The sequence below is a fragment of the Kitasatospora sp. NPDC048662 genome (assembly GCF_055587065.1).
Genome location: NZ_JBVJHA010000005.1, coordinates 27,611 through 81,088, shown reverse-complemented (window position 1 = coordinate 81,088; position 53,478 = coordinate 27,611). Strand labels below are relative to the sequence as shown.

Genomic DNA, 53,478 nt, shown 5'->3' with positions numbered 1-53,478 from the left:
GCCTGCCCCCCGTCTCGCCGGAGGTGCCCCCGTCCGGCCCCGCCAGGGCTAGTCGTGGCTGAGGTAGGTCAGGACGGCGCGGACCCGGCGGTGGCCGCTGTCGGTGGGCGACAGGGCGAGCTTGGTGAAGATGTTGCCGATGTGTTTGTGGACGGCGTTGTCGGTGATGACCAGGCGGGCGGCGATGGTGGCGTTGTCCTTGCCCTCGGCCATCAGCGCCAGCACCTCGCGTTCGCGGGGGGTCAGGGCGGCGATGGGGTCGTGGGCGGGGCGGGTGAGGAGCTGGCCGATCACCTCGGGGTCCATGACCGTTCCGCCGGCGGCCACTCGGCGCAGGGCGTCGACGAATTCGCTGACCCGGCCGACCCGGTCCTTCAGCAGGTAGCCGACGCCGCCGCGCCCGTCCGAGACCAACTCGCCCGCGTACTGGCGCTCGACGTACTGCGAGAGCACCAGCACCGGCAGGCCCGGGTGCCGGCGGCGGGCCTGAATCGCCGCGCGGATGCCCTCGTCGCGGAAGCCCGGCGGCAGGCGGACGTCGACGATGGTGACGTCCGGCCGGTGTTCGTCGACCGCGGCGAGGAAACCGGGCGCGTCCTCGGCGATCGCCGCGACCTCGAAACCCTTGGCGGTCAGCAGGAGTTCCAGCCCGCTGGACAGCAGCACGTTGTCCTCGGCGATCACGACCCGCACGGCAACTCCACCTCGATCGTGGTCGGCCCGCCGACCGGACTGTGTACGTGCACCGCGCCGTCCAGCGCCAGCGCCCGGTGCCGGATCCCGGCGAGGCCGGTACCGCGCGACGCGTCCGCGCCGCCCACCCCGTCGTCCGTGACCAGCACCGTCAACCGGTCGCCGTCCCGGCGTACTTGAACGCCCGCCCGGCCCGCCCCGCTGTGCTTGGCGGCGTTGGTGAGCGCCTCGGCGACCGTGAAGTAGGCCACCGCCTCCACCGCCGCCGGGACGGAACCGAGCGGCCCGGTGTCGAGGTCGGTGTGGATCGCCGCCCCGGCGGCCAGCGCGGCCAGCGCCCCCGTCAGGCCCCGGTCGGCGAGGATCGGCGGGTAGATCGTCCGGATCACCGCGCGCAGCTCCGCCATCGCGTCCTCCGTGCCCTGCTGCGCCTGCGCGAGGAGCCCGGCCACGGCCGCCGGTTCCTCGCCGAGCAGGTCGCGCGCCACCCCGAGCCGCATCGCGATCGACACCAGCCGGGCCTGCGTGCCGTCGTGCAAGTCCCGTTCGATGCGGCGCAGTTCCGCGCCGTGCGCGTTCATCGCGCCGACCCGGGTCTCGGTCAGCGCCGCCACCTGAAGGGCCAGCCGCTCGGCCGCCGACGGTGACAGCAGTGCCACGCAGAGCCGGGCGTGCAGCCGCGCCAGCGGCGGGACCACGAAGTACGTCAGCGCGGCGAACCCGGCCACCTGCGCCGTGCCCAGCGTCAACGCGGTGCCCCAGCCGGTCAGCGGGACGCCGGCCGCGAAGCCGCCCGCGCGGGTGCCGGGCGGCAGCGCCCACCACAGCGGGACGGTGACGGCGGTGGTCAGCGTGTTGCCCGCGCACAGGACGGCGAGCAGCCCGAACACCAGGCCGCAGGCGAGGTTCGCCGCGACCCACAGCAGCACCCGCCCCGTGCCGACCCGGACCGGACCGGACGGCGCGGCGCGCAGCAGCCGGTCCGCGCGCCGCCGGTGCCAGGACGCCCAGCCGCGCGCCACCCGCGGCACCAGCAGCACCGGCAGCGCGGCCGGCGTGGCCGCGCCCGTGCCGAGGCTGCCCAGCAGATACCCCAGGCCGCGCCACAACGCCCTCAGCCGGCCGCCCCGTTGATCATTCATTCGGAACAGTCTGAGCCATCGTCACCGGGCCCGGCACTACAGCCAGCTGCACCAATTTCCCACCAGTACGGGGTACCGACCGCGCACCCCCGCCCCACCTAGCGTCAACCACCATGACGAGCACATCGATTGACACTCCCCTCGACACTCCCCGCCGCTCCCGCCGCCGCACCCTGCTGCTGGCCGTCCTCGGGGCGGGCGCGCTGACCGCCGGCCTGCTGGGCGCGAACGCCGCCGTCAAGCGGCACGACGGCGGACACCGGACGAACCCCGTACTCCAGCGCAACGTCGACGCCCTCACCGCCCTCGGCGCCACTGGGGTGCAGGCCCGCCTGAGCGGCCCCGACGGCCTGGACGTGACCGCCGTCGGCGGCGTCGCCGACACGACCTCCCGGCAGGCCGTCCCCGCCAATGGGTACTTCCGGATCGCCAGCGTGACCAAGGCTTTTGTGGCCACCGTGGTCCTGCAACTCGTCGCCGACGGCAAGCTCTCGCTGGACGACACGGTGGAGAGCCGGCTGCCCGGCGTGGTGTCCGGCAACGGCAACGACGGGCGGGCGATCACCGTCCGCGACCTGCTCCAGCACCGCAGCGGCCTGCACGACGACTACCCGGACTACACCTCCGAGGAGGACTTCCGCAAGCACCGCAACGACACCGTCACGCCCCAGCAGACCGTCGCGCGGGCCATGGCCCACCAGCCCGACTTCAAGCCCGGCACCAACTGGAACTACGACAACACCGGTTACGTGCTGCTCGGCATGATGATCGAGCGGGTCACCGGACACCCCTGGCACCAGGAGGTGCGCGAGCGGATCGTCCGCCCGCTCGGCCTCGACCACACCTCCCGGCCGGGCACCGACCCGACCCTGCCGCAGCCGCACGCCGCCACCTACCAGCGCTTCCAGGAGGGCGGGCCGCTGGTGGACGTCACCGAGCAGGTCGGCGCGGGCACCAACGGCGAGGCCGGCCTGATCTCCACCACCGCCGACCTCGACCGCTTCCTCCAGGGCCTGCTCGGCGGCCGCCTGCTGCCGCCCGCCCAACTCGCGCTGATGCAGCAGACCGTGCCGGTCGGCCAGGACTTCGAACAGCTGATGCCCGGCGCCCGCGACGGACTCGGCCTGTTCTCCCGCCCGCTGTCCTGCGGCGGCGTGTACTGGGGCCACGAGGGCGGCGACTCCGGCTGGATCACCGCCACCGGCGTCACCGCCGACGGCCGCCGGGCCGTCACGGTCTCGCTGTCGGGCGTCCGGATCGCGGGCCCGGAGGACGTGGTGCGGATCGCCGCGGCCGAGAACAAGCTGGTGGACGACGCGCTCTGCGAACCGAAGGACGGCGGCAAGTGAGGGGACGGCCCGAACCGGGCGCGGCGCGGCGGCAGAAGCAGGTGACGGTCGTCAATACCGGGCGACGGGCCGTCAATCAAGGCGCCCGTAGAGGTCGGTGAGCAGCCGGTCGAGCAGCTCGGCGAGCCGGGCGCGTTCGGCGGGGGAGAGGCCGGTGACCAGCTCGGCCTCGCGCCCGAGAACGGCGTCCACCGAGCGTTCGACCAGCGCGTGGCCCGCGGGGGTGAGGGTGACCAGCACGGCCCTGGCGCCGGTCGGCGCGGGGGAGCGGCGCACCATCCCCTCGCGTTCGGCCCGGGCCACCCGCTGCGAGATCGCGCCGGCGGTGACCAGCGTCCGGCGGGCGAGCTCACGGGTGGTCAGCTCGTACGGCGCGCCTGAACGCCGCAGCACGGACAGCAGATCGAGGGTGGCCGCGTCGATCCCGGCCGCCCGCAGGACGCGGTTGCGGTCGTCGGCGAACAGCTTCCCGAGCCGCCAGACCGGGGTGACGATCCCGATCGAGTCGGTGGGGGTGCCGGGGCGTTCGCGCCGCCAGGCGGCCGCGATCGCGGCGGTCGAGCGGCCGTCGTCCGACGGGTCGAAGTCCTCTGCTGGCTCGGGCATTTGGGGAGTTGCCTCCGGCTTCCCGGCTATGTTTAGGTCTAAACGTAGCAGTCATCGAGCAAGGACACCGTGTAGCGGCATCGGCCGGGCCGTCGCGGCCCGGTTCGCCGCCGACGGCGCCGAGGTGCTCCTGACCGGCCGCCGGCCCGAGACGGTAGCCCCGAAGCCGCCCCCGCGCGCTTCCGGACTGAAGACGGCCGACAGCCAGACCTTCTACGTGACTCCGTCCTCATTCGTCCTGCCCACCTGACGGCCCGTCGGCAGGCGTTCTCCTCCCTCTGGCGTACCCGGGCCGGACGGCTCATCCTCCGAGCTGATGATCACCGCGGTGCCGTCGGCCAGCATGGGGGCCGACAAGCGGAAAGGGGGCGGCTTCCGGGGCGCCCACGAGCGAGGGGGACGGGCAGTGCGGCGAGGAACGATGTTGGTAAGCGCTTTCCTCGTTCTCGGCGCCACCCTCGGCGCCTTGGCGGCCTGCGACCCCGAGAGCACTGTGTTCGACAAGCAGGCCGAGTACGCAGCCCAGACCACCGGGCTGCGCACCGAGCTGGAGCCGATGGTGCGGCGGTTCCACCGCTTCGGTGAGCTGGAGAGCGCGCAGTGGGTGACACACGCGCCCGGCGTTCATCCCCGGTCACTGCCGAACCAGGACCAGCCGTATGTGCTGTACGCGGTGCTGCACCTGAAGCCCGGCCAGGTCAAGCGCCTGCTCGACGGCCGGCGCAGCGACCCCGTGGCCGCCCCCACCTTCGCCGCCGACGACCTGCCGGCCTACGGCCTGCCGCTGCCCGACGACCTGCCGGGCGGCCTGCCCGCCTCGCTCGCGCCGTACGTGCCGACCAACGCCGCCTGGGTGACCGCCCCGGAGCTCAACGAGGTGCTGGTGAAGGCCTGGCCCGAGGTGACGGTGTGGTTCGATCCGGCGAGCGACACCGCCGTGGTCTTCTCCATCAACCCCGGCGACCCGGACGAGGCGAAGGAGAAGGTGGACACCCACGGCCAGACCTTCCTCGTCACCCCGTCGCCGTTCGTCCTCCCGTCCTGATGGCCCGCCGCCCGCCGCCCGCCCACCGTCAGCCCGCCGAGGGCCCGCCGCCTCCCGTCCTGACGGCCCGCCGACGGGCGGCGCGGGCGGCCGCGCATAGCATCGGGGCGTCACAGCCCCGCACCGCCCGCAGGAGCGTCCGCCCATGCAGATCGATCTCGCCGTACCGCCGTTGCCCGCCACCGCGCCCGACCTGGCCCGGGCCGCCGAGGAGCGCGGGGCGGGCCGGTTCGTGCTGTCGGAGACCTCGCACAACCCGTTCCTGCAACTGGCCCGGGCCGCCGACCGGACCGAGCGGATCGGCCTGGCCACCGGCGTGGCGATCGCCTTCGCCCGCACCCCGATGACGCTCGCCTACGAGGCGTGGGGCCTGCACGAGAGCTCCGGCGGACGGGCGGCGATCGGGCTCGGGACGCAGATCAAGCCGCACGTCGTGCGCCGCTTCGGCATGCCCTGGGACCGCCCGGCGGCCCGGATGCACGAGTACCTGGCGGCCGTGCGGGCGATCTGGCACAGCTGGCAGACCGGCGAACGCCTCGCCTTCCGCGGCGAGTTCTACCGGCACACCCTGATGACCCCGGTGTTCGCACCCGCGCCACTCCCGTACCAGCCGCCGCCCCTGCTGCTGGCGGGCGTCGGGCCACTGATGACGGCCACCGCCGGGGCGGTCGCGGACGGGTTCCTCGCCCACCCGTTCGGCTCGCCGCAGCACCTGGCCGCCGCCGTCCTGCCGGCCGTCCGCGCCGCCCGCGCCAAGTCCGAGGCGGAGAACGCCCCTTGGACCTCCCGCCCGTTCGAGGTGGTCGCCAACGTGCTGGTCGCCACCGGCCGCGACGAGGACGAGTACCGCACCAACCTCCGCCTGGTCCGCGAACGCCTCGCCTTCTACGCCTCCACCCCCGCCTACCGTCCCGTCCTGGAGACCCACGGCTGGGCCGCTCTGCAGGACGAGCTCCACCCCCTGTCGGTGCGCGGCCGCTGGGAGGAGATGGGCCGGCTGATCGACGACACCGTCCTCGACACCTTCGCCCTCACCGGCGAGCCCACCGCCGTCGCCCGCGAACTCCACCACCGCTACGGCCAGTTGGCCGACCGCCTCTGCCTCAGCGGCCCGGACGGGACGGACGCCGCCCCGCTGCTGGACGTCCTGTCGGCCGCGGTCGGAAGCTAGCCTGTCCGGCCCTAGGGGCTCGGCAGTTCCTCGGCGGGCAGCCGACCGGCCCGGACGGCATCGACCAGCGCCTGGTGGTCGCGTTCGTTCCGGTCGGCGTACGCCTCGGCGAACGACACCAGCGCGCGGTCGAACACGTCCTTGGTGCCCAGGTACGCGGCGATGGCGATCCGGTCGCCGGAGCGGGCGTGGGCGCGGGCCAGGGTGAAACCGCAGACCTCGCCGAAGGCCTTCATGCCGGACGGCAGCAGCTCCTCGGCGACCACGATGCCCTTCCAGTCGCGCAGTTGGCGGACGTAGAAGTCGCGGCGCTTGCCGTCGATGCCCAGCACCCGCTCCCAGCCGAGGAAGATGTCGCTGGAGGCCTGCATCAGCCGCTGGCCGGCCACCACCCGCTCGCCCTGGTTGCGGTACTCGCTGGCGCCGACGTGCTCGGCCAGGACGGACGGGCCGGCCTCCTTCGCCTGGAGGAACAGCGGGTCCCGGTCGTCCCGGCCGAGCAGCAGGAAGATCCAGCAGCGGGTGCCGACGCTGCCGACGCCGACCACCTTGCGGGCCACGTCCACCAGCCGGAAGTCCTGCAACAGGGTGCGCCGGTCGGAGGCGAGGGTGGTGCCGTAGCGTTCGATCAGGCCGCGGAACTCCTGCTCCAGCACCGCGCGTTCCAGGTCCGGCAGCAGTTCGGCGATGGGCACGAGCAGCGGCGGGTCGGGGGCGATCCGCACCTCGCCGTCGACCACCTGGCTGAGCTTGTCGAAGACCTGAAGGCTGTCGCGGGTTCGGGCCTTCGCCATGGTGCGGGAGAGCGTCTTTTGGCCGTGCTTGTGAAGGCGTTCGGTGGCCATCGCCTGGAGTTGCTCGGCATCCATCCGGGTGTACCAGAGGTCGAGGTTGCGCATTCCGGCGAACCGGGTCATCGACTCGCGATACGAGCGGACGCAGGCCCGCACGATGCCGGCCCGCACCCGGTCGTCGAAGCCGTTGGCCCGCCCGGCGATCACCAGGCTGGCCGCCAGCCGCTTGACGTCCCACTCCCACGGGCCGGGCAGCGTCTCGTCGAAGTCGTTGATGTCGAACAGCAGTTGACGCTCCGGCGAGGCCAGCAGCCGGAAGTTCAGCATGTGGGCGTCACCGCACAGCTGGGCCCGGATGCCGGAGTCGGGCGAGCCGGCCAGGTCCGAGGCCATGATCGCGGCGGCGCCCCGGTAGAACCGGAACGGCGACTCCGTCATCCGGCCGTAGCGGATCGGCACCAGCTCCGGCACCCGGACCGCCGACTGCGCCTCCAGGATCTTCAACGGGTCCGGCCGGTTCTTCCCCGGCCGGAACTCCGCGTGGCTCGAACGCGGAGCGCGCCGCCGGGCCTCCTTGCCGCGCGCCACCCGCTCCTCGGGCGTCGCATTCGGCACGGCCCGGAGCGCCGTGGTCGACTCCTGTGCCATCAGAGGCCTCCTCACGCTCACCGCCCCCGTCCCGGCGCCCGGCGGGCACCCACCTCCGATCATCTCGGCACCGGATGGATCCGGCCTCTCGTACCGCGCACGCCTACGGGCCGGTGCGGGTGCACCGGCCCGCAGGGGTGGTTCGGGTACGCCAGCGGCGCCTGGCATGCCGAGGGCGGCTCGCCAGGACGAAGGCCGTGCCCGTGCCGACCACCAGCGTGCCGAGGGTGGCGCCCCGGGCGAGACCGGAACTGCCGGTGCAGACGAGCGCACCCTGCGGCGCACCGCTCGGGGGCGGCCCGGCGGGCTGGGACTCGGCGAGCCGGCCTGCGGGTCGTACGCGCCGGCGTCGATGGTGAGGTCAATCCCGCTTGGGTCGGCCGGTGCGGTGACCTGCGCGACCCGCCGGCCCAGCGGCCCTTCGGCCGGCGGGGTCGCATGAGAGTCGTGCCCCGGTGGTCGCGCGCTGCCGGCAGGCTGGTGTCGGCGGTGGATCGGCATGGTGTTCCGCTGCGCCGTTCCGCGTTGCTGCTGAGCAGACAACCAGCCGGAATCTCCCACAAGTTGACCGAAACTCAAACAAGGGGAAGGCCAACTTCCGCAGACCGTACTGGAGTTCTGTCAGCATCCCGCCGCGTGGTGAGCATCAAGAACAAGCGGGTCCGCCGGGGCGGTGCGGTGAAGTCACGGACACGCTGGGCGGCAGCCGCCCTCGTCGGCGTCCTGGCGGCCGCGGCAGCCACCTTCGTCCTGGTCGGAAACGGCGAGCGTGCCCGTCCAGGCCCTGCCGGAGCTCACCCCGGCGAGGTAGGCAGCAACGGCGCTCACCGCACCGGGACCGTGCAGCGCCACATCGTCCGTCCGCCCGTCCGCCTGTCCGCCCGTCCGCCCGCACCACCCGCCCCTCCGCCCCTCCGCCCGTCCGCCGGCCCGGCCCGCACCACCCGACCGTGCGGCAGTGCCACCCCCCGACCGGCGCCCGCGGCCGAATCCACCGCCCACCCGCGTCCTTCCCGAGGGCGGGCCCCGGCCGTGGCTAGCCTGGCGAGATGAGCGAGCAGCACAGCGGGCGGCGCCGGCCGCGGTATCGGGCGTTGTCGCCGTTGCGGGAGCTCCTGCGGGAGTCGTTCTGGTTCGCGCCGCTGGTGGCCTGTGTGGGGGCGGTGCTGCTGGCGGGGCTGACCGACCTGATCGACCAGGAGCTGTTCTTCGAGGCGGCGGCCACCCAGGGCACCGAGAACCTGCAGTCCTTCGCCACCGCGGCCAAGAGCGTGGTGTCCACCGTCAGCGCGGCGATGCTCACCTTCATCGGCGTGGTGTTCTCGATCTCCCTGGTGGCGCTCCAGATGGGCGCCAGCCAGATGAGCCCCCGGGTGCTGCGCCTGTACGTGCGCAGCCGGCTGACCAAGGCGACGTTCTCGACCTGCCTGGCGACGTTCGTCTTCACCCTGCTGGTGCAGCTGGGCTACGACGACACCACCGACCCGGCGCGCGCCGTCTCCGTCCCGGTGGTGTCGACCATCGTCGCGGTCGCCCTGGTGATGCTCAGCCTTGCGCTGTTCGTGCTGTACGTGCAGGCGACGATGCGGCTGCTGCGGGTGCCGCACATGATCGACCGGATCACCCGGGAGTCGCTCCAGGTCCTGCTGGCCTACCGCTGGCTGGCCCCGAATGCTGCCGCAGCGGGCGCTGCGCCGCAGGGCCCGACGCTGCTGCACGAGGGCCGGGCCGGCGTGCTGCGGGATGTCAACATCCGCCGCCTGGTGCGGGTGGCCCGGCGGCACGGGGCGGTGCTGCACCTGGTGCCGCGGATCGGCGACTTCATCGCGCCCGGCACCCCGACCGTCCTGGTGTCCGGTGGCACCCCGCCCCGGCCGGGGTGGATCACCACCGCGCTGAACGTCGGTGTGGACCGCACCATGCACCAGGACCTCAGCTTCGGCTTCCGCCAGCTCGTCGACATCGCCATCCGCGCCCTGTCGCCGGCCGTCAACGACCCCACCACCGCCGTGCAGGCCCTCGACCGGATCCATCAGCTGCTCGCCGTCCTCGCCCCGTACCAGGTGGGCGAGCTGCGCCACCGGGACCGCGACGGCGCGGTGCGGCTGGTGCAGCCGGTGCCGGGCTGGGAGGCGACGGTGGACCTGGCGTTCACCGAGATCCGGATCTGCGGGGCCGGCCAGCCCCAGGTCACCCGCCGGCTCGCCGCCGCCCTGGACGACCTGCTGCGGATCACCCCGGAGCCGCGGCGCGACCCGTTGCAGACGCAGCGCCGCCTGCTGGAGCGGGCCGTCGCCGTGGCCGTCCCGGACGAGCAGAACCGGGTCTTCGCGCTCAGCCCCGACCGCCAGGGCATCGGCTGAGAAGCTGAGCCGAGACACCCCGGCCCCAGAACAAAAAGCAGGATCCGCCCGGGAGAAGCTCCAGGGCGGATCCACGGAAACGGAAACGGAAAGCGGTTACCCGGCCGACCCGGCGCTGCGGTTCAGCGAGGCCAGGTACCGGTTGTACGCCGCCAGCTCGGCGTCGCCGTCGCGGTCGGCGGCCCGGTCGCGGCGGCGGGCCTGCCGTTCCTCGGACTTGGCCCACTGGAGAGTGAGGGCGATCAGCACGATCGCGGTGGGGATCTCACCGAACGCCCAGGTGATGCCGCCGGCGAGCTGCTGGTCGGCGTGCAGGTCGGTGCCGAGCGGGGCCATCTCGGCGGTGAAGGTGCTGACCAACTGCCCGGAGGCCATCATCACGGCCACGCCGAAGAACGCGTGGAAGGGCATGCCCATGAACAGCTCGAGGATCCGCATCACGAAGCCGGGGCGGTGCGGGCCGGGGTCGACGCCCATGATCGGCCAGAAGAACAGCATGCCGACGGCGAGGAAGTGCAGCATCATCGCCACGTGCCCGATCTGGTACTGCATGAGGTAGTCGAACAGCGGCGTGAAGTACAGCCCGTACAGGCTCGCGATGAAGATCGGGATGGTGTACGCGGGGTGCGAGACGATCCGGACCAGCCGGCTGTGCAGCAGCGCGACCAGCAGCTCGCGCGGGCCGCGTCCGCTGCCCTTGCGGGCGGGCCGCAGCGAGCGCAGCGTGAGCGTGATCGGCGCGCCGAGCAGCAGCAGGATCGGGGACAGCATGGACAGCACCATGTGCTGCATCATGTGGGCGCTGAACAGCACCATGCCGTAGTCGTTGAGCTTGGTGTTGGTGACCATGAACACGGTGCCGACACCGGCCGTCCAGAACAGCGCCCGGCTCACCGGCCACTTGTCGCCGCGCCGCCACAGCCGGATCGCCCCGGCCAGGTACAGGCCGAGGGCGAGCGCGCAGAAGATCAGGTACGGCCAGTCCGGCGACAACTCCATCGCCCGGGAGAGACTGAACGGCGGCAGGGGGCCCCCGCCGTGGTGATGCATCCCCGTCATGCCGTCGCCCATCGGGCGGCCCCGCTTTCGTCCATTGCCGTCCGGCACCGCGCGACGACGCGGGTCCGGTTTGGTCGGTTTCGTTCGGACCCAGCCTAGGCGTCGCTTACGGCGCGCCCGCCAGCGGCCCCCGCCACGAAGCCGTCCGGCCGCCGCTCGCCAGGCAACGGCGGCTCACCCGGGCGCGGGGCCGGGCAGCGGCAGCCCCGCCGCCACCAGCGACCCGAACGCTACGACCCGAACGCCACGACCCGAACGCCACCACCAGCACCAGCGCGGCCATCACCAGGCCCAAGCCCTCGGACCAGTGCCCGCCCGGCGGCGGGTCAGCTCCTTGGCACGAGGGTGTTCTCGTTGGTGCGCCCCGCGGTGAAGTCGTCGATGTTGCGGGCGGTGGCGTCGATGATCTGGCCGACGGCGGTGCGGGTGAAGTACGCCTGGTGGGAGGTGACCAGGACCTGCGGGAAGCTGATCAGGCGGGCCAGGACGTCGTCGGCGATGCCCTGGCCGGAGCGGTCGGTGAAGAAAACGTTGGCCTCCTCCTCGTACACGTCCAGGCCGACGCCGGCCAGGCGTCCGGCGCGCAGGGTCTCGACCAGGGCGACGGCGTCGACCAGGCCGCCGCGGGAGGAGTTGACCAGGATCGCGTCGTCCTTCATGCGGGCGAGTGCGGCGTGGTCGATCAGGTGGTGGGTGGCGTCCAGCAGTGGGACGTGCAGGGAGACGATGTCGCTGTGGGCGAGCAGTTCGTCCTTCTCGACGTAGCGCATGCCGAGCGCCTCGCACTCGGGATTGGGGGTGAGGTCCCAGCCGAGCAGGCTGGTGCCGAAGCCGGCGGCGATCCGGGCGAAGCATTCGCCGATCTTGCCGGTGCCGAGCACGCCGACCGTCATGCCGTGGATGTCGCGGCCCATCAGGCCGTCGAGCCGGAAGTCGAACTCGCGGGCCCGGTTGACGGATCGGATCAGCCGGCGGTTGACGGCCAGGGCCAGGGTCCAGGCGTGTTCGGCGACCGAGTAGGGGGAGTAGTAGGAGACCCGGGCGACGGTGAGGCCGAGTTCGGCGGCGGCGTCGAGGTCGATGTTGTTGAAGCCGGTGGAGCGCTGGGCGATCAGCCGGGTGCCGCCGGCGGCGAGCAACCGCAGGGTCTCGGCGGTCAGTTCGTCGTTGACGCTGCTGGAGACCACGGGGTAGCCGGTGGCCAGTGGGGCGGTGTCGGCGGTGAGGAAGACGTCCAGCAGGCGCGGGCGGTGCGCGGCCAGGGCGGCTTCGAGCAGCGGCCGTTCGTCGGACTGGACGCCGTACGCGAGGATCTCCATGCGGCGAAGGCTATCGCCGGGGGCGCGCGCGGTGAACCACGACGCGCCCCCGGCTTGAGAGTTGATGGTCCGTCAGATGACGGTCTCCGCCTCCAGGTAGCGGTCGGACGGCACCGTCTTCAGCTCGGCGACGGCCTCGCCGAGCGGCACCAGTCGGATGTCAGTGCCCTGCAGTGCGGTGATCTGGCCGAACGCGCCCTTGTGCGCGGCCTCCACGGCGTGCCAGCCGAAGCGGGTGGCGAGCACCCGGTCGTAGGCGGTCGGGGTGCCGCCGCGCTGGGTGTGGCCGAGGATCACCGGGCGGGCCTCCTTGCCGAGGCGGTACTCCAGTTCGCGGGAGAGCTGGGTGGCGATGCCGGTGAACCGCTCGTGGCCGTACATGTCCTTGGTGCCCTCCTCCCACGGCATGGTGCCGGGTTCGGGCTTGGCGCCCTCGGCGCACACCACGATCGCGAACTTCTTCTGCCGGTCGAAGCGTTCGCGTACCACCTCGGTCAACTTGTCGATGTGGAACGGGCGTTCGGGGACGACGATGGCGTGCGCACCGGCCGCCATGCCCGCGTTCAGGGCGATCCAGCCGGTGTGGCGGCCCATCACCTCGACCACCATGACCCGCTGGTGCGACTCGGCGGTGGTCTTCAGCCGGTCGAGCGCCTCGGTGGCCACCGACACCGCGGTGTCGAAGCCGAAGGTGACGTCGGTGCAGGCGATGTCGTTGTCGATGGTCTTCGGCACGCCGACCACCGGCAGGCCCGCGTCGCTCATCAGCTTCGCGGCCTTCAGGGTGCCCTCGCCGCCGATCGGGATCACCGCGTCGATGCCCAGGTCCGCGCAGTACCGCTTGGCACGCTCAACACCGTCGCGCAGGTGGCTCGGCTGGACCCGGGAGGAGCCGAGGATCGTGCCGCCCTGGGCGAGGATGCCGCTCACCGAGTCCAGGGTCAGCGGGCGGTGCACGCCCTCCAGAAGACCGCGCCAGCCGTCCTCGAACCCGATGATCTCGTCGCCGTGGTCGACCACCCCCCGGTGGACCACGGAACGAATGACGGCGTTCAGGCCGGGGCAGTCACCGCCACTGGTCAGGACACCAATACGCATTGCTTTGCCAACTCCCGAGCAGGATTCGGACGGCCGGACTGGTGGTTGAGAATCGGACATAGCGCCCGAAACGGACCTGCTGCACAGCATACGGTTCCTGCGTCCGGCCGGGCCGAAACCGACGCGGGGGCGGCTTCCTCGACGCACCACACGTAACTGCGACCCGACCGCCGAGGAGGGTGTTGCGCCCGGGCTTCCTCATTCTCCTATGAAGTTGTTCCACCGGGGACGGCTGACCACATGGCGGTCAGCCGTCCACCGGGCCAACGGCCGGCGGCTACGCCGGGCGGGCCGCCGCGGCGATCCGCTCGGTGCGCAGCGCGTCGTACCAGGTGGTGTCGGCCGGCGGCAGCGCGTTGACGTCCAGCGCCAGCTTGATCAGCATGTCGGCGACGCCGGGGTTGCGGGCCATCACCGGGCCGTGCAGGTAGGTGCCGAACACGGTGTCGCGCCAGGCGCCCTCGGTGCCGTCACCGGTGCCGTTGCCCCGGCCGACCTGCACCGTGGCGAACGGCTTGACGCCCTCGCCGAGGTGCGTGACGCCCTGGTGGTTCTCGAAACCGGTCAGCTGCGGCAGGTTCAGCTGCGGGTTCACCTCCGCCAGCACGTCGCCGACACAGCGCGCGCCCTCACCGCGGGTGGTCCACACGTCCAGCAGACCCAGACCCGCCTCGCGCTCGCCGAGGTCGTTGATGAACTCGTGGCCGAGGATCTGGAAACCCGCACAGACCGAGAAGATGATCGCACCGTTCTCGGCCGCCCGGACCAGCCCGCCGTCATTGCGCAGCCGCTCCGCCGCCAGCCGCTGCGGACGGTCCTCACCGCCACCGATCAGGTAGATGTCACCACTGGTCGGCACCGACTGGTCGGAGCGCACGTCGATCCGCTGCACCCCGAGGCCGCGCTGCTGCGCCCGCCGCTCCACCACCAGGGCGTTGCCGCGGTCGCCGTACGTGGACAGCAGGTCCGGGTACACCCAGACCACCCGCAGGCTGCTCTCGCTCATCCTCGAAGACCTCCCGTACTGCGGCGCCGCCTCCGGCGCACCGCCCCCGTACTGCTGCTGCGGCTCCTCGAACCCCCGCTGCCGCCCGGCGAACTGCTGCTCACCGTACGGCTGCTGGTCGTACTGCTGCTGCTGGCCGTGCTGCTGGTCGTACTGCGGCTCGCCGTACGACTGACCGCCGTACGGCTGCTGCCCGTACTGCTGGTGCTGGTCGTACTGCTGCTGCTCGCCGTACTGCTGGTGCTCGTCGAACTGCTGCCCGCCGTACGGCTGCTGGCCGTACTGCTGATAGGACTGGTCGCTCATCAGGCCACCACGGCCTTGCGCAGCTGCTGGAACGCCGTGTAGTTGGCGATCGCCTCGATCCGGCCCTCGGGGGCCGCGTCCACCGCCTGGGCGAGCGAGTCGACGACCTGGAACTGCAGGCCGGCGACCTCCAGGCGGACCGCCAGGTCGAGCTTGCGCTGGCCCATCACGAAGATCGGATGACCGGCCAGGCGCTCGTAGTCGACGTCCCACAGCCAGGAGGTGTCGGTGCCGTCGGCGTCCATCGCGTTCACCGACAGGATCACCGGCGCGGGCGGCCCGTCGATCAGCGAGAAGGTCTCCAGCCAGCCGGCCGGGTTCTTCGCCAGCAGCAGCCGGATGTCCCGGCCGCGGTACTGCACCACGTCGTAGCGGCCGGCCACCGCGGCCACCGACTGCATGCGCTGCAGCGCGACCTGCGGGGCCACGCCGAACACCGCGGCGACCGCCGCCGAGCTGGTCGCGTTGGCCAGGTTGGCGCGGCCCGGCAGCTGGAGCTGGATCGGCCAGGCACCGCGGTGCGGGTCGATCACGTGGGTGCCCTGCAGCGCCCAGTGCGGGTTCGGGCGGCGGAAACCGCACTCACCGCAGAACCAGTCGTCGCCCGGACGCTGCATCACACCGCCGCACGAGGGGCACGACCAGGCGTCCTCCTTCCACGCCTGCCCGGCGGCCACCCAGACCACCTTCTTGCAGGACGAGGCGGCCCAGGTCACCAGCGGGTCGTCCGCGTTGGCGATGATCACGGCCTCGGTGTCCTTCAGACCCTCGCGCCACTTCTCGGCCATCATGCGGGTCTCGGCCGCGCGGTCGAGCTGGTCACGGGAGAGGTTCAGCAGCGCTATGGCCTTCGGACGGGTGTCCCGGGCGACCATCGGCAGGTACTTCTCGTCCACCTCGATGACGCCGAACCTGGCGTCGGTGCCGCCCGCGAGCGCCGCCGTGATACCGGCCGGCATGTTCGCGCCCAGCGCGTTGGAGACCACCGGGCCGGCCGCCCGCAGGGCCTCGGCGATCAGCCGGGTCGTGGTGGTCTTGCCGTTCGTGGCGCTGACCAGCACCACGTCCAGGTGCTCGGCGAGGGTCTTCAACAGATCGGGGTCGAGCTTGAGCGCCACCTTGCCGCCGATCACCGACCCGCTGCCGCGTCCGGCCTTCTGGGACAGCGCGGCCGCCATCTTGCCGGCCGTCACGGCGATCTTTGCGCGGGCGGGCAGCGAGGCGTCGCGCGCGGCTTCCGAATCGGTGCCTGGCATGCTCAGGGGTTCCTCCTTGCTGCGGCACCGCCCGGGCCGTTCGGCGACCCACGGGCGGCAGGGACGGACTCAGCCTACCGACTCCCGCCCGCACACTTGAGCAGGGGCGACTTACCGGCCCGCGCCGGACCCGGACAGACCGCGCCGCGACGGGCCCGGCAACGGAACGGGACGCCCCGCTGCCGGGCCCGATGGGCCGTCAGCGGGCCGCCCACGGCGCGGGCAGTTTCTCCGCCGCCTCCAACAGGTGCGCGGTGATCACCACCGTGCCGTCCTCCACTTGGAAGTCCAGCGGCGCCGACAGCCGGCGCATGGTCGCGATCAACCCGGTGTTCGCCGCCGTGGTCACCGCGTACACCGTGCCCACGCCCGCCTCCAGCGCCAGCGCCGCCATCCGCCGCACCAGGTCCACGCCCAGGCCGCGACGCTGCCAGGCGTCCTCCACCAGCAGCGCGATCTCCGCGCCCTCGTCGTCCCACATCAGGTGCGCCAGCGCCACCAGCCGGCCCTGCGCGGTCTCCACCGCGAGAGTCTGCCCGTGCCGCGGGTCCAACAGATGGTCCAGGTAGCGGTCGGCGTCCTTCACCGGCCCGTGGTAGCGCCGCCGCAGCGACTCCGGCGAGCACCGGGCGTGCATCGCCACCGCCGCGCCCCGATCGGCCGGCGTGGCCCGGCGCACCGTCAGGTCGTCCCCCGCCGGACGGCTGATCCGCGCCTCGACCTGCGGCACCCGCGAGCCCAGCACGGCGTCCAGTTCCACCAGCGCCCGGGCCCGGGCGAACTCGGTCGGCGTGAACGGCAGATTCGGCCGGGACAGCTCCAACAGGTCCCCGTTCGGCAGCGGCAGCCGCATCAGGTGCCCGTCCGCGCCGGGCTGCGCCGAAGCGCCCCGCCCCGGGTACTGGCGGATCGCCGCCCGCCCGAACAACTGCCGCAGTGCGAGCGGCAGCTCCGCCGCGTCCAGCGCGGTCCGGGTGGCCAGCGCCAGCACCTGCCGGGGCACGTCCACCAGCTCGTGGGCGTCCGCCCGGTCGGTCCAGATCTCCCGGCCGCCGCCCGCCGCGACCGCCGCCACCAGCTCCGCCCGGCTCAGCGCGGCGGGCGCCCGGACGATGAACTCGTCCACCGTGCAGTCCGGCAGCGGGTGCGCCTGCATCGAGACGATGTTCACCCGCCGCTCCGCCAGCGCGGCGCACACCCGGGCCAGACTGCCCGGCGCGTCCGCGACGCTGGTCCGCAGCCGCCACAATGTTGTCGGCTCCTCCGGGGACGTCACCTCGGGCCCGCCCGGTGGTGCGAGGGCGTCCGGACCCGGCGGGTGCCGGTGCGCGAGCCAGCCGCGAAACAGTGCGGTGGCGAGCAGCGCCCCGGCGGAGGCGAGCAGCAGCACCGGCCCGTCGTGCCCGTGCACCACCACATTGGCGACCAGGTCGGCGGCCGCGACTGCGGCGAACACCGCCGCGAGCTCGACCGTCTCCCGGCGCCAACGGTGGCTGCGACGCTGCTGATTCGCGGTTCTGTGGGTGTACGCCAAGTCATCCATGCCTGAATGGTGGCGCTCCGCTGTTTCACGATCACGAACCCCCCGTGACCCGACGGTTAATGTCTGCGCGGGCCCCCGTCGGATCGGCGCTGATCCGCTCCCGCGATCACTTGGACGTGCGGCCCCGGTCCAGGAGTTCCGCACCGGCCGATTTCACCTCGTCCAGCAGCAGACGCAGATCCGCATCCGTGGTCGAGGAGTTCAGCAGGCACGCCCGCAGCATCTCCCGCCCCCGGTACACCGCGCCGGTCACGAACACCCGGCCGCGTTGCTGGATCGCCACCGGCAGAAGGGAGTTGAGCCGCTGGGTCTCCTCCTCGCCGAGGCCGGACGGGCGGTAGCGGAACGCCACGATCGACGTCTCGACCGGCGCCAGCAGCTCCAACTCCGGATCCTGCCCGACCCACTCGCCGAGCCGGCGGGCCTGCCCCGTGCAGTGCGCGATGTCCCGGGCCACCCCCGAGCGGCCGCGATGCGCGATCGACGCCCACACCTTCAGCGAACGGAACGGCCGGGTCTGCTCCGTGCCGTACTCCGAGAACCAGCCGAGTGCGCCCGCGCCCTCGTCCCGCAAGTACGACGGCACCAGGCTGAACGTGCCACGCAACTCCTGCGCGTCCCGCACCAGCGCGCAGCCGCAGTCCACCGGCACACCCAGCCACTTGTGCGGATCCAGCGCGAGGGAGTCGGCCCGATCGAGCCCCGCGTAACGGTGCGCGATCTGCGGATCCAGCACCCCGAACGCCCCGTACGCGCCGTCGATGTGGAACCACAGCCCCTCGCGGGCGGCCAGCTCCGCGATCGGCTCGAACGGGTCGACGGCGCCCGTACCGACCGTCCCCGCCGACGCCACCACCAGGAACGGCACCCGGCCCGCCGCGCGGTCCTCCGCGATCGCCGCCTCCAGGCCGTCCAGGCGCAGGTGGCCCCCGGCGTCCGACTCCACCACCCGCAGGTGCTTCGACCCGAGACCGAGCAGCTCAGCGGCCTTTCGCACACAGCTGTGCGCCTCGCCGGTGACGTATCCCACCAGCGGCGGCAGCCCCACGAGCCCGTCCTCCCGGACGTCCCGGCCGGCCCGCCGCGCCGCACGATTGCGGGCCGCCGCCAGACAGACGATGGTCGCCATCGAGGCACCCGAGGTCAGCAGACCGCCACCCGCCGGATGCGGGAACCCCACCAGCTCGGCCATCCACCGCACCACGGCCCGCTCCAGGTGCACATCGGCGTGATCACCACCCGCCGAGCTCGGATTCATCGCGGACGCGGCGAGAGCGGCGAGAATCCCTGCGGGCTGCGGCGAGGAATTCACCCACCCGAAGAACCGGGGGTTCCCGTTGCCCATCGGGTACGGCATGATCTTCCGCTCGACGGTCTCCAGCAGCTCCGCGAACCCCGCCCCGTCCTCCGGCAGCTCCAGCTCCAGCAACGCGGACCGCTCCGCCGGGTCCATCGGCTGCCACACCGGCCGCGACGGCAACTCGTCGAGAAAGTCGGCCACCAGCCGCGCGGCCGCCTGAGCGGCAGTTCTGAAGTTCTCGTTCATGGGAGGGGAGGGTAGAGCAGGCGGGTACGAGAACAGGGAGAGCACCATCAGGGGCGCGGGGAACTGCGCGAGCAAGGAGCGCACGTCCGCAAGGTCGCGATCAAGTGCGGGTCATTGTCCTGCGTCGCGATCTTGCGGACGGGGTGCCTTCCGCTTCGCGCAGTTCCCCGCGCCCCTGGTGGTGCTCTCCATACCCGGAGCGTTTTCAGTCCAGGGTGCTGGAAAGCCCGCCCGCCGAGCGGCAGTAGCCCTGGATCTCCTTGTCGGTGATCTTGCTGCACAGGCGCCCGGCGGCGCCGTTGTCCGTGTAGTTGACGGTGTAGTAGCTGACCAGCCCCTGCGCGCAGGCCTTGCGCTGCCAGGCGTCCTTCGCGGTGGCGCACTGCTGCGCCGCCCAGTCCTCGCGGTCCAGGTTGTACTTCATGGTGCGCGAGCCCACGCCTCGGGAGCAGTCGTTCTCGCCGCCGCTGGCCTTCGCGTTCAGGCACCACTGGAGGGCCTGGGCGAACACCTCGGGATGGTTGGCGTAGTCGTGCGAGGAGAGGAAGTAGGTGGGGGCGTAGAAGAAGCACGCGGACTGGTAGAGGGCGGGCTGCTCGGGGCAGGGGTACAGGGGGTCGGCGGCGAGCTTGTCCGCGGGGAGGTTGGCCTTGGCCTTCTCGTCCTCCTCGTCGGGGGCGAAGAGCTGCATGAAGACGCCCTCGGAGCAGGTGATGCGGCGGTTCTGGGAGGGGAACTTGTCGCACAGGGCGCGGGCGCCGGGGATGTCCTGCTTGGTGACGAACATGATGCCGTGGCCGACGCCGTGGATGCAGGGGCCGGTGTTGGACGGGGCGCACAGGGTGAGGATGTCGTGCTGCGGGTCCTGGGAGTTGGCGAGCATCTCCTCGACCGCGCCATGCAGGTAGCCGGCCGCGCAGGTCTCGTGGGGGAAGGAGATGACCTTCTGGAAGTCCTGGTGGTAGCGCTTCACGGCGGCGTGTCCGAGTTCGTGCGCGATGGGGTGGCAGAACCGTACGGTGTACGGCTTGTCCTTGGTGATCTTGTCCAGGTCGGCGAGGGCGACGCCGGGGTCGTTGGCGTCCATCTCGGCCATCAGCTTGTTGCGCAGCGTGGAGCGGGTCCACACCGCCGGGTCGCCGGTGGGGGAGGGCGAGGCGGCGCCAGGCGCGGTGGCGGTGCGGCCGGCCGGGTCGGCGGGGGAGGCGGCGGCGGAGGCGGGCTTGGGCGTCCAGTCGGTGACCAGGACCGACCCGAGGCCGAGCGCGGCCAGCAGGACGGCGGTGACGACGGCGAACACACGCGGTTGCATGACGGACGGTCCCCCTGTGATCGACACGGACAGTACGCGGCCCATCCTGCGGGGTGACCGCCGGAAACCCCCGCCCGGACACCGCCGATGGATGCAGGCGCCCGGCCGTGATCGACCGGGCACCGCCCGCACACCGTCCTTCAGCGACGGCCCCCCACCCGAGTGGGTCCCCGCCCACCCGTTCGGCCGTCTGGAATGACTACGCGTCAGGGAGGCGATCGGTTGCGTCCGGGTGCTGCCGGCGGTTCACCGACGGGTGGCGGCCGGTGCCGAGCACGACGAAGGCCCAGAGCCCGACGAGAACCGTCAGCGCGATCGGGAGGACCTCCGGCCCGAAGAGATCGTTCCCCTCGTTGAACTGCGGGCGCACCCAGCCGGCCGGGTCCACCAGGTACGGGAAGGGCTGCGGCTCCGACGGCGGCACGCAGCCGGCGTACTCGTACACGTCGTGCGGCAGCGTTCCGCCGTCCGCCCGGCGGAGCGCGCAGGGAAGGTCGGCGCCGGGCGGCGCCGCCACCACGACGAGGTCGGTTTTTTCGCCGCGCAGTTGCAGGATCTCGGTCTCGTACATCGCGGGTGGGAGGACGAGCAGGGGGAACCCGACCAGCATGCCCGCGACGACCCGTGGCCAGCCGACCCGGAGCGCCGCCAGGGCGAGGATCGCGCCCGCCAGCACCGCCAGCCGGGCGGGATCGCCGATGCACGCGTAGTCCGGATTCGCGGACAGCACCCCGAGGCCGATCAGGGCCAGCGGGGCGAGTGCCGCGACCGCCCACCGGGGGGCCGGCGGAAGGCTCAATGTGCGCATGGGGCAGGTCCTCTGACGCGTAGTCGGACGGCCGGACTGGTGTGGGCGCGCACTGTACGGCAACGGCGGCGGTGTCGTCCGACCGGGAGACTCTTCGCGGGTTCGGCCGCCTGCTCCGCGACTCGATCGAGCCGCACACGACGGGGCGCCTCCCGGTCGGCGGCGGGCCGTTCTTCGGCGAGTTCCGGCAGGTCAGCCGGCTCGCAGGAAGCGGGACAGCTCGGCGGAGGCGGTCGCGATGCCCTCGGCGAGGGCGGGGGTGGGGGAGGGGTCGAAGAGGGTGACGTCGGCCCGGCCGCGGCGCCAGGACCAGGTGCCGCGGGCGAGCCCGTCGGCGAGGACGGCGGCGTGGATCTGGCCGCCGCCGGGGCGGATCCGCTTCTCGTGGGCGGCCGGGACGGACAGCGCCGTGGAGCGGTAGCCGACCAGGTAGTTGTCGTACGCGGGCAGCAGCCGCACGTCGGGGGCGGGCGGCGGGGCGAGGTCGAGTTCGGCGGCCCGGTCGGCGGGGAGCGCGCAGTCCTGGTCGCGGACCCGGACGTGCAGCAGTTCGCCGGACGTGTCGAGGGCCCGCCAGGCGCGCCGGGCGGCCGTGACGGGCAGGCCGGACCAGCCCGCGAAGTCCTCGGGCGCGGCCGGCCCGTGGGCGCGCAGGTAGCGGCGGGCCAGCTCGGCGACGGCTCCGTCGCCGGTGGGCCCCCCGGGGGCGTCCGGCAGCCAGTCGGCGAGCAGGACGTAGGTGGCGTCGCCGTCGCGGTCGGGGCCGAAGCAGATCCGGCCGCGCAGCGCGGCCCGGCGGATCAGGTGGAACGGCGCCTGGCCCTGCGCCGGGAGGCCGGCCGTGGCGAGGTGCCCGGTCAACTCGGCGCGGGTGGACGGGCCGTGGGCGGCCAGGGTGTCCATGATCACCGTCTCGGCCCGGTCGCACAGGGCCTCGTCGAGGCCCAGTTCGCGGTGGCGGCGGGCGCTCAGGCGCAGGAAGTGCGGTCCGAGCAGGGCGAGCAACCAGCGCAGGTCGGCGGTGGTGACGGTGTGCAGGGTGCCGCGCAGGAACCAGCTCCGAACCAGGGTGCGGTCCTCCTCCAGGGCCGGCCGGACGTCGGCGGCGGCGAGATCGCGGGTCCTGACCCCGATGCCGACCAGGCCGGCCCGGGCGTCCTGGGCCTGGACGCCGACCACCCGTTCGACGGCCCCGACGGCGGTCGGGAAGGTGACACCGCCGCCGATGCCCTGCCCCCTGGAGCGCAAGGCCCGTACCTGATCGTCGTCCAGTGCAAGCATGCCGTCACCCTACTCGTGGGGTGCATCGGTTCGCGGTCCTGCCCGAAATCGGGCAAGATCTTTGGCAAATGAACACTTCACGCCTAGGCTCCCCGATCGTGCCTGCCTCACCGCACCCTCATGAGGACCTGCTCGCCCACCTCGCCCGGACCACTTCGCTGGCCCCCGGGGAGGCGTCGCGGGTCGTCGCGGAGGTGCTGGCGTACTTCTCCGAAACCACGGAGGAGTACGTGCGCCGCCGTCACGGTGAGTTGCAGGCCAGGGGCCTGACCAACGATCGGATCTTCGCCCGCCTCGCGGCGGAGCTGGCCGCCCGCCGGGTGGCCGCGCCTCAGCTGTCGGTGCGTCAGCTGAGGCGGATGGTCTACGGCTGATCGGGCCCGGTCCACGACAACCCTCGAAAACACCAGGAGTTCACGTCATGTGCGGAATCGTGGCCTACATCGGCCCCAAGGACGCGTCCCCGTTCCTGCTGGAGGGCCTGCAGCGGCTGGAATACCGCGGATACGACTCGGCGGGCGTGGCGGTCGTCGCCCCCGCCACCAAGTCCGTCCCCGCGAAGTTGAAGGTGTGCAAGGTCAAGGGCCGGGTCGCCGACCTGGCGGCCGCGCTGCCGGCCCGGTTCAAGGGCAGCGTCGGCATCGGCCACACCCGCTGGGCGACCCACGGCGTGCCCTCGGACGCGAACGCGCACCCCCACACCGACAACGAGGGCCGGATCGCGGTGGTGCACAACGGCATCATCGAGAACGCCGACGAGCTGCGCGCCAAGCTGGCGGCGGACGGCGCGGTGTTCCGCTCGGAGACCGACACCGAAGTGCTGGCCCACCTGATCGCCGCGCACCGCGCCGACGGCGGCGAGCTGGAGGACGCGGTACGGGCCGCGCTGAAGCTGGTGATCGGCACCTACGGCATCGCCGTGCTCGACGCCGAGCAGGCCGACCGGATCGTGGTGGCCCGCAACGGCAGCCCGATCGTGCTCGGCATCGGCGAGAAGGAGATGTTCGCCGCGTCCGACGTCTCCGCGCTGGTCCGCTACACCCGCCAGGTGGTGCACCTGGAGGACGGCGAGCTGGCGACGGTGCGCGCCGACGGCTTCCGGACCTTCACCGAGGACGCCCGGACCGTCACCCGGCAGCCGTCCACCGTGGACTGGGAGATCGGCTCCTACGACACCGGCGGGTACGCGCACTACCTGCTGAAGGAGATCCACGAGCAGCCCGGCGCCGTCGAGCGCACGCTGTCCGGCCGGCTCGACGAGCGGTTCTCCACCGCGCACCTGGGCGGGCTGAACCTGGACGCCCGGGAGCTGCGGGAGATCCGCCGGGTGAAGATCCTCGGCTGCGGTTCGGCGTACTACGCGGGCGAGATGGGCGCGCAGTTGCTCGAAGAACTGGCCCGGATCCCCGCGCACTCCGAACCGGCCTCCGAGTTCCGCTACCGCAACCCGGTGATCGAGGCGGACACCCTGTACGTGGCGGTCAGCCAGTCCGGCGAGACCTACGACACGCTGGCGGCGGTGCAGGAGATCAAGCGCAAGGGCGGCCGGGTGCTGGGTGTGGTGAACACCGTCGGCTCGGCGATCGCCCGCGAGTGCGACGGCGGCATCTACCTGCACGCCGGGCCCGAAATCTCGGTCGCCTCCACCAAGGCGTTCACCTCCACCGTGGTGGCGTTCGCGCTGCTGGCGCTGCACTTCGGCCGGATCCACGACCTGTCGCCCGCCGACGGCCGGCGGATCGTGGGCGCGCTGAAGGCGCTGCCCGAGCAGATCCGCGAGATCCTCGGGCAGGAGAAGGAGATCGAGAAGCTCGCCGCCGAGTACGCCGAGAGCCAGGGCATGATGTTCATCGGTCGGGTGCGCGGCTACCCCGTGGCCCGGGAGGGCGCGCAGAAGCTCAAGGAGATCTCCTACGTGCACGCCGAGGCGTACCCCGCCTCCGAGTTGAAGCACGGCCCGCTGGCGCTGATCAGCCCCGAACTGCCGGCCGTCGCGCTGGTGCCGGACGACGAACTGCTCGACAAGAACCTCACCACGCTCGGCGAGATCAAGGCCCGCTCCGGGCGGGTGCTGGCCATCGCACACCGGCCGATCGAGGCGAAGCTGGCCGACCACTGCGTGGTGGTCCCGAAGAGCGAGCCGGAACTCGACCCGCTGCTGCTCAACATCCCGCTCCAACTGCTGGCCTACCACGCCGCGGTGGCCCTCGACCGGGATGTGGACAAGCCGCGCAACCTGGCCAAGAGCGTCACTGTGGAGTGACGGAGGTCCTCCTGGGTTCCTCGCTGTCGGCTCACGGGTTGTGGGCTTGCGGGACGTCAGTTCTGTCGGCTCGCGGGCTGACGGTTCACGGGTTGTCAGTTCAGGGGCTGATGGCTCGCGGGCTGTCGGCTCGCGGGTTGTCAGTTCAGGGGCTGATGGCTCGCGGGCTGTCGGCTCGCGGGTTGTCAGTTCACGGGCCGGCGGCTCACGGGCTGACGGCGAGGACCAGGTAGGCGCCGAGGATCGTCAGGTGCACGCCGCCCTGGAGCAGGGTCGCGCGCTTCGGGATGACGGTGAGGGTGCCGACGGCCACCGTCAGCGCCAGCAGGATCATGTGATTGGCGCCGAGGCCGAGTTCGAGCGGCCCGCTCAGCCAGGTGGAGGCGATCGCGACGGCCGGAATGGTCAGGCCGATCGAGGCGAGTGCCGAGCCGAGCGCCAGGTTGAGGCTGATCTGCACCCGGTTGCGGACCGCCGCCCGGACGGCGGCGATCGACTCCGGCAGCAGCACCATCAGCGCGATCACCACACCCACCACCGCGTTCGGCAGGCCCGCCGACTCCACCCCGCGCTCGATGGTCGGCGAAACGCCCTTCGCCAGCCCGACCACCGAGACCAGAGCGACGGACAGCAGCGCCACGCTGACCAGCGTCGCCTTCAGGGTCGGCGGCTCGGAGTGCTCGTCCATCGGGTCGAGCACCTCGCCCGCCGGGGTGACGGGCAGGAAGTAGTCGCGGTGCCGGACCGTCAGGGTGGAGACGAACAGCCCGTAGATCACCACCGAGGCGGTCGCCGCGAACACCAGTTGGGTCGGCGAGAACACCGGGCCCGGCGTGGAGGTGGTGAACGTCGGCAGCACCAGACTCAGCGTCGCCAGGGTGGCGATCGCGCCGAACGCCGCGCCGGTGCCCTCCGCGTTGAACACCGCCACCCGGTACTTCAACGCGCCGACCAGGATGGACAGGCCGAGGATCCCGTTGCAGGTGATCATCACGGCGGCGAACACGGTGTCCCGGGCCAGGCCCGCGGTCTTGTCGCCGCCGCCCGCCATCAGCGTCACGATCAGCGCCACCTCGATGATGGTGACCGCGACCGCCAGCACCAGTGAGCCGTACGGCTCGCCGACCCGATGCGCGATCAGCTCCGCATGGTGCACAGCCGCCACCACCGACACCGCCAGGAAGCACGCCACCAGCGCCACCACCGGCCACGGCAGGTCACGGTGCCAGGTCGCCAGGAGCAGCATGAACGCCATCACCGGGGCGACGGTCGTCCACTGGAGATACTGCGGTCGCTGGGAGGGAGCCATACGGCCGAGCTTCGCAGATGGCACCTGCCGGGCCCGGAAGTGACACTCGTGGCGGCGGCCACGGCGGACGGTGACGAACAGTGAGGAGCAGCGGAATGGTTGGACGGCGGACGGTACTGACAGCGGCGCTCGGACTCGCGACGGGGTGCGCGCGATCGGTGTCGGCGCGGCCGGGTGGTTCGGGGGGTTCGGGGGGTCCGGTGGGTCCGGTGGGTTCGGCGGGTCCGGTGGTTCCTGAGGCGGCCGTCTTGTCCTCGCCCGTTTCTGCTGCCGCTTCCGCGTCTGCTTCCGCAACGTTTGCGCCGCCGAGCCGGGAGGAGGTGCTCGCCCGGTACGCGGGGGAGCGGCCCACCCGGTGGGGGACCGACCTGCCCGGGGTGGTGGCGGAGGTGCCGGACGGGGCGCTGGCGCTGACCTTCGACGCCTGCGGCGGGCCCGGCGGGAACGGCTACGACACGGCGCTGATCGACACGCTGCGCCGGCACCGGGTGCCCGCCACGCTGTTTCTGAACGCCCGGTGGATCGACGCCAACCCCGGGCCGTTCGGTGAACTGGCCGCCGACCCGCTGTTCGAACTCGGCAACCACGGCACCGCGCACCGCCCACTGTCCGTCACCGGCCGCTCGGCGTACGGCATCACCGGCACCGCCGACGCCGAAGCCGCCTACCGGGAGGTCGCGGACAACGAGGCGAAACTGGCCGGGTTGCTCGGGAAACCGCCGCGCTGGTTCCGGTCCGGGACAGCGCACTACGACGACGTCGCGGTGCGGATCGTGGGCGAACTCGGCGAGCGGGTGGCCGGGTTCGCGGTCAACGGCGACGGCGGGGCGACGTTCAGCGCCGCGCAGGTGGCGCAGACGGTGGCAGCGGCCCCGCCCGGGGCCGTGGTGATCAGCCACTTCAACCACCCCGACGCGGGCACCGGCCCCGGCTACGCGCAGGCGCTGCCCCGGCTGCTGGACGCGGGCCGCCGATTCGTCCGACTGTCGGACTGAGCGGAAGGTCGGGGCGCGCGCCGGTCGGGATCGCGGCCCCAGGCGACGAAGCGGACCGTCGCCACCACCCGGGGCAGCAACGCGGTGGGGACGGTGGACCGGCGGTGCATCGGGTTCGGGATGCTCAGCACCTCAACGCCCGCCGCGAACCCTGCGCTGCCGAGCATGAACGGCAGCAGCCCCGCCCCGCTCCCGGCGCCACCGTCCACGGCGTCTCCACCCAACGCCCCGACCAGCAGGCCGCGTTCACTGCCCATCAAAGCATCACTCCCCCCTCCCCAGCGCCGCGCTGCGCCTCGCGGCTCACGCGTAACACCCTGCTGATCGACGCCGGTCGCACGGTGCGCGGCGTGCTCCACCCCGCCCCCTGCCCGGGGACTCGGTGCCGGACGCTCTGGCGCTCAGCGACGCGGCTGCTGGCGGGAGTTGACGCCGGGGTTGATGCGGGCGTGGCGGGCCCAGTCGTACAGCAGGACGGAAGCGATGGCCGCCAGCGCGCACCAGGTGGAGATGAAAGCCAGCCGCCACAGCACGCCGCAGACGAGCGCCCCCACACCGAGCACCGCGCCGAGGCGCCGCAGGCGGTGGTCGCCCGAACAGAGCAGCGCGCCCACGGTGGCGGCCAGGTAGCCCGCCAGCAGCAGGCCTCCGGCCGGGACGCCCACCGCGTAGTCGAGGGTGCGGCCGTGCGCGTGCGCCGTGACGGGGTGCCGGGCCAGGGCGACGGCCAGTGGGACGGCGACGGCCGCGCCCAGCGCGGTGAACCAGGCCGCCGAGCGGCGGCGGGTCGCGCACCACACCGCCGCCGGCACGTACACCGGCAGCAGCGGCAGCGCGATGACCGCCCACACCGTGCGGGCCCACGCCCAGCCCGACCAGACGCCCGCCTCCACCAGCTGGTGCACGCCGAGCAACAACGGCAGTGCGGCCAGCGGAAGTTGACGCCCTGTCTTCGCGTGCAGCACCGTGGCGACCCCGACAGCCGAGACGGCGCTGCCGACGAGCAGATCGGCCCCGGCGCTCCAGCACACCCCGCCAGCGTACTGATCGGCCGCTGCGATCAGTACGACTGAAGCTCGATCAGCGTGCCCTGCGGGTCGCGCAGGTGGGCGCTGCGCAGCGTCGGCCCCCACTCCGGCCGGTCGGTCGGCGGCAGCACGGCCGTCCCGCCGTGGGCCAGACAGAGCGCGAACGCCGCGTCCACGTCCGCCACCCGGCAGACGAACATGCCGGTGTCGGCCGGGGAACGTCGGAGGGCGCCGGGGCGGTGCCGAGGGTGGCGGCCATCGCCGCCCGGTCGAACAGCACCAGCACGGCCTGCTCTCCAGGGTCGGCAAGGACGTCCGCAACCGCCTCGCCGAACTCCTCGCCGCCGACGGACTGCGGCTCTACCACCACGCGGCCCTCGCCGCCCTCGCCGACTTCGGCCCGCACACCCAGCGCGACCTCGCCACCCGCCTGCGCCTCGACCCCAGCGACCTCGCCAAGGCCGCCGACCAACTGGCCGCCGCCGGCTGGCTCGACCGCACCCGTGACCCCGCTGACCGCCGCCGCCTCACCCTCACCCTCACCCCCGCCGGAGCCACCCGCCTCGCCGAACTCGACGCCCTGGCGCGGGGCGTCCAGGACACCGTCCTCGCGCCGCTGACTGTTACTGAACGCGCCACCCTGCACGGCCTGTTGCTGCGGTTGCACCGGTAACTCCGATGCGGTGGCGATACGTTGCCGGCCCGTGTCCGGGGCGATTGCTCGACCACCCTCGACGACCGGGGGTCGGGGGCGCTTGGGTTGGCGTTCGCGGCGGGTGCCGGGTTCGCTCGCGCGGTGTGCGTTCCTGGGGTGGGGGGAGTGTGCCGACCGGGTGACTGCGTTCGCGGTCCCCGACAGGGGGCGGGTGCGTCTTGCGCCGGTGGAGACGCTCGAGTGGCCGGTCCGACTCGGCGTCCGCAGGGGTCTGGGCGGCGCGGGTCGGGCTCTGTCGTCCTTCTCGTCCTTCTCGTCCTTCTCGTCCCGCGGGTCGAACTACGGCCCGTGCGAGGCGCGTTCAGTTGCCGGCGGGCAGGGCCGGGTAACTCCTCGACCGCCACCGGTCGGTCGTCCTCCGGGGGTGGCGGACGACGACGCGACCGAAGTTCTTCCGGCCGACCAGCTCCACCCGCAGCGTGGTCGGCGTGGCCGGGTCCGGAGTCTGGCGGTTCCTGACCCTGCTGAACTCCAGCGTCAGGCCGTCGGTATCGACCACCACGCCCGGTGCGACGATCAGCGTCAGGGTCTTGCCGCGCATGTCCACATCGATCTCCAGGGTGTCCTGCGTGATCACCGCCTGCGTGAAGTCGAGTGTCACGTCGCACCACTCCACGTCGAGTACCAGCCGTCGCGGCACCACCCAGCGCCCCACCCGCTTGACCGGGCTCCACTTCTGCTCGATCCGCAGGACATCCTTGACCTCCGCCGCCACCCCACCGGCCGAGAGCGAGATGGTCGGCAAGTCGGCGGTGAGCGCGGCCAGTTCGCCGATCGTCCGCGCCGAGAGTGCGACCTCCAGACGCTCGTCGAGCTCGTCCGCCGTCAGTCGGCCGTCGCCTGCCGCAACCCGCAGAATGTCGGCCACCCGGTCCCGGTCCGCGTGCGAGGCCCGCAGCTCGGGCCGGGCGCTGAGGCTGGTGGGCTTCCCAGCGGGCGAGATCTCTCCGGGCATACTTCCCGTCCTGAGTTCGGCGAAAGGCTACGAGGGTCTGCATAGGTCTTCCCGCGTCGGGGCGCGGCGACGCGACAGAGACACGCTATATCGCGATATGTGTTTCCGCCAAGGTTGTTCGGAGAGTGGCTGGCTGTGCGTCAACCGGCGGTGGGCGTACGGGCGTTGGGTGGTCGGGGTGCGGTCGAGGTGTCGGAGGTTCTGCCTGTCGGCGGCTTCGGCTGCTGCGATAATCGACCGATGAGCGCCATCGAACGCCCCTTGCCGCCCCTGAACGCCGACGAGCACACCACGCTCGAAAGCTGGCTCGACTTTCACCGCGTCACCCTCGCCATGAAGTGCGAGGGCCTGGATGATGAGCAGGCCGCCGTCGCGTCCGTGCCACCGTCCGGCTTCACATTGACCGGCCTCGTCCAGCACATGGCGGAGGTGGAGCGGAACTGGTTCCGCCGAGTATTTGCCGGAGAACAGGCCCCGCCCATCTACGACCCGCAGGCCGACCCGAATGCCCCCGACGGCGGCTTCGAACTGGCCCAGGGCGCCACCTTGCACGACGCTCTCGCCACCTGGCACGCGGAGATCGCCCGCGCCCGCGAGCTCTGTGCCGACCGAGCTCTGACCGATACCGGCCGCTTCATGGAGCAGGACGTCAACCTCCGCTGGATCTACGTCCACATGATCGAGGAGTACGCCCGTCACAACGGCCACGCCGACCTGCTCCGGGAGCGCATCGACGGCACCACCGGCGTATGACACCGGATCAGTTGGTGTCCGGCCTGTTGTGAGGTGACGCGCCGCCGGGTTCCGTGCCCGGCGGCGCGCCGTGTCAGGGTGCTCGGGTGGCTGAACGTGTACGCGTGCGCGAGATCGACAACGACGAGGGCAGCGGCTGCTGCGGATCACCCGTCGGGGCGCCGGGGCTGTTCACCACGTGGATCAGCCCGATCCGCAGCCTCGGACACCGCTTCCGCTGGTCACAGTGGCGGCGGCGACACCAGGCCCGCGCCCGCAACTCCCACTACCGCCGCCGCCAAGCCGCCGTACAGCCATGAGGACAACGGTCTACAGCCGGGGTACTGGAGGAAGTTGAATCGGACAGCGTTGGGGCGGACGGAGCCCCAGGACATTCCGGTGTTGGGCGGAAGCATGTCCAGGGGGGTGCCGCTGCAGTCGGTGTTCTGTAGACGGTCGCCGTGCTGTCCGTCTCGTTGTCTGCGCCGGCCGCGGGGAGGCCGAAGCTGATGCACTCGCCGCTCGGCGGGTCGACCAGCGTGTGGTCCACCCCGTAGTCGGGTGGTGCGAGCAGGCGGCCTCGCAATCGCGATCATGAGTTCGGGGAGTACGGCCGCGGTCTTCCTGCTGGGGGAGGCGATCTTTGCGGCGGCGGCCGGGGGTGTCGTTCCGGTGTTTCCGGACGGGGTTCGGACGGGGTTGACGATCGTGGTGTTCGCCGAAGCTCCGGTGGGCGTCGGGACGGTGTTCGGGTTGGCGTTGCGGTGCGTCCGGCGGTGGCAGAAGCGTGCCTGTCGGCACCGGCGGCTCGTCGCGCCCCGATAGTGGGGGGTGGGGCGTCAGGGTGCCTCGAAGTCGCGGATCTTTTCGGCTGCCGACCAGAGCTGCCGCCCGTCGGCGTCGAAGGCGGCCAGGTCCACGGCTGTGCCGGGGACCACGGCGTAGGCGAAGAAGGCCCGGCCGTTGTGGGGGCGGGTGAGGGGGACGGGTTGCGGGGGGCTGGCGGTGAGGTGGGCGACGGTGGGGTCGGCGGCGCCGTAGATGAGTAGGACGCGGGGGTCGAAGGCGTCCAGGGCGACGTTGAGCGGGGCCGCGCGGGAGACGGGCGGGTCGCAGCCGCTGCCGGCCGGGTGTCCGGCGACGGTGGCCTGGGTGCAGAGCTCGCCCCCGACGGACACCAGGTCCACCCGCCAGGGGACTCCGTCCTGGGTGCCTTCGCCGATCAGCGCGACGGGGGCCGCGGAGATGTCCACGGTCGGTGGCGCGGTGGCGCGGGTCGGGGCGCAGGCGGTCAGTAGTGCGGTGAGGCAGGAGAAGGCGACCAGAACGCTCCTCGAAGTCACGGGTTCCTCCGGGAAGTTGAAGCAAACGGTCGGCCCTGGCGCCGAGGGAATCGGGCCGGCCGTGGGTGGGGTGCGCGGTGGAAGCGGCCGCGCAGGGGCGGACGCGTCGTGACCGGGGGGTGGGCATGTTCACGGTCGGGCGCGGGCGGGTCAGAGGTGTCGTGGGGTAGGAGGGGGTGACATTGCATTGCCTCGAAGTTGCGGGTTCTGCCAGTTAGTTGAGGCAAGCGGCTGGGCGGTGTGCGCAGGCGCGCGGTGGTGGACGTCAGGGTGTGGGCGCTCAGTGGCGTCGTGCGGCTTCGCCTCGAAGTCGGGGGAGTTTCCAGGCAGTTGAAGCACACGGCCGGTCCCGGGGTCGAGGAGCCGGGGCCGGCCGTGGGTAGGTGGGGCGGTGGGGTGGTGGGGTTATGCGGTGTAGGCGGATGCGCAGGGGGCGGAGGCGTTGTGGCCGCCGTTGTCCTTGCCGAACCAGCGGAGGTAGTAGGAGGTTCCGGTGTTCACGGCGATGTGGCGCGGGTCGGTGTGGCTTCGGCCGTCCGCGCCGTAGCTGTAGCTGGAGAAGACCTTGGAGCTGTTGTGGGTCCGGACGAGTTGGACGTAGAAACTGCGGGCCGCGCCGCCGGCGCAGCCCTTTCCGCCGATCCTGATGCTGCCCGAGGAGGGGGTGAAGTCCTTACTGGCGTGGTAGGAGCCGCTGCCGAAGGACTGGGAGAACGCGCCGGCCGGGGCCGCTGCGAGGGTGAGGACGCCGGTGGCGGTCGCCGCGACTGCGGCGATGCGGGTGACAGAACGCCAACGTATTGCCATGGAATCGACGGTAGGAGCCGGGCGGATCGGTCGACAACAGAGCATCCGGGAATTCACTGGAACAGGGGACGGTGCGCCCACTTGTTCGTTTCGCAACTCCGCGTATGAGGCACGGAGTTGGACGTCAACATGGGTGCTCGGTCAGCCCGTGGTGACCACCTGGAGGACGGGCGGACAGGCGGCGTTCTCGCGGCTGTTGAGGTTGACCGCCAGGCCCACCCGGCCCGCGGGCCGGCCGACTGTCAGGGTGAGTGCCGGGTCGGCGGTGACGGCGGCGGTGACGTCCAGGGCCACCCAGTCGGCGGCGGTGGAGATCCGGCCCGTGCCGAGGGCGGCACCCGGGGCGGGGCAGCAGGCGGGGCAGCGGTTCCAGGTGGCGGCTGTCTCCTGCCAGGCGCCAGGCGCCGGGCGCGGTGGCGAAGGCCTGGAGGTCCGTTTCGGTGCCGCCCGAGTCCGCGACGACGCCGCGCACCCAGAGCACCGCACGCCGTACCTTGCCCGTCAACTGCGAGGTGTCGAAGGCGAATAGTGCCCGCCGGGAGAAGCCGGAGCCCGAGGTGTTGGTGTTCTTCACCGTCAGGATGGTGGCCGTTCCGTAGTTGGTGTCGGCGTACGAGCCGTCCCGTACGTAGGTGTCCTGCACCGGGGCCAGCAGGACCGCGTTCGCGGCCGCCGCCGGGCCCGAGGTGCGCAGTGTCACGGTGCGGGCGGCGCTCTGGGTGCCGCCGAGTTCCGCGAGCAGTTGGACCGAGGGGCCGGTGGCGAGCACCGTGACACCGGTCGCCGGGTCCGCCGTGACGTAGCCCGGGCGGGCCACCGTCACCCGCACCGTGGCGACGGTGCGGGACGGGTCGGCCACCGAGATGCTCACGGTGCCGCCCGACTCGCGGACCAGCACCGAGCACGGCGCCGAGGCGGTGATCGGGCCGGCGTTGCCCGAAGGGCAGGCAGGACACGACGCCTCCGGGAGGGGAGTGGGTGCGGGGCAGGGACTGGGAAAGCGCTTTCCGGGTGCGGGCGGTAAGCGCTTTCCCGTTGGGGCGTCAACGGGTCGGACACCCAGTTGGTAAGCGCTTTCCGCCCCTCCGGAGTGCGGGTTTGCGCATGCGGTGGCGCGCGCGGGTGCGGGCGGTGCGGGTGGCGTGGGGGCGGTGGGAGTCGCATGGTAGTGGGCGGGGGGTGAGCGTGCCGGGAGAGATGGGGGAGGCTGACTGACTGTGTGTCAGTGGCGGCTCGGGTAAGGTGCGTTCGGCTTGTGGGGCCGGTCCTGGACGGGCCGGTCCTGGACGGGCCGGTCGGACAGAAACGAGCCGGTCGGACAGACGGGGACGGAGTAGCAATGCGGATCGGAATCATCGGTACCGGTACGGTCGGCCAGACGCTCGGTGCCAAGCTGGTCGCCCTGGGCCACGAGGTCACGCTCGGGTCGCGCAGCAAGGACAACGCCGCCGCCATCGACTGGGCGGAGCGCAACGGCCCGCGCGGCCGGGCCGGGACCTTCGCGGACGCCGCCGCGTTCGGCGAGCTCGTCATCAACGCCACGGCCGGTACCGTCGCGCTCGCCGCCGTGGAGCTCGCCGGTGCGGAGAACCTCGCCGGGAAGGTCCTGCTGGACGTCTCGAACCCGCTGGTGTTCTCGCCGACCGGGGAGATGACCCTCGACCCGGTCAACGACGACAGCGTGGGGGAGCAGTTGCAGCGGGCCCTGCCCGAAACCCGGGTGGTGAAGGCGCTCAACACCGTGACCGTGACCGTGATGGTGGAGCCCAGCCGGGTTCCGGGTGAGCACCAGCTGTTCGTGGCCGGCCAGGACGCCGAGGCCAAGGCGCAGGTCACGGCGCTGCTCGGCGAGTTCGGCTGGCCCGCCGAGCGGATCCTCGACCTCGGCGGGATCGACGCCGCCCGGGGGATGGAGATGCTGATGCCGTTCTGGATGCGGCTGATGCGGCACTTCGGCCACGCCGACTTCAACTACTCGATCCGCACCGCGAACTGAGCCGGTCGGGACCGAACAAGGAAGGCGCCACCATGAGCACCCCCGCCGAGCAGCCCCCGTACCTCCCGCTGGACGAGGACTGGGACAGCGCCCTCGCGATCGTCGCCCACCCCGACGACATGGAGTACGGCGCGGCCGCCGCCGTCGCCCGCTGGACCGGCCAGGGCAAACGCGTCAGCTACCTGATGGTCACCAGCGGTGAGGCCGGCATCGACAGCCTGGAGCCCGCGCAGTGCCGGCCGATACGCGAACGCGAACAGGTCGAGTCCGCGGCCGTGGTCGGCGTCGACACCGTCGAGTTCCTCGGCTACCCGGACGGCACCGTCGAGTACGGGCTGCCACTGCGCCGTGACCTGGCCCGGGCGATCCGCCGGCACCGCCCCGACATTGTGATCACCACCAACTTCCGCGACACCTACGGCGGCGTGTTCCCCAACCAGGCCGACCACATCGCCGTCGGCCGGGCCGCGCTGGACGCGGTGCGGGACGCCGGGAACCGCTGGGTGTTCCGCGAGCTCACGGCCGAGGGCCACCGGCCGTGGAACGGTGTCCGCCAGCTCTGGGCGGCCGGCTCACCGGACGGGCAGCACGCCGTCGACACCACCGAGACGTTTGCTGCCGGGGTCGCCTCGCTGGAGGCCCACCGTGCCTACCTGGAGGGCCTGGGCGGGCAGATGGCCAACGCCGCCGAGTTCCTGGAGTCCATGGGCCGCGCCGCCGGGAGCCGGCTCGGTACCGCCTTCGCCGCGTCCTTCGAGGTGATCACGTTCCGCTGAGCCCCGGGGCCGGGTCGTCCTGGGCCGGGTCGCTGTGGGTGGGGTCCTGCCGGGAGCAGGTCCAGTGAGGTGGTCAGCAGGCCGGGGTTGAAGTCGGTCAGGGCGGTGGCGCGCCCGGTTTCGGGAGCGTGGTGGCCGCGCAGGGGTGGCGGCGGAGTACGGCGAGCAGGGCGTCCACCCGCACCGGAGTACGTCCAAGGGCGTGTCAGCGGTGGCCGTTGCCGTCGGCCGGGACGTCCTCGCCGTTGTCCTGGTGCGGGATCCGGCCCGCGGTGTCCTGTGGTGGGCGGCGGCGGTGGCGCAGCCAGGCGCGGGTCGCGAGCAGGGCGAGCACGGCAAGGACGGAGACCAGCAGCAGGACCTGGTAGCGGACGGCCTGCCGGTACAGGACGGTGATGTTGCTGCCCGAGAAGTAACCGACCATCGCCCAGACGCCCGCCCACAGCGCGGCGCCCGCCGCGTTGGCGGGCAGGTAGCGCCGCAACGGCATCTCGGTGGTGCCGGCGACCACGCCGTTGGTCTGGCGAAGCCCGTCCACGAAGCGGGCGCCGGTGACCACCAGGGTGCCGCGGCGGCGGAAGAAGTCCTCGGCGCGGGCCATCCGTTCCGGCGTGAGCCGCAGATAGCGCCCCCAGCGGTGGACGAATGCCAGGCCGCCGGTGCGGCCGATCAGGTAGGCCAGGGCGTTACCGGCGAACGCGGCCAGCACCGCGACGGTCAGCACCACCGGCAACGAGAGCCGCCCCGCGCCCGCGTACACGGCGGCCAGCACCAGGATGGTCTGGCCGGGCACCGGGATCAGGCAGTTGTCGAGGAACACCAGGACGCCGACCGCCAGATAGCCGTAGTCGTCCAGCAGCGGGGCGAGCTGGGCCAGTGGGCCCGGTAGGGGCGGGGGCAAGACGGACCGTTCCTCCCACCGGGCCGTGGCCCGGGATCAGCGCTGCTCCTCGGCGAGCCGGTGCTCGACGACGCAGTCGGGGCCGGGGTAGACGAGGCCGGAATGGCCGTCCTCGAAGCGGACCAGGTACGGCGGTTCGCCGTCGGTGCCGCGCACCTCGACGATCTCGCCCCTGCGGTCGTGCATGCCGACCGACCTGCTGTACATGTGAACGTGGTCTCCCACTGTGGCTTGCATCGCTGCTCCTGCGGTTCGGCGGTACCGGTGGGACGGGGGCGAGCCCCTGATTCCACTGTGCGGCGGCGCTCCGGGCCGTGCAATGGCGGAACCGGTCAGCCCACGGTGTGCGGCGGCGCGGTCACAGGGTGGCGGGTTCGGGTGCGGCGGTGCGCCCACGTGGCGCCGGGCCGTGCGGGGCTGGCCCGTGCGGGGCGGCGCGGTCACCGGGCGGCGGGGTCGAAGGGCGGCGGCGGCGAAGGGCGGCGCGGTCGAGGGGCGGCGCGGATGCTCGGGCCCGCAGCTCAGCCGGCGGCCGGCGGGGTGGCGAGGTAGCTGCGGACCAGGCGCTTGCATTCGGCGATCAGCTGCGGGTCGCCGTCCGGGTCGGCGCGGAAGGCGAGCTTGAGCACGGCGTCGGCGCACTCCATGGCGACCCGCAGGGCGAGGGCGTAGCCGGGCGCGGCGAACAGTTCGCCGCTGATGGTGCGCAGGCGCAGGGCGACGGCCGCGTTGTTGTCGAGCTCGGCGTCCAGCAGGTGCAGGTCGTCGATCTCGACGGGGACGGCGTCGACCAGGCCGAAGTCGAGGTGGCCGAAACCGGGGAGGGTGCGCTTCATTGCCACGAACTCCTCGACCGCGAGGTCGGTGAACTCGGCGACGCCCGGCCGGCCGGCGGCGTCCACCCGGCGGGCCAGGCCGTCCAGGAAGTACGCCAGGTTGCGTTCGGCGAGCGCGGCGAGCAGGCCTTCCTTGCCGGAGAAGAACTGGTACAGGGTGCCGATCGGCACCTCGGCGCGCAGCGCGACCTCCTTGGTGGTCAGCCCCGCCGGGCCGACCTCGTCGAGCAGGCCCGCGCACGCGTCCAGCAGCCGCTCGTACCGCTCCTGGCTGCGCTGCTGCACCGGGCGGCGGCGGGCGCCGGCCGCCGGGGCGCGGGAGGCGGAGACGGGGGCGGAGGGCTGCGCGGTCATGGCGGACACTCTGCCGCATCGGGTCGCGTCGCGGCCAATCCCCGTGCCAGGTCGGCGGGGCGGTGTGATTGGGTGGCCGTTCGACGGCGGACGGGAACGTTCCCCCGGTCCGGAGCGGGTGGTGTTGGAGCGGGTGGTGGAGGTGGCGGGTGTGGACGGGCGGCTGGTGACGGTGCAGCGGGCCGGGCGGATCGAGGACGGCGGCTGCCGGCACCTGTTGGTGTGGCGGGCCGGCCCGGGTTGGCGGATGGTCAGCTCCGGGGTGCTCGGCGGCGGCCTGGGCGAGCGCCACTGGGTCCTCAACGCGCAGGTCCGCGCCGGGTACGGGCGCCTCGACCCGGACGCGCACCTGGCCGAACTCGCCGCCGCGCAGGGCCTGGTGGGCCCTGGCGTGGGCCTGATGACGGCCGCGGAGGTGGACGCCTGCAGCTGGGCGGAGGACGGCGGCGTGACGGCCGTGGTCACCACCGGGATCGGCGTACCGACCTGGGCGGCCGCGCCCGGCGAAGCCGAATCTGACGGATCGTCAACTCCAGTGTCCGCCAAGGCTTCCTACGTCCCCGGGACGATCAACGTGCTGGCGGTGGTCCCGGCGGCGGTGGCGGACGCCGGGCTGGTGAACCTGCTGGCGACGGCCACCGAGGCGAAGGTGCAGGCCCTGCTGGAGGCCGGTCACGACTGCTCGGGCACCCCGTCGGACGCGATCTGCGTGGCCGTGCGGACGCCGGTGGCCGGTGAGCCCGTCGAGCCGTTCGGCGGCCCGCGCTCGTACTGGGGGGCGCGGTTGGCGCGGGCGGTGCGCGCGGCGGTGTTCGAGGGCGCGGTGCGGGAGCGCGAGCGCCGCGCGGAGTGGGACGGGCCGCCGGTGCACCCGGCGACGGTTCCGGGCTGCGAGCTCGCGGATGTGCTGACGCTTTCCGGGGGAGGGGCTGTCAGGTGCCGGGGAGCTGGTCCTGGTCGATGACGTAGACCCGGGTGCGCTCGGGTTCGTCGGCGCAGTGCTTGCCGAGTTTCTCCCACCGGGACTCGGGGGAACGCAGCGGCCGGTGGCACCGACGGCACCGGACGACCGGGGCGGGACGGCGCTCGACGGCTGTCCCGGGCAGCGGTGGCTCGATGGTTTTCAGGTCGGTGCTCATCCCTCCAGTTCATCATTCCGGTCCGGCGGCCGTGCGACGGGGGCCGGAAAACGGGGTCCGACCTCCCGTTCTCAGCTGGCAGCGGGCCGTTGGGCGGCCCGGCGGGGCGTCAGCTGCGGCGCGGGTATTCTGGGCGCTTCGCGCCGACGGGGGGAATCGGGACGCCATGGTGAGAGTGCTGCTGGCCGAGGACATGCACCTGGTGCGCGGCGCCCTGCGGGCGTTGCTCTCCGACGCCGGTGACATCGAGGTGGTGGCCGACACCGGGCACGGCGACCACGTCCTCCCCGCTGCCCTCGCCCACCGGCCCGACGTCGCCGTGCTGGACGTCGACATGCCCGGGACGGACGGCCTGACGAACGCGGCCGCGCTGCGTGAACGGCTGCCCGGCTGCGGGGTGTTGATCCTGACGGCGCACCGGCGGCCGGAGGTGCTGCGGGCGGCGCTCGCCGCCGGGGCGACCGGGTTCATGCCGAAGGACGCCCCGCCGGAGCGGCTCGCCGAAGCGATCCGGACGGTCGCGGCCGGCGGCACCGCGATCGACCCCGAACTCGCCGCCCGCGCCCTCACCGCCCCCGCCAGCCCGCTCACCGAGCGCGAGGCGCAGGCGCTCGCGCTGGCGGCGGACGGCTGCGAGCCGCAGGAGATCGCCAAGCGCCTGCACCTGTCGGCCGGAACCGTCCGCAACTACCTTGCCGCCGCCCAGGTCAAGCTCGATGCCCGGACCCGCCTGGACGCCGTCCGGATCGCCCGCGAGGCCGGCTGGCTGCCCGCCGGGGTCGCCCGGTAGCACGGTGGGTCGCGGGTGTTCAGGAGCGGTGTGCGCAGTGGCCGCGCGGAGAACCGCCCGGGCGGCCGGCTGTCCGTCAGAGCGCTGTGGGCGTCGGGCTGTCGCGCAGCACGCGCAGGCCCCGGACCTGCCAGGAGATCCGGCGGACGTCGGGGCGGGGGCGCAGGTGGCCCCACTGGCCGGCCGAAACGGACAGGTTGACGATGATCCAGGCCCACCAGTCGGTGCCGACGCCCTGGCCGTCCGCGTGCACCTCCCGGCCGTCGACCGACCAGACCACCGAGTGGGTGCCGAAGCGGCAGCTGACGGTGAACCAGGTGCCCGGGGTGACGAGCCCGTCGAGGTAGGCCGGGTTGCCCGGGTTGACGTGGTTGCTCAGCTCCAGCATCCGCGGGTGGTCCGGGTGGTACTCCAGCACGTCCACCTCGCCGTGCCCCGGCTGGGAACGGCCCCCGCCGAGGTCGCGCCCCCACGTCCAGATCGCCGGCCAGGTGCCCTGGGTGGCCGTCAGCAGGCACTGTGCCTCCAGTACGTCCTCCGGCCGGAGTTCGAAGCCGCCTTGGGTGTTCTCGGTGGTCACCAGCGGCGTCCGCCAGCTGAACGGGTTCTCGCGCACCGCCGTGAAGGTGTCGCCGTCCGGACCGAAGCCCGGCACCAGGTGGTCCAGCTTGTTGTCGCCGCTGTTGCGCCCGTCGGGCGGGTACGCGGAGGAGGTGCCGGCCGCCCACTGCGAGCGGTCCGAGAACGGTGCGTCGAAGACGACCACGGGCCCGGCGGGTTCAGATGCGGTGGGGTCGGTGGGGCTGCCGTTCGGGGGGATCACTTCGGTCACCGGACACTCTCCCGGGTCGTGCGATTGGTTCATCCAGGGGCATTCCCGGCGAAAACGTTCCCCGATCGCCCGACCCACCGGCGCACTGAGGTGCGAGCTCCGGCGAGGGGGCGTGCGCGGGCGCGGGGCAGGCGGGCGTGGGGCCGGCGGGCCGGCCGGGGTGTGGCAGAGTGACACGATGAAGACGATCGGGCTGCTCGGCGGCATGAGTTGGGAATCCACGGCGGAGTACTACCGGCTGCTCAACGAGCTCACCCGGGAACGGCTCGGCGGGCTGCACTCCGCCAAGTGCGTGCTGCACTCCGTGGACTTCGCGGAGATCGAGCAACTCCAGGCCACCGGGCAGTGGCAGGCGGCGGGCGAACTGCTCGCGGCCGCCGCGCAGTCCGTCGAGGCGGGCGGCGCGGACCTGCTGCTGATCTGCACCAACACCATGCACAAGGTCGCGGATCAGGTCGCCGCGGCGATCGGCATCCCGCTGCTGCACCTCGGCGACGCCACCGCGGAAGCCGTACGGGCGGCGGGAGTTCGGCGGGTCGGGCTGCTCGGCACCGCCTTCACCATGGAGCAGGACTTCTACCGGGACCGCCTGGCCCGGCACGGACTCGACGTGATCGTGCCCGACGCGGCCGGGCGGGAGCTGGTGCACCGGGTGATCTACCAGGAACTGTGCATGGGCGTGGTCCGGCAGGAGTCCCGCGAGGCGTACCGGAAGGTGATCGCCGACCTGGTGGCGGCCGGGGCGCAGGGGGTGATCCTCGGCTGCACGGAGATCGAACTGCTCATCGGCGCCGAGGACAGCCCGGTGCCGGTCTTTCCCACCACCCGGATCCACGCGGCGGCGGCGGTGGCGGCGGCGATCTGAACCACCTGACCTACGACGGTGTTCGCGCGCCGTCAGGTCGGGAGGGTGACGGCCAGCGTCCAGTGGTTCGGGGGGTGGGGGCCGGTGGTGAGGGTGGCGTGGTGGGGGGTGGCGCGGGTGGTGAGGTTGGGGGTGCCGTGGCCGGGGTGGTGGGGGCCCGGGTGGGGGTGGTTGTTGGTGAGGCGGAGGCCGGTGGGGTGGAGGGTGAGGGTGCAGTGGGTGGCCCGGCTGTGGCGGAGGAGGTTGGTGATGCCCTCGCGCAGGACGGCCGCGAGGAGGGGGCGGGCGGTGGCGGGGGTGGTGTCGGGGGTGCCGGTGAGCCGGAGGTCGATTCCGGCGGCGGCCAACAGGGCCTGGGCGGAGACGAGTTCGCGGTCGAGGTCGAGTTCGGTGTGGTCGGACGGCAAGGAACTGATCCGCGCCGTGGTCGACGCCCTCCCCGGCGCTAAGCCGCCTGCAGGAGGCGGAAGTCCGGGGAGTGCGGCGGAGGCCGGGAAGGTCGCCGGGGCGTACCGCGCCGCCCGCGTCAGCCGGGACAGCCTGATGCGCACCGAGGAACTGTTCGGCTCGGTCACCGTCACCCCCGAGGGCAGCGGCCTGCGCACCGAAGGCCTCGCGCTCGACCCCCGGCACCCCGAACAGCACTGGCTGCCGCTCGGGGACGGCCGCTACCGGGAACGCGACGGGCAGGCCGAAATCGCGTTCCGCAACGGGGTGTTGACCTCCTCCGACAACCCGTCCACCGCCTACCGGGCACTGACCTGGCGGAATCGGCCCGGCCCGCGCCTGGCCGTGCTGGGCGTGGCCCTGACCGTGCTGCTGGGCGCGGCCGTCGCCGTCCCCGCCACCGCGCTCGGCCGCCGACTGCGCCGGCGCCCCGCCCACCCGCGACCCGCACAGGCCGCCCGCGCCGCAGCCGCCCTCGCCGGGCTGCTCGCCGCCGGATTCCTCACCGCACTGCTGGCCCTGGTCTCCGACGGCAACGCCATGATGGAGGCCGTCCCGCTGGGCACCCCGCTCGCCCTCGCCCCCACCTGGTGGGGCGCGGCCTTCCCGCTCGCCGCCCTCGCGGTCACCGCCGGCGCGGTGGCCGGCTGGCTGCGCCACTGGTGGCGCCTGCCCGGCCGCCTCGCGATGACCGCGACCGCGCTGGCCTGCTGCGCGTTCACGGCCTTCCTCGCCCAGTACCACCTGATCGCCGGCCCGTTGGGTGCCCTGCTGGGCTGACCGGGGCCGCGCTCAGACCAGGCAGGAGAGGCAGAACGGGTGGCCGGCCGGGTCCAGCAGCACCCGCCAGCGGTCCGGGTCCGGCTGGAACTCGGGGACGACGGCGCCCAGTCGGACCAGCCGGGCCTGCGCGGCGTCCAGGTCGTCGACGCCCAGTTCGAGGTGCGCCTGCTTCGCCCCGGACTCGTCCGGCCAGGAGGGCGGGCGGTGGTCGGCGACCCGGTTGAACCCGAGGCCGGCCGCGCCCTCCTGGCCGAGCAGGACGAACCCGTCGGTGGAGTACACGACGGGCAGGCCGAGCGCGTCGCCGTAGAAGCGGGCCAGTTCGGCCGGGTCCGCGCAGTCGAAGGTGACGGCGCAATAGCGGATCGCGGAGGTGTTCTCAGTGGTTCCGGTGCTCATGGGGGGAGACGCTACGACCGGACCAGGACAGGTCCGGTCCTGGTCGTGCGGCACACTTCGGGGCGTGCTCACCACCTCCGCCCGGCTGCTGCGCCTGGTCTCCCTGCTGTCCACCCGGCCCTCGTGGACCTGCGGCGAACTGGCCGAGCGGCTGGCCGTCACCGACCGCACGGTGCGGCGGGACATCGCCCGGCTCCGGGACCTCGGCTACGGCGTCGAGTCCGACGCGGGCCCGTGGGGCGGCTACCGGCTGCGCGCCGGGGCACGGGTCCCGCCGCTGATCCTCGACGAGGAGGAGGCGCTCGCAGTGGCCGTCGGGCTGCGCGAGGCCGCGCTCAGCGGCGCACTCGGAGGCGATCAGGCCGCGCTGTCGGCGCTGCTGAAGCTGCGGCAGGTCCTGCCGCCGCGCATCGCGGACCGGCTGGGCGAACTGGACGCCGCCCTGGCGCACACCCCCAGGCCGGGCGAACCGCCGCTCGCGCCCGGCCGGTTGCTGGAGCTGGCCGCCGCGTGCCGGCGGGGCGAGCGCAGCCGCCTCTCGTACCGCGACCGGGACGGGAAGGCCACCGTCCGGGAGGTCGATCCGTACCGGCTGGTCAGCACCGGGCGCCGGTGGTACTTCGTCGCCCGGGACGTGGCGCGCGGCGAGTGGCGGACCTTCCGGGCCGACCGGGTCGGTCGGATCCGCCCCACCGGACACCCGGTGGAACTCGGCGACCCGCCCGACCCGGCGCTGCTGGTCGCCGACTCCCTCGGACGCGCCACCTACCCGCTCCACGTGACGATCCGGCTCCCGCTGCCGCTCGACCGGGCGCTGCGGCTGATCCCGCCCAGCGTCGGCACCCACCGTCCGGACGGCCCCGACGCCACCATCGCCGAGATCGGCGGCCCCGACGCGGACGGCCTCGCCAGGTACCTGCTCGGCCTCGCGACACCCCTGCGGGTGCTGGCACCGGAGGAGGTGCGGCAGGCGCTGCTGCGGCGCACCCAAGAACTCCTGGAGGACAACGCGCCGGGTTGATCCACGCCCGGCGCGAGCCGGCCCAGCCGCATCGCCGAGGACACCGCCGCGCTGAACGAGACCGTCCCCGCCGCGTTCCGGCACACGACCTGCGCGCCGTCGGCCTGGTCGGCCCCGCCGCCCCGCTGCCCGCCGACGCCTGACGCTCTTCCGCACGGCCCGGACACGCGCCCGCGTGGCCGGGCCGCGGCGTGCCCGGCGGGGCCCGGGAGGCCGGGCGGGTGTCCCCCGGGGCCGGTGGGTGGGGGAGTGCGGGGCTAGACTGGCGGCGGTCGCGACGCCGGGGTGCGTCCGGAAGGTGAGGAGGTGAGAGCCGTGGAGTGCAGTAGTCCGGGCCGAAGTCGGCCCCGCTCCGGGAAGTTCTCACCCGTTCCCGGCCACCGGAACCCCCGCCCGCGCATCGCCCGCTGAACGCCCCGCGTTCCCCGGCCCTGCCGTGCGGACGGGCCACCCGGGGCCGGCCGTCCCCCCGCCACCGTGCGGGCGTGACGGACCCAGACCCGTGGAGGTACCCGCCATGTCCGACTGGCGTGTGCGCGCCGTGCGCGCGAGCAAGCGACCCTTCAGCCGCAGCCCCCGGCTCGTCACCGACCACTCCGCGGCCCCCGAACACTCCATGGACCCGCGCTCCGACCAGAACGCCGACGACCAGGGGCCCGTCACGCTGGAACGCTCCGTTGTCGACGCCGCCGTCTACCGCGACGGCCGCCGGATAGAGACCCCCGGCAGCCTCGCCGAGATCTACCGCGAACTCCCCGGCAAGCCCGGCACCATGGCCTGGATCGGCCTCTTCCGCCCCGCCGAGTCCCAACTCCTGGAGGCCGCCGAGAAGTTCGACCTCCACGAACTCGCCATCGAGGACGCCATCGTCGCCCACCAGCGCCCCAAGCTGGAACGCTACGGCGACACCCTGTTCGTCGTGCTGCGCGCCGCCCGCTACCTCGACGACGTCGAGGAGGTCGACTTCGGCGAGATCCACCTCTTCGTCGGCCCCGACTTCGTCCTCACCGTCCGGCACTCCCAGTCGCCCGACCTCTCGATGATCCGCGGCCGCCTCGAAGCCGACCCCGAGCTGCTCGCCCTCGGCCCCGAAGCCGTCCTCTACGCCGTCCTGGACGCCGTCGTCGACGGCTACGCCCCCGTCATCGCGGGCCTCCAGCACGACATCGACGAGATCGAGACCGAGGTCTTCGGCGGCGACCCCCGGGTCTCCCGCCGCATCTACGAGCTCTCCCGCGAGGTCATCGAACTCCAGCGCGCCACCGGCCCCCTGCTGGAGATCATGCGCGCCCTCGAAGCCGGCTTCCAGAAGTACGGCACCGACGAGGAACTCCAGCGCTACCTCCGCGACGTCGCCGACCACGCCACCTACGCCGCCGAACGGGTCGACGGCTTCCGGCAGATGCTCCAGAACATCCTCACCGTCAACGCCACCCTGGTCTCCCAGCGCCAGAACGAGGAGATGAAGCAACTCGCCGAGGCCGGCCACGCCCAGAACGACGAGATCAAGAAGATCTCCTCCTGGGCCGCGATCCTGTTCGCCCCCACCCTCATCGGCACCGTCTACGGCATGAACTTCGACGAAATGCCGGAACTCCACTGGGCCTTCGGCTACCCCTTCGCGATCGGCCTGATGGGCCTGGTCTGCGGCAGCCTCTACCTCATCTTCAAGAAGCGCGACTGGCTGTAGCTCCGAAGGCCCGGGCCCGGGCGGCGGTTTCTAGTGGCCGAGGACGCCGCGGATCCAGCCGTCCACCGTGCCGGTCAGGTCGTGCTGACCCAAGGCGTGGTCCAGCCGGAACGTGCGCACCGAGTCGCCGCTGTGGAACATGCCGCGCTTGTCGAACTCCAGCACCACCTCGACCTGGTGGGGCGCGGTGACGAAGGACAGCTCGATCTCGTTGCACCGCCGGGCGAACTGCGGCGCCGCCTTGTACTCGATCTCCTGGTAGAACGGCAGCGTCTGGCCGGTGCCGTGGATCCGGCCAGCCTCCAGGTCGGCCCGGTGGAAGTGGAAGCCGAGCGCGGCCAGCGCCTCCAGCACCCGCTGCTGCACCGGCAGCGGCTCCACCGTGAGCGGGTCGCTGTCCCCCCGGTCCAGCTGACCGGCGATGTCCACATCGGTGCGGACACCGAGCGCCATGCCCGCCAGGTGGTGGCCCCCGACCGCCGTCAGCGGCGTCTCCCACGGCACCGGCAGCGCGAACGGGACGGCGCGCCGCTCCCCGGCGGCCAGCCGCAGCGGGCCGCAGACCTGTGCCCGGGTGAACTCCTGGACGGTGTGGCTCTCGCCGTCCTCGTGTTCGACCTCGACCCGGGCGACCAGCCCGAGCGTGATGCCGTTGATCTCGGCGTCGCGCTCGCCGCCGGCCAGGTTGACCTGGCCGTGCACGATGCCGCCGGGCTGGACGGACGGGGTGGACAGCACCGTGTCGACGGTGGGCCCGCCGACGCCCAGGGCACCGAGAAGTCGCTTGAACACCATCCGGGGGCACTCCTCACAGAGTCGGGTCTCGAACGGCAACCATCGTACTTTGCCTGCGCTTTGCCATCGCACGGACCGTCAGAGCTGCCAGCCCGGGCAGTACTGGACGCGGTGCGGGCCGGGGTCTCGGCCGGGTTTTCAGGCCGGGACGACCAGTGCCAGGTCTCCGTCGAGGCGGCGGTAGAGGAGGCGGCCGCGGCGGGTGACGGGGTCGGTGAAGAAGAGGTAGGGGAGCTCGGCGGCGGTGAGGCGGGTGGCGGCCTGGCGGTCGCTCAGCTGCGGGGCCGGGTGGGGGCTGAGGGTGAGGGGGGTGGCGGGGCGCGCCGGGGGTGCGGCGGGGAGGGTGCGGGCCAGGCGGTAGCCGGTGGGGCCCACTCGGTGGACGACCGCGTCGGTCTCGGTGGCCGGGTCGGTGAACAGGTGGATGTCGTAGTCCATGGCGTCCAGGGTGCGGACCGCCGCGTCGGGCGAACACCACACCAGCGGCGCCGACTTGATCCGGACGATGTGCTCGGTGCCGGTCGCCGGAACGCCGACCGCGCGGTCGCCCGCGGCGGGCCAGGGCCGCGGCCGCCAGCTGGCGGAGACGGTGCGGATGCGCTGGCGCAGCCCCTCGGCGAGCCGGTCGGCGGCCTCGCCGATGCCGCGCGCGGCCAGCTGGACCCGGACCCGGCGCCCGTCCACCTCGGCGTTGACCTGGGCGAGTACCCGCCCCGGTGCGCCGGTCAGGCGGATCCGGACGGCCTCGACCAGGGCGGAGGCGTCCTGCGCGACGGTGGCGACCCGGGCCCTGGCGAGAGCGGCCGCCTCGCCCGGCAGGCCGGCCGGGTGCAGGGTGATCGACTCGGCGACGTCCATGGCGATCCTTCCTTCGGGGGAGAAGGGGTTCAGTGCGGGCGGGTGCGGTTCAGGGCGACCAGCAGGATCAGCAGGCACAGTCCGACCGACCCGGCGACAGTGACCACGGCGGAACCGGCCGGCCCCGGGCGTCCCGCCAGCAGGGTCGCGGCGGCGGTCGCGGCGGCCACGGCGAGTCCGCCCGTGACCCAGCCGACGGTCGCGGCGGAGGGACGCACGCCGCGGACGGAGGGCAGGTCGTACGGCAGGGAGCCCCAGGCACGGTCCTGCTCGCGCCGGTCGGCGCGCCGCTCGGCTGCGGCGAGGACCCGCAGCGCCGCACCCGACAGGGCACCGGTGAGGGCCGCTCCGACCGGGATGTGCCAGCTGAGCGGGGTGGTGAGCAGGATCGCGGCCGCGGCCAGTCCGCACCACCAGAGCAGGCAGCCGGTGGCGGCCAGGCGGGCGGCGCGCGGGCGGTCCGCGCCGGCCCGCAGGTCGAGCAGCGCGGGCAGGTACCAGGCGCTGCCGGCGGCGGTGAGTGCGGCGGTGCCGAGGGCCAGGACGGGGTGGGCCATGGCGGGTCCTCCAGAGCTGAGGGGTGCCGTCCCCGCCCCGCCCGGACCGGGAGATACGGCGGGGCGGGGACGGCGGTCGTGGGTCCGTCAGCCCGGGGACGGGCCGGCGGCGGGCGGAACGGTCAGTCCTCGGAGGAGGACGTGGTGAGCCGCTTGCGTTCGCGCTCCGGCAGGTCGAACCGGGCCGGGGTGACGTCGCCGAGGTGCGGTGCCGGCTTGCCGTGGTTGTCGATGTAGTCGGCGGCGGCGATGTCCGGGTGGTGCAGGTCGAACGCCGGGGACTCCGAGCGGACCTTCGGCAGCTTGCTGAAGTTGTGCCGCGGCGGCGGGCAGGAGGTCGCCCACTCCAGCGAACGGCCCCAGCCCCACGGGTCGTCGGCCTCGACCTTGGGCGCGTACTTGGCGGTCTTCCAGACGTTGTAGAGGAACGGCAGGATCGACAGGCCGAGCAGGAACGAGCCGATGGTCGAGATCATGTTGAGGGTGGTGAAGCCGTCCGCGGCCAGGTAGTCGGCGTAGCGGCGCGGCATGCCCTGGGCGCCCAGCCAGTGCTGGACCAGGAAGGTGAGGTGGAAGCCGATGGTGAGCGTCCAGAAGGTGATCTTGCCGAGGCGCTCGTCCAGCATCTTGCCGGTGAACTTCGGCCACCAGAAGTGGAAGCCCGCGAACATCGCGTACACCACGGTGCCGAACAGCGTGTAGTGGAAGTGCGCGACCACGAAGTACGAGTCGGAGACGTGGAAGTCCAGCACCGGCGCGGCCAGCAGAACGCCCGTCAGACCGCCGAACATGAAGGTGACGAGGAAGCCCGTCGCCCACAGCATCGGTGTCTCGAAGGACAGTGAGCCCTTCCACATGGTGCCGACCCAGTTGAAGAACTTCACACCTGTCGGAACGGCGATCAGGAAGGTCATGAACGAGAAGAACGGCAGCAGCACTTGGCCGGTGACGTACATGTGGTGCGCCCACACCGTCACCGACAGGCCGGCGATCGCGATGGTGGCGGCGATCAGGCCCGAGTAACCGAACATCGGCTTACGGCTGAACACCGGGACGATCTCCGAGACGATGCCGAAGAACGGCAGCGCCAGGATGTACACCTCGGGGTGGCCGAAGAACCAGAACAGGTGCTGCCACAGCATCGGCCCGCCGTTCATCGGGTCGAAGACGTGGGACCCGAACTTGCGGTCCATCTCCAGGGCGAGCAGCGCGGCCGCCAGCACCGGGAAGACCATCAGCACGAGCAGCGAGGTCAGCAGCACGTTCCAGGCGAAGATCGACATCCGGAACATGGTCATGCCGGGCGCGCGCATGCAGATGATCGTGGTGATGAAGTTGACCGCGCCCAGCACGCTGCCGAAGCCGCTGAACGCCACGCCCATGATCCACATGTCGGCGCCGACGCCGGGGGAGTGGATGGCGTCGGACAGCGGCGCGTAGGCGAACCAGCCGAAGTCGGCCGCGCCCTGCGGGGTGAGGAAGCCGGCCGCCGCGATCAGCGAGCCGAACATGAACATCCAGTACGACAGCATGTTCAGCCGCGGGAACGCCACGTCGGGCGCGCCGATCTGCAGCGGCATGATCCAGTTCGCGAAACCGGTGAACAGCGGCATCGCGAACAGCAGCAGCATGACCGAGCCGTGCATGGTGAACGCCTGGTTGAACTGCTCGTTGGAGAGGATCTGCGTCCCCGGGCGGGCCAGCTCCGCCCGCATCACCAACGCCAGCACGCCGCCGATCAGGAAGAACGCGAATGCGCTGACCAGATACATCGTGCCGATCGTCTTGTGATCGGTTGTGGTGAGCATCCGCACTATCGCGCTGCCCGGTGTGCGTCGTGGAGCGGCCTCGGCCGCCCCCCGACTCGCCTCGATGGCAGCCATCGGCCGCCCTCCTTCGTCCTTGCCGAACCTGGTGGCGCCACCGCCCGACGGGCCGTCACCCGCCATGACAGGAGACGGACGACGCGACGCCCGCGACCGGGCGGCGGCGCAATGCCGGACCACCCGGTCCGCGGGGTGCTTCCGGGGAGTGGAGCACCTTCGCCGAGCGGCGGCGATCCATGCTCGTTCGTGGACGGGTCGCGGTCCCAGGGCCGATGGTCCCGCCCCCGGCGGCCCGACGTCCCCGGTCCACGGGCCCCTCCGAGCCGAACGGCCCGGGGACGGCAGGGACTGACGGGCCACCAGGTCGCGGCGCCGGGAGAGCGCGAATGCGCGCCGTCCCTACGCTGAGGGGACGGGGCGTCGAGGGGTGCCGAGGGGTGTCGAGGGATGCCGAGAGGTGCCGAGCGGGGCGCCGGTGCTGCGGGGACGCGAACGGGCGTCGCAGGGACGCCCGTCGGGTGCGCAGGGGGAAGCGGACAGTTCGCCGCAGGTGGGTGGACGGGCCGTCAGGCCGCGACCGCGTGGTGGTGCTGGTGGCGGGCGTCCGCGCCGTGCAGCGTGCGCAGGCCGGCCATCAGCAGGGCCGGGTCCTGGCGCAGCCACAGCCGGACCGCCGCGCCCAGCGCCGCGCACGGAGTGCCCGGGCGGACGCCGCTCAGGTCCGTCATCCGGTCGGCCAGCGCGGGCAGCAGCTCGGCCAGCTCCGGCGGCAGCCACACCGTCACCGCGCAGGGCGCGAACCGGCGCAGCTCGTCGGCGAGTTGGGGCGTGCCGCCGGTGAGTACGGCGGGCAGTACGTCCAGCAGGGCGTCCGCCACCACCTCGGACACATCGCCGCGGTGCCCGTGTGCCAGACGCCGCAGCAGCGTCCGGTCCGCGGTGGTGAGCCGGACAGCCAGCATGACCTCGTCGGTTTCCATCGCTCGGCCTCTCCGGGCACCCACGCCCAACCCGACCGGCCCGCCGAATGCGGGCCGGACACAGACAACGCTGACCTGTTGACCTGGGTGTCACTGTCCCCAAGTCGGAAACGGCGGCGGAAGGGCCGAACGGCCCCGTCCGCCGGGGCCTGACGGCGGCCCGGTGGCGCTGACCGGCCGCCTGCGGGCGGTCAGCGCGCGGCGGCGGCCACGCCGTCGTAGCGGATCCGGTCGTCCGGCACACCCGCGTCCAGCAGCAGCGAACGCGCCCCGGCGACCATCCTCGGCGGGCCGCTGAGCAGCGCCAGCCCCGGCACGCTCTGATGGCCGCGGAGCAGGGCCGCCAGTCCCTCCAGGTCCGGTCCGAGCACCGGCGTCAGCTCCAACCAGGAACGGTTGGCGGCGAGTTCGACCAGCGACGGCCAGTCGTACAGCTCCTCGCGGCCGCGCGCGGCGACCACCAGCCGCACCCGGCGGCCACGCGCGCGGTGCGCCACCGCGAACTCCTCCGCCAGCGCCTTCATCGGCGCCAGCCCCGTCCCGCCGCCCACCAGCAGCACATCGCGGTGCACGTCCGCCCCGTCGGCGTCCAGCGAGAGCGAACCGCGCGGCGGCCCCACCCGGACCTGGTCGCCGACACCCGTGCCCTCCACCAGCGCCGCGCTCAGCCCGCCCGGCGAGGTCCGGCGGACGTGGAACTCCAGCACCCGGTCCTCGCGCGGCGCGCACGCCACCGAGTACGGCCGCCAACTGTGCGGCAGCAACGGCGACTCCAGCGCCGCGTACTGCCCCGCCCGGTACGGGTACGGCTCGCCGGTGCGCACCCGCAGCACCGCCAGGTCCGGACGCCGCCGCTCGTGCCCGACCACCTCGCCGTGCCAGAACGGCGGCTCGGTGGCCGCACCCTCCGCGCCCGCGACCATCGCCGCCACCGCGAACCGCAGCATCCGCGTCCAGGCCGCCTCGACCTGCGCGGTCCAGGCGTTCCCGCCGCGCACCCGCAGCGCGGTGGTCAGCGCCTCCTCGAACGCCTCGTAGTGCGCCGGCCACACCCCGAGCTTGCGGTGGTCCGCGCCCAACGCCCGCAGCCTGGCGTCGAGCTCGACCGGGCGGTCGAGGTGGTCGATCAGGTGCTGGAACATGTGCCCCAGGTGCTGGCGCTGGAACTCCATCGACTCCGGGAACAACCGCCGCAGGAACGGCCGCCGGACGAACATCGCGTCGTACAGCACCTCGATCAGCGCGTCGAACGGCAGCAGCGGGGCGAGGTGGCGCACGATCAGGTCCCGGTCCCCGGGCTCCGGAAGCTCCACCGCCGGCCCCTGCGGGGTTGACCGGCCGGTTGGGGCGAGGATGCTGCGGCGCAATCGCATCGCGTGGTGGCGGGCGAGCAGGCGATCGTACTCCGGGCTGAATCCGGCCTCGTCGTGGACGCCGGCGGTGGTGAGGGCGGTGGCGCGGGTGGCGGTGTGGGTGGGGGTGGGGGTGGCGGTGCGCGGAGCTCCGCTGCTGATGTACTCCATGAACGTCAGGTTAACCATCGGCGTAGACGAGTTGATCATGGACTGTTCGGCCGCTCGAAGGAGGGACGTTCGGCCCTTGACCTGCGGGAATGCCGACTGTTCTGGCCGGGCGGTGGCGTGCGGGCGGCCCGGCGGGCGGCCCGGGGATGGCGTGCGGACGGCCGGGGGGCGTGCGGAGGGCCCGCCGGCGGCCTCGGAGGGAGGCTTCCGGCGGGCCCGGTGCGAGGGGGTGCGGCGGGTTGTCAGGCGGTGGCGGTGGCGGCGGCGGCCGAGGTCCGGGGGTTGCGGCGGAGCAGCGTGCCGAGGGCCAGGCCGCCCGGTCCGACGGCGGCGATCAGCAGGAACGCCCAGCAGAACATGGCGGCCGACTCGCCGCCGTTCTGGATCGGCCACAGGGCGTGCTCCTGGTGCACGCTGAAGTACGCGTATGCCATCGAACCCGAGCACACCAGTGCCGCCGGGCGCACCGCGACGCCCGCCAACACCAGGACACCGCCCACGAGTTGGATCAGCGCGGCCCACCAGCCCGGCCACTCCCCGACCTGTGGGGCCTTGCCGTGCGGGCCGCCGAGCACCCCGAACAGCGTGGCTGCGCCGTGGCAGGCGAACAGGAGCGAGACGGCGATCCGGGCCAGGCCGAGCACCGTGGGGCGGGCGCGTTCGGCGAGCCGCGACAGCTCTTCGAGCATGTGAACTCCTCGTATGGGGGACGAGACGGTTGACGACCGGCTGCTGGGAGCCCACCGGAGAGGGGAACGGGGTCCGGACCCGCTCCCGTTTTGACGAAGCGCCGACAATTCTGACGGTGGGTCAGTGCGGCGGCCAAGCGCCTCAACCTCTGAGATTCCTATGAGTGCGGGCGCTCCGCCGGTGCGGGTGCTCCGTGCCGCACGGGGGGAAGGCGGGTGGCCGCGGCGGGTGTGTCCTAGTCTGGGCAGCATGTCGAACCCCGATGGGCTGCTCGTCGAGATCGCCGCAATGGTCGAGTCCGAGCACAGCAACCAGATGTCCCTCACGGTGGTCGTCCCCGGCGCCGTGATCACCGGCAGGCTGGCCCCGGTGGCCCTGTGGTGGGAACGCGTGGCCGACGTCCTCCAGGCCTCCGACCACCTGAAGCCCTTCGCCGCCCTCTTCGCCCCACCCGCCGAAGGCCCCCCGGCCCGCCCCACCCACCTCCACCTGCACCGGGCGAGGATCCTCCAGGGCAACTTCGGCCTCCCGCACACCGGCGGCATGTACCGCATCGCCATCGGCGACATCAGCGCCTGGTCGGTCGGCGACCTCAGCTACTCGGACGCCTGACGCCCCGGGCCCGGTCCGCCGGAGGCTGCTGGTGGCGGCCCCCGGCGGGGTCGGCGTTCTCCGGCGGGCGGGCTGCGGCCGGTGCCCGGCCTGGTGGCGTCGTGTCGGGCGTCGCCCCATCGATGGTGGGCGGGCTGCGGTCGATCAGTGGCCCAGCAGGTGGCGTACCCGACCGGCCGGACGCCGCCGTCCCCGAAGCGCCCGGCGAACATCTGCTTCTGGCCGGTGCCCGGCCTGGTGGCGTCGTGTCGGGCGTCGCCCCATCGATGGTGGGCGGGCTGCGGTCGATCAGTGGCCCAGCAGGTGGCGTACCCGA

General features: G+C 72.9%; 54 protein-coding genes and 1 pseudogene. 20 read left to right on the top strand and 35 right to left on the bottom strand.

Annotated elements, in window-relative coordinates:
* Positions 1 to 48: 48 nt before the first annotated feature.
* Positions 49 to 693, bottom strand: a complete 645-nt coding sequence (locus ACZ6R9_RS16210; protein ID WP_380480797.1) for a LuxR C-terminal-related transcriptional regulator — start codon at positions 691 to 693, stop codon at positions 49 to 51.
* Positions 681 to 1,835, bottom strand: a complete 1,155-nt coding sequence (locus tag ACZ6R9_RS16205; protein ID WP_465538609.1) for a sensor histidine kinase — start codon at positions 1,833 to 1,835, stop codon at positions 681 to 683. Before ACZ6R9_RS16205 ends, ACZ6R9_RS16210 begins: the two co-directional genes overlap by 13 nt.
* Before the next feature lie 113 nt (positions 1,836 to 1,948).
* Between ACZ6R9_RS16205 and ACZ6R9_RS16200 the strand changes: the two genes are divergently transcribed.
* Positions 1,949 to 3,184 (top strand): serine hydrolase domain-containing protein, encoded by a 1,236-nt coding sequence (locus ACZ6R9_RS16200; protein ID WP_465538608.1) that lies wholly within the window; start codon positions 1,949 to 1,951, stop codon positions 3,182 to 3,184.
* Positions 3,185 to 3,256: 72 nt separating this feature from the next.
* On the opposite strand, the gene ACZ6R9_RS16195 is transcribed toward ACZ6R9_RS16200, so the two are convergent.
* A complete protein-coding gene (locus ACZ6R9_RS16195) occupies positions 3,257 to 3,790 on the bottom strand; it encodes a MarR family winged helix-turn-helix transcriptional regulator (protein ID WP_465538607.1) in 534 nt (177 codons plus the stop codon).
* 421 nt (positions 3,791 to 4,211) lie between these two features.
* On the opposite strand from ACZ6R9_RS16195, the gene ACZ6R9_RS16190 reads away from it, so the two are divergent.
* Both ACZ6R9_RS16190 and ACZ6R9_RS16185 read left to right on the top strand, forming a co-directional pair.
* Positions 4,212 to 4,835: a hypothetical protein gene (locus ACZ6R9_RS16190; RefSeq protein WP_465538606.1), complete on the top strand. Its 624-nt coding sequence runs from the start codon at positions 4,212 to 4,214 to the stop codon at positions 4,833 to 4,835.
* Between the two features lie 145 nt (positions 4,836 to 4,980).
* A complete protein-coding gene (locus tag ACZ6R9_RS16185; protein ID WP_380480808.1) occupies positions 4,981 to 6,006 on the top strand; it encodes a TIGR03617 family F420-dependent LLM class oxidoreductase in 1,026 nt (341 codons plus the stop codon).
* Between the two features lie 11 nt (positions 6,007 to 6,017).
* On the opposite strand, the gene ACZ6R9_RS16180 is transcribed toward ACZ6R9_RS16185, so the two are convergent.
* Positions 6,018 to 7,448: a DUF2252 domain-containing protein gene (locus ACZ6R9_RS16180; RefSeq protein ID WP_380480810.1), complete on the bottom strand. Its 1,431-nt coding sequence runs from the start codon at positions 7,446 to 7,448 to the stop codon at positions 6,018 to 6,020.
* Between the two features lie 1,049 nt (positions 7,449 to 8,497).
* Here ACZ6R9_RS16180 and ACZ6R9_RS16175 point away from each other — a divergent pair.
* Complete coding sequence (locus ACZ6R9_RS16175) at positions 8,498 to 9,811, top strand: DUF2254 domain-containing protein (protein WP_465538605.1); 1,314 nt, start codon at positions 8,498 to 8,500, stop codon at positions 9,809 to 9,811.
* Positions 9,812 to 9,907: 96 nt separating this feature from the next.
* On the opposite strand, the gene ACZ6R9_RS16170 is transcribed toward ACZ6R9_RS16175, so the two are convergent.
* The 10 genes from ACZ6R9_RS16170 to ACZ6R9_RS16125 form a co-directional block, all read right to left on the bottom strand.
* The gene (locus tag ACZ6R9_RS16170; RefSeq protein ID WP_380480959.1) at positions 9,908 to 10,861 is read right to left on the bottom strand and encodes a cytochrome c oxidase assembly protein; all 954 of its coding nucleotides are present in this window, start codon (positions 10,859 to 10,861) and stop codon (positions 9,908 to 9,910) included.
* A gap of 335 nt (positions 10,862 to 11,196) precedes the next feature.
* Positions 11,197 to 12,189, bottom strand: a complete 993-nt coding sequence (locus ACZ6R9_RS16165) for a 2-hydroxyacid dehydrogenase (RefSeq protein ID WP_465538604.1) — start codon at positions 12,187 to 12,189, stop codon at positions 11,197 to 11,199.
* A 72-nt stretch (positions 12,190 to 12,261) separates the two neighbouring features.
* Positions 12,262 to 13,287, bottom strand: coding sequence for a 6-phosphofructokinase (locus ACZ6R9_RS16160; RefSeq protein ID WP_380480816.1), 1,026 nt, complete (start codon positions 13,285 to 13,287; stop codon positions 12,262 to 12,264).
* A gap of 277 nt (positions 13,288 to 13,564) precedes the next feature.
* A complete protein-coding gene (locus tag ACZ6R9_RS16155; RefSeq protein ID WP_465538851.1) occupies positions 13,565 to 14,293 on the bottom strand; it encodes a type 1 glutamine amidotransferase in 729 nt (242 codons plus the stop codon).
* Between the two features lie 305 nt (positions 14,294 to 14,598).
* Positions 14,599 to 15,855, bottom strand: coding sequence for a Mur ligase family protein (locus ACZ6R9_RS16150; protein ID WP_380480818.1), 1,257 nt, complete (start codon positions 15,853 to 15,855; stop codon positions 14,599 to 14,601).
* A 199-nt stretch (positions 15,856 to 16,054) separates the two neighbouring features.
* Positions 16,055 to 17,398, bottom strand: coding sequence for a GNAT family N-acetyltransferase (locus ACZ6R9_RS16145; RefSeq protein WP_465538603.1), 1,344 nt, complete (start codon positions 17,396 to 17,398; stop codon positions 16,055 to 16,057).
* Between the two features lie 106 nt (positions 17,399 to 17,504).
* Positions 17,505 to 18,944, bottom strand: coding sequence for a pyridoxal phosphate-dependent decarboxylase family protein (locus ACZ6R9_RS16140; protein ID WP_465538602.1), 1,440 nt, complete (start codon positions 18,942 to 18,944; stop codon positions 17,505 to 17,507).
* Between the two features lie 205 nt (positions 18,945 to 19,149).
* Complete coding sequence (locus ACZ6R9_RS16135) at positions 19,150 to 20,256, bottom strand: hypothetical protein (protein ID WP_465538601.1); 1,107 nt, start codon at positions 20,254 to 20,256, stop codon at positions 19,150 to 19,152.
* A gap of 199 nt (positions 20,257 to 20,455) precedes the next feature.
* Positions 20,456 to 21,064, bottom strand: coding sequence for a hypothetical protein (locus ACZ6R9_RS16130; protein WP_465538600.1), 609 nt, complete (start codon positions 21,062 to 21,064; stop codon positions 20,456 to 20,458).
* 192 nt (positions 21,065 to 21,256) lie between these two features.
* The gene (locus ACZ6R9_RS16125; protein WP_465538599.1) at positions 21,257 to 22,345 is read right to left on the bottom strand and encodes a winged helix DNA-binding domain-containing protein; all 1,089 of its coding nucleotides are present in this window, start codon (positions 22,343 to 22,345) and stop codon (positions 21,257 to 21,259) included.
* Positions 22,346 to 22,443: 98 nt separating this feature from the next.
* Here ACZ6R9_RS16125 and ACZ6R9_RS16120 point away from each other — a divergent pair, with 98 nt between their 5' ends.
* Both ACZ6R9_RS16120 and glmS read left to right on the top strand, forming a co-directional pair.
* Entirely contained in the window at positions 22,444 to 22,719 is a 276-nt protein-coding gene (locus ACZ6R9_RS16120; RefSeq protein WP_465538598.1) for a hypothetical protein, read from the top strand.
* 47 nt (positions 22,720 to 22,766) lie between these two features.
* The gene (gene glmS, locus ACZ6R9_RS16115; RefSeq protein WP_380480832.1) at positions 22,767 to 24,608 is read left to right on the top strand and encodes a glutamine--fructose-6-phosphate transaminase (isomerizing); all 1,842 of its coding nucleotides are present in this window, start codon (positions 22,767 to 22,769) and stop codon (positions 24,606 to 24,608) included.
* A gap of 205 nt (positions 24,609 to 24,813) precedes the next feature.
* Here the strand turns inward: glmS and ACZ6R9_RS16110 are convergent, their stop codons facing one another.
* Positions 24,814 to 25,917: a calcium:cation antiporter gene (locus tag ACZ6R9_RS16110; RefSeq protein ID WP_465538597.1), complete on the bottom strand. Its 1,104-nt coding sequence runs from the start codon at positions 25,915 to 25,917 to the stop codon at positions 24,814 to 24,816.
* Positions 25,918 to 26,237: 320 nt separating this feature from the next.
* On the opposite strand from ACZ6R9_RS16110, the gene ACZ6R9_RS16105 reads away from it, so the two are divergent.
* On the top strand, positions 26,238 to 26,912 hold the full coding sequence (locus ACZ6R9_RS16105; RefSeq protein ID WP_465538596.1) for a polysaccharide deacetylase family protein: 675 nt from the start codon (positions 26,238 to 26,240) through the stop codon (positions 26,910 to 26,912).
* A gap of 401 nt (positions 26,913 to 27,313) precedes the next feature.
* Here the strand turns inward: ACZ6R9_RS16105 and ACZ6R9_RS16100 are convergent, their stop codons facing one another.
* Both ACZ6R9_RS16100 and ACZ6R9_RS16095 read right to left on the bottom strand, forming a co-directional pair.
* Complete coding sequence (locus ACZ6R9_RS16100; RefSeq protein WP_380480838.1) at positions 27,314 to 27,943, bottom strand: DUF6629 family protein; 630 nt, start codon at positions 27,941 to 27,943, stop codon at positions 27,314 to 27,316.
* A gap of 29 nt (positions 27,944 to 27,972) precedes the next feature.
* Positions 27,973 to 28,140, bottom strand: coding sequence for a VOC family protein (locus ACZ6R9_RS16095; protein WP_465538595.1), 168 nt, complete (start codon positions 28,138 to 28,140; stop codon positions 27,973 to 27,975).
* Positions 28,141 to 28,229: 89 nt separating this feature from the next.
* Between ACZ6R9_RS16095 and ACZ6R9_RS16090 the strand changes: the two genes are divergently transcribed.
* Entirely contained in the window at positions 28,230 to 28,613 is a 384-nt protein-coding gene (locus ACZ6R9_RS16090; protein ID WP_465538850.1) for a MarR family winged helix-turn-helix transcriptional regulator, read from the top strand.
* A 343-nt stretch (positions 28,614 to 28,956) separates the two neighbouring features.
* Here ACZ6R9_RS16090 and ACZ6R9_RS16085 read toward each other — a convergent pair whose 3' ends face one another.
* On the bottom strand, positions 28,957 to 29,610 hold the full coding sequence (locus ACZ6R9_RS16085; RefSeq protein ID WP_465538594.1) for a DUF1707 SHOCT-like domain-containing protein: 654 nt from the start codon (positions 29,608 to 29,610) through the stop codon (positions 28,957 to 28,959).
* A gap of 240 nt (positions 29,611 to 29,850) precedes the next feature.
* Between ACZ6R9_RS16085 and ACZ6R9_RS16080 the strand changes: the two genes are divergently transcribed.
* Positions 29,851 to 30,363, top strand: a complete 513-nt coding sequence (locus ACZ6R9_RS16080; RefSeq protein ID WP_380480846.1) for a DinB family protein — start codon at positions 29,851 to 29,853, stop codon at positions 30,361 to 30,363.
* Between the two features lie 86 nt (positions 30,364 to 30,449).
* Positions 30,450 to 30,662, top strand: a complete 213-nt coding sequence (locus tag ACZ6R9_RS16075) for a hypothetical protein (RefSeq protein ID WP_465538859.1) — start codon at positions 30,450 to 30,452, stop codon at positions 30,660 to 30,662.
* Positions 30,663 to 31,181: 519 nt separating this feature from the next.
* On the opposite strand, the gene ACZ6R9_RS16070 is transcribed toward ACZ6R9_RS16075, so the two are convergent.
* The 3 genes from ACZ6R9_RS16070 to ACZ6R9_RS16060 form a co-directional block, all read right to left on the bottom strand.
* A complete protein-coding gene (locus ACZ6R9_RS16070) occupies positions 31,182 to 31,685 on the bottom strand; it encodes a hypothetical protein (protein ID WP_380480852.1) in 504 nt (167 codons plus the stop codon).
* Between the two features lie 405 nt (positions 31,686 to 32,090).
* Positions 32,091 to 32,492 carry a hypothetical protein gene (locus tag ACZ6R9_RS16065; RefSeq protein ID WP_380480854.1) on the bottom strand — a complete coding sequence of 134 codons (402 nt, stop codon included), beginning with the start codon at positions 32,490 to 32,492 and terminating at the stop codon, positions 32,091 to 32,093.
* 124 nt (positions 32,493 to 32,616) lie between these two features.
* Complete coding sequence (locus ACZ6R9_RS16060; protein ID WP_465538849.1) at positions 32,617 to 33,414, bottom strand: CBM96 family carbohydrate-binding protein; 798 nt, start codon at positions 33,412 to 33,414, stop codon at positions 32,617 to 32,619.
* 417 nt (positions 33,415 to 33,831) lie between these two features.
* Here ACZ6R9_RS16060 and ACZ6R9_RS16055 point away from each other — a divergent pair, with 417 nt between their 5' ends.
* Both ACZ6R9_RS16055 and ACZ6R9_RS16050 read left to right on the top strand, forming a co-directional pair.
* Positions 33,832 to 34,488: an NADPH-dependent F420 reductase gene (locus ACZ6R9_RS16055; protein ID WP_380480858.1), complete on the top strand. Its 657-nt coding sequence runs from the start codon at positions 33,832 to 33,834 to the stop codon at positions 34,486 to 34,488.
* A gap of 32 nt (positions 34,489 to 34,520) precedes the next feature.
* Positions 34,521 to 35,264, top strand: coding sequence for a PIG-L deacetylase family protein (locus tag ACZ6R9_RS16050; RefSeq protein ID WP_465538593.1), 744 nt, complete (start codon positions 34,521 to 34,523; stop codon positions 35,262 to 35,264).
* A gap of 205 nt (positions 35,265 to 35,469) precedes the next feature.
* Here ACZ6R9_RS16050 and ACZ6R9_RS16045 read toward each other — a convergent pair whose 3' ends face one another.
* The 3 genes from ACZ6R9_RS16045 to ACZ6R9_RS16035 all read right to left on the bottom strand — a co-directional run bounded on the left by ACZ6R9_RS16045 (position 35,470) and on the right by ACZ6R9_RS16035 (position 37,355).
* Positions 35,470 to 36,165 carry a DedA family protein gene (locus ACZ6R9_RS16045; RefSeq protein WP_380480862.1) on the bottom strand — a complete coding sequence of 232 codons (696 nt, stop codon included), beginning with the start codon at positions 36,163 to 36,165 and terminating at the stop codon, positions 35,470 to 35,472.
* Between the two features lie 36 nt (positions 36,166 to 36,201).
* On the bottom strand, positions 36,202 to 36,402 hold the full coding sequence (locus ACZ6R9_RS16040; protein WP_380480864.1) for a DUF1918 domain-containing protein: 201 nt from the start codon (positions 36,400 to 36,402) through the stop codon (positions 36,202 to 36,204).
* A 284-nt stretch (positions 36,403 to 36,686) separates the two neighbouring features.
* Complete coding sequence (locus ACZ6R9_RS16035; RefSeq protein WP_465538592.1) at positions 36,687 to 37,355, bottom strand: TetR/AcrR family transcriptional regulator; 669 nt, start codon at positions 37,353 to 37,355, stop codon at positions 36,687 to 36,689.
* A 124-nt stretch (positions 37,356 to 37,479) separates the two neighbouring features.
* Here ACZ6R9_RS16035 and ACZ6R9_RS16030 point away from each other — a divergent pair, with 124 nt between their 5' ends.
* Positions 37,480 to 38,319 (top strand): adenosylcobinamide amidohydrolase, encoded by an 840-nt coding sequence (locus ACZ6R9_RS16030; protein WP_465538848.1) that lies wholly within the window; start codon positions 37,480 to 37,482, stop codon positions 38,317 to 38,319.
* On the opposite strand, the gene ACZ6R9_RS16025 is transcribed toward ACZ6R9_RS16030, so the two are convergent.
* The gene (locus ACZ6R9_RS16025; RefSeq protein ID WP_380480868.1) at positions 38,288 to 38,494 is read right to left on the bottom strand and encodes a DUF6011 domain-containing protein; all 207 of its coding nucleotides are present in this window, start codon (positions 38,492 to 38,494) and stop codon (positions 38,288 to 38,290) included. The genes ACZ6R9_RS16030 and ACZ6R9_RS16025 overlap by 32 nt on opposite strands.
* A 166-nt stretch (positions 38,495 to 38,660) precedes the next feature.
* On the opposite strand from ACZ6R9_RS16025, the gene ACZ6R9_RS16020 reads away from it, so the two are divergent.
* Positions 38,661 to 39,284: a response regulator transcription factor gene (locus ACZ6R9_RS16020; protein WP_465538591.1), complete on the top strand. Its 624-nt coding sequence runs from the start codon at positions 38,661 to 38,663 to the stop codon at positions 39,282 to 39,284.
* Between the two features lie 76 nt (positions 39,285 to 39,360).
* Here ACZ6R9_RS16020 and ACZ6R9_RS16015 read toward each other — a convergent pair whose 3' ends face one another.
* Positions 39,361 to 40,116 (bottom strand): beta-glucanase, encoded by a 756-nt coding sequence (locus ACZ6R9_RS16015; RefSeq protein WP_465538590.1) that lies wholly within the window; start codon positions 40,114 to 40,116, stop codon positions 39,361 to 39,363.
* Between the two features lie 178 nt (positions 40,117 to 40,294).
* On the opposite strand from ACZ6R9_RS16015, the gene ACZ6R9_RS16010 reads away from it, so the two are divergent.
* Positions 40,295 to 40,981 carry an aspartate/glutamate racemase family protein gene (locus ACZ6R9_RS16010; RefSeq protein WP_465538589.1) on the top strand — a complete coding sequence of 229 codons (687 nt, stop codon included), beginning with the start codon at positions 40,295 to 40,297 and terminating at the stop codon, positions 40,979 to 40,981.
* Positions 40,982 to 41,013: 32 nt separating this feature from the next.
* Here the strand turns inward: ACZ6R9_RS16010 and ACZ6R9_RS16005 are convergent, their stop codons facing one another.
* A complete protein-coding gene (locus ACZ6R9_RS16005) occupies positions 41,014 to 41,388 on the bottom strand; it encodes a sensor histidine kinase (RefSeq protein ID WP_465538588.1) in 375 nt (124 codons plus the stop codon).
* Here ACZ6R9_RS16005 and ACZ6R9_RS16000 point away from each other — a divergent pair.
* On the top strand, positions 41,372 to 42,208 hold the full coding sequence (locus ACZ6R9_RS16000; protein ID WP_465538587.1) for a hypothetical protein: 837 nt from the start codon (positions 41,372 to 41,374) through the stop codon (positions 42,206 to 42,208). The genes ACZ6R9_RS16005 and ACZ6R9_RS16000 overlap by 17 nt on opposite strands.
* Positions 42,209 to 42,220: 12 nt before the next feature.
* On the opposite strand, the gene ACZ6R9_RS15995 is transcribed toward ACZ6R9_RS16000, so the two are convergent.
* On the bottom strand, positions 42,221 to 42,610 hold the full coding sequence (locus ACZ6R9_RS15995) for a VOC family protein (protein WP_465538586.1): 390 nt from the start codon (positions 42,608 to 42,610) through the stop codon (positions 42,221 to 42,223).
* 64 nt (positions 42,611 to 42,674) lie between these two features.
* Here ACZ6R9_RS15995 and ACZ6R9_RS15990 point away from each other — a divergent pair, with 64 nt between their 5' ends.
* From ACZ6R9_RS15990 to ACZ6R9_RS15980, 3 genes and pseudogenes are all read left to right on the top strand, one after another.
* Complete coding sequence (locus ACZ6R9_RS15990; RefSeq protein ID WP_465538585.1) at positions 42,675 to 43,631, top strand: helix-turn-helix transcriptional regulator; 957 nt, start codon at positions 42,675 to 42,677, stop codon at positions 43,629 to 43,631.
* A gap of 6 nt (positions 43,632 to 43,637) precedes the next feature.
* A pseudogene (locus ACZ6R9_RS15985) lies at positions 43,638 to 43,774 on the top strand (aldo/keto reductase); the annotation flags it as partial.
* Between the two features lie 374 nt (positions 43,775 to 44,148).
* Positions 44,149 to 45,321 carry a magnesium and cobalt transport protein CorA gene (locus tag ACZ6R9_RS15980; protein WP_380480887.1) on the top strand — a complete coding sequence of 391 codons (1,173 nt, stop codon included), beginning with the start codon at positions 44,149 to 44,151 and terminating at the stop codon, positions 45,319 to 45,321.
* Between the two features lie 30 nt (positions 45,322 to 45,351).
* Here the strand turns inward: ACZ6R9_RS15980 and ACZ6R9_RS15975 are convergent, their stop codons facing one another.
* From ACZ6R9_RS15975 to ACZ6R9_RS15945, 7 genes are all read right to left on the bottom strand, one after another.
* Complete coding sequence (locus tag ACZ6R9_RS15975; protein WP_380480889.1) at positions 45,352 to 46,116, bottom strand: sporulation protein; 765 nt, start codon at positions 46,114 to 46,116, stop codon at positions 45,352 to 45,354.
* A 138-nt stretch (positions 46,117 to 46,254) separates the two neighbouring features.
* Positions 46,255 to 46,974, bottom strand: coding sequence for a sigma 54 modulation/S30EA ribosomal C-terminal domain-containing protein (locus ACZ6R9_RS15970; protein ID WP_380480891.1), 720 nt, complete (start codon positions 46,972 to 46,974; stop codon positions 46,255 to 46,257).
* A gap of 29 nt (positions 46,975 to 47,003) precedes the next feature.
* Positions 47,004 to 47,531 (bottom strand): hypothetical protein, encoded by a 528-nt coding sequence (locus tag ACZ6R9_RS15965; protein WP_380480893.1) that lies wholly within the window; start codon positions 47,529 to 47,531, stop codon positions 47,004 to 47,006.
* A gap of 122 nt (positions 47,532 to 47,653) precedes the next feature.
* Positions 47,654 to 49,414 carry an aa3-type cytochrome oxidase subunit I gene (gene ctaD / locus ACZ6R9_RS15960; protein WP_380480895.1) on the bottom strand — a complete coding sequence of 587 codons (1,761 nt, stop codon included), beginning with the start codon at positions 49,412 to 49,414 and terminating at the stop codon, positions 47,654 to 47,656.
* 509 nt (positions 49,415 to 49,923) lie between these two features.
* Positions 49,924 to 50,337, bottom strand: coding sequence for a hypothetical protein (locus tag ACZ6R9_RS15955; RefSeq protein ID WP_380480897.1), 414 nt, complete (start codon positions 50,335 to 50,337; stop codon positions 49,924 to 49,926).
* Between the two features lie 191 nt (positions 50,338 to 50,528).
* Positions 50,529 to 51,860 (bottom strand): globin domain-containing protein, encoded by a 1,332-nt coding sequence (locus ACZ6R9_RS15950; protein WP_465538584.1) that lies wholly within the window; start codon positions 51,858 to 51,860, stop codon positions 50,529 to 50,531.
* Between the two features lie 242 nt (positions 51,861 to 52,102).
* Positions 52,103 to 52,549 carry a DoxX family protein gene (locus tag ACZ6R9_RS15945; RefSeq protein WP_465538583.1) on the bottom strand — a complete coding sequence of 149 codons (447 nt, stop codon included), beginning with the start codon at positions 52,547 to 52,549 and terminating at the stop codon, positions 52,103 to 52,105.
* A gap of 250 nt (positions 52,550 to 52,799) precedes the next feature.
* Here ACZ6R9_RS15945 and ACZ6R9_RS15940 point away from each other — a divergent pair, with 250 nt between their 5' ends.
* Positions 52,800 to 53,162: a hypothetical protein gene (locus tag ACZ6R9_RS15940; protein WP_380480904.1), complete on the top strand. Its 363-nt coding sequence runs from the start codon at positions 52,800 to 52,802 to the stop codon at positions 53,160 to 53,162.
* Positions 53,163 to 53,478 lie beyond the last annotated feature (316 nt).

Excerpts from the sequence above, each read along its gene's own strand:
- ACZ6R9_RS16125 (WP_465538599.1), bottom strand. The coding sequence starts at position 22,345 with ATGCTTGCACTGGACGACGATCAGGTACGGGCCTTGCGCTCCAGGGGG.
- ACZ6R9_RS16185 (WP_380480808.1), top strand. The coding sequence starts at position 4,981 with ATGCAGATCGATCTCGCCGTACCGCCGTTGCCCGCCACCGCGCCCGAC.
- ACZ6R9_RS16080 (WP_380480846.1), top strand. The coding sequence starts at position 29,851 with ATGAGCGCCATCGAACGCCCCTTGCCGCCCCTGAACGCCGACGAGCAC.
- ACZ6R9_RS16195 (WP_465538607.1), bottom strand. The coding sequence starts at position 3,790 with ATGCCCGAGCCAGCAGAGGACTTCGACCCGTCGGACGACGGCCGCTCG.
- ACZ6R9_RS16050 (WP_465538593.1), top strand. The coding sequence starts at position 34,521 with ATGAGCACCCCCGCCGAGCAGCCCCCGTACCTCCCGCTGGACGAGGAC.
- ACZ6R9_RS15940 (WP_380480904.1), top strand. The coding sequence starts at position 52,800 with ATGTCGAACCCCGATGGGCTGCTCGTCGAGATCGCCGCAATGGTCGAG.
- ACZ6R9_RS16025 (WP_380480868.1), bottom strand. The coding sequence starts at position 38,494 with ATGAGCACCGACCTGAAAACCATCGAGCCACCGCTGCCCGGGACAGCC.
- ACZ6R9_RS16065 (WP_380480854.1), bottom strand. The coding sequence starts at position 32,492 with ATGGCAATACGTTGGCGTTCTGTCACCCGCATCGCCGCAGTCGCGGCG.
- ACZ6R9_RS15980 (WP_380480887.1), top strand. The coding sequence starts at position 44,149 with ATGTCCGACTGGCGTGTGCGCGCCGTGCGCGCGAGCAAGCGACCCTTC.
- ACZ6R9_RS16205 (WP_465538609.1), bottom strand. The coding sequence starts at position 1,835 with ATGAATGATCAACGGGGCGGCCGGCTGAGGGCGTTGTGGCGCGGCCTG.
- ACZ6R9_RS15950 (WP_465538584.1), bottom strand. The coding sequence starts at position 51,860 with ATGGAGTACATCAGCAGCGGAGCTCCGCGCACCGCCACCCCCACCCCC.
- ACZ6R9_RS16110 (WP_465538597.1), bottom strand. The coding sequence starts at position 25,917 with ATGGCTCCCTCCCAGCGACCGCAGTATCTCCAGTGGACGACCGTCGCC.
- ACZ6R9_RS16140 (WP_465538602.1), bottom strand. The coding sequence starts at position 18,944 with ATGAACGAGAACTTCAGAACTGCCGCTCAGGCGGCCGCGCGGCTGGTG.
- ACZ6R9_RS16170 (WP_380480959.1), bottom strand. The coding sequence starts at position 10,861 with ATGCATCACCACGGCGGGGGCCCCCTGCCGCCGTTCAGTCTCTCCCGG.
- ACZ6R9_RS15965 (WP_380480893.1), bottom strand. The coding sequence starts at position 47,531 with ATGGCCCACCCCGTCCTGGCCCTCGGCACCGCCGCACTCACCGCCGCC.
- ACZ6R9_RS15955 (WP_380480897.1), bottom strand. The coding sequence starts at position 50,337 with ATGGAAACCGACGAGGTCATGCTGGCTGTCCGGCTCACCACCGCGGAC.
- ACZ6R9_RS16165 (WP_465538604.1), bottom strand. The coding sequence starts at position 12,189 with ATGGAGATCCTCGCGTACGGCGTCCAGTCCGACGAACGGCCGCTGCTC.
- ACZ6R9_RS16035 (WP_465538592.1), bottom strand. The coding sequence starts at position 37,355 with ATGACCGCGCAGCCCTCCGCCCCCGTCTCCGCCTCCCGCGCCCCGGCG.
- ACZ6R9_RS16160 (WP_380480816.1), bottom strand. The coding sequence starts at position 13,287 with ATGCGTATTGGTGTCCTGACCAGTGGCGGTGACTGCCCCGGCCTGAAC.
- ACZ6R9_RS16150 (WP_380480818.1), bottom strand. The coding sequence starts at position 15,855 with ATGCCAGGCACCGATTCGGAAGCCGCGCGCGACGCCTCGCTGCCCGCC.
- ACZ6R9_RS15995 (WP_465538586.1), bottom strand. The coding sequence starts at position 42,610 with ATGAGCACCGGAACCACTGAGAACACCTCCGCGATCCGCTATTGCGCC.
- glmS (WP_380480832.1), top strand. The coding sequence starts at position 22,767 with ATGTGCGGAATCGTGGCCTACATCGGCCCCAAGGACGCGTCCCCGTTC.
- ACZ6R9_RS16010 (WP_465538589.1), top strand. The coding sequence starts at position 40,295 with ATGAAGACGATCGGGCTGCTCGGCGGCATGAGTTGGGAATCCACGGCG.
- ACZ6R9_RS16055 (WP_380480858.1), top strand. The coding sequence starts at position 33,832 with ATGCGGATCGGAATCATCGGTACCGGTACGGTCGGCCAGACGCTCGGT.
- ACZ6R9_RS16085 (WP_465538594.1), bottom strand. The coding sequence starts at position 29,610 with ATGCCCGGAGAGATCTCGCCCGCTGGGAAGCCCACCAGCCTCAGCGCC.
- ACZ6R9_RS16190 (WP_465538606.1), top strand. The coding sequence starts at position 4,212 with ATGTTGGTAAGCGCTTTCCTCGTTCTCGGCGCCACCCTCGGCGCCTTG.
- ACZ6R9_RS16130 (WP_465538600.1), bottom strand. The coding sequence starts at position 21,064 with ATGCGCACATTGAGCCTTCCGCCGGCCCCCCGGTGGGCGGTCGCGGCA.
- ACZ6R9_RS15970 (WP_380480891.1), bottom strand. The coding sequence starts at position 46,974 with ATGGACGTCGCCGAGTCGATCACCCTGCACCCGGCCGGCCTGCCGGGC.
- ACZ6R9_RS16145 (WP_465538603.1), bottom strand. The coding sequence starts at position 17,398 with ATGGATGACTTGGCGTACACCCACAGAACCGCGAATCAGCAGCGTCGC.
- ACZ6R9_RS16135 (WP_465538601.1), bottom strand. The coding sequence starts at position 20,256 with ATGCAACCGCGTGTGTTCGCCGTCGTCACCGCCGTCCTGCTGGCCGCG.
- ACZ6R9_RS16040 (WP_380480864.1), bottom strand. The coding sequence starts at position 36,402 with ATGCAAGCCACAGTGGGAGACCACGTTCACATGTACAGCAGGTCGGTC.
- ACZ6R9_RS15975 (WP_380480889.1), bottom strand. The coding sequence starts at position 46,116 with ATGGTGTTCAAGCGACTTCTCGGTGCCCTGGGCGTCGGCGGGCCCACC.
- ctaD (WP_380480895.1), bottom strand. The coding sequence starts at position 49,414 with ATGGCTGCCATCGAGGCGAGTCGGGGGGCGGCCGAGGCCGCTCCACGA.
- ACZ6R9_RS15945 (WP_465538583.1), bottom strand. The coding sequence starts at position 52,549 with ATGCTCGAAGAGCTGTCGCGGCTCGCCGAACGCGCCCGCCCCACGGTG.
- ACZ6R9_RS16180 (WP_380480810.1), bottom strand. The coding sequence starts at position 7,448 with ATGGCACAGGAGTCGACCACGGCGCTCCGGGCCGTGCCGAATGCGACG.
- ACZ6R9_RS16155 (WP_465538851.1), bottom strand. The coding sequence starts at position 14,293 with ATGAGCGAGAGCAGCCTGCGGGTGGTCTGGGTGTACCCGGACCTGCTG.
- ACZ6R9_RS16200 (WP_465538608.1), top strand. The coding sequence starts at position 1,949 with ATGACGAGCACATCGATTGACACTCCCCTCGACACTCCCCGCCGCTCC.
- ACZ6R9_RS16095 (WP_465538595.1), bottom strand. The coding sequence starts at position 28,140 with ATGTTCGTCTGCCGGGTGGCGGACGTGGACGCGGCGTTCGCGCTCTGT.
- ACZ6R9_RS16020 (WP_465538591.1), top strand. The coding sequence starts at position 38,661 with ATGGTGAGAGTGCTGCTGGCCGAGGACATGCACCTGGTGCGCGGCGCC.
- ACZ6R9_RS16175 (WP_465538605.1), top strand. The coding sequence starts at position 8,498 with ATGAGCGAGCAGCACAGCGGGCGGCGCCGGCCGCGGTATCGGGCGTTG.